Source organism: Streptomyces sp. NPDC045846, from assembly GCF_056431605.1.
In genome coordinates this window covers 115,343-173,013 of sequence record NZ_JBWKKJ010000015.1, presented here as the reverse complement: position 1 = coordinate 173,013, position 57,671 = coordinate 115,343, and the positions used below count along the sequence as shown (strand labels likewise).

At 70.1% G+C, this 57,671-nt stretch carries 40 protein-coding genes (1 of these 40 cut by a window edge); 25 read left to right on the top strand and 15 right to left on the bottom strand.

Going from position 1 to position 57,671, the window contains the following annotated elements; translation table 11 throughout:
- The first annotated feature begins 167 nt into the window (after window positions 1-167).
- Window positions 168-962, top strand: a complete 795-nt coding sequence (cobF, locus tag AC07F3_RS34210; protein ID WP_479118477.1) for a precorrin-6A synthase (deacetylating) — start codon at window positions 168-170, stop codon at window positions 960-962.
- A 115-nt stretch (window positions 963-1,077) separates the two neighbouring features.
- On the top strand, window positions 1,078-2,493 hold the full coding sequence (locus AC07F3_RS34205; protein WP_479118476.1) for a prenyltransferase/squalene oxidase repeat-containing protein: 1,416 nt from the start codon (window positions 1,078-1,080) through the stop codon (window positions 2,491-2,493).
- Window positions 2,494-2,659: 166 nt separating this feature from the next.
- Here the strand turns inward: AC07F3_RS34205 and AC07F3_RS34200 are convergent, their stop codons facing one another.
- Window positions 2,660-3,082 carry a winged helix-turn-helix transcriptional regulator gene (locus AC07F3_RS34200; protein WP_479118474.1) on the bottom strand — a complete coding sequence of 141 codons (423 nt, stop codon included), beginning with the start codon at window positions 3,080-3,082 and terminating at the stop codon, window positions 2,660-2,662.
- Window positions 3,083-3,168: 86 nt separating this feature from the next.
- Between AC07F3_RS34200 and AC07F3_RS34195 the strand changes: the two genes are divergently transcribed.
- Window positions 3,169-3,993 carry an NAD(P)H-binding protein gene (locus tag AC07F3_RS34195; protein WP_479118527.1) on the top strand — a complete coding sequence of 275 codons (825 nt, stop codon included), beginning with the start codon at window positions 3,169-3,171 and terminating at the stop codon, window positions 3,991-3,993.
- Between the two features lie 593 nt (window positions 3,994-4,586).
- Window positions 4,587-5,480, top strand: coding sequence for a glycosyl hydrolase family 18 protein (locus AC07F3_RS34190; RefSeq protein WP_479118472.1), 894 nt, complete (start codon window positions 4,587-4,589; stop codon window positions 5,478-5,480).
- A gap of 307 nt (window positions 5,481-5,787) precedes the next feature.
- On the opposite strand, the gene AC07F3_RS34185 is transcribed toward AC07F3_RS34190, so the two are convergent.
- Window positions 5,788-6,708 (bottom strand): LysR family transcriptional regulator, encoded by a 921-nt coding sequence (locus tag AC07F3_RS34185; RefSeq protein ID WP_479118471.1) that lies wholly within the window; start codon window positions 6,706-6,708, stop codon window positions 5,788-5,790.
- A gap of 250 nt (window positions 6,709-6,958) precedes the next feature.
- Between AC07F3_RS34185 and AC07F3_RS34180 the strand changes: the two genes are divergently transcribed.
- Entirely contained in the window at window positions 6,959-7,567 is a 609-nt protein-coding gene (locus AC07F3_RS34180) for a hypothetical protein (protein WP_479118469.1), read from the top strand.
- A 391-nt stretch (window positions 7,568-7,958) separates the two neighbouring features.
- Window positions 7,959-9,584 (top strand): FMN-binding glutamate synthase family protein, encoded by a 1,626-nt coding sequence (locus tag AC07F3_RS34175; RefSeq protein ID WP_479118526.1) that lies wholly within the window; start codon window positions 7,959-7,961, stop codon window positions 9,582-9,584.
- 425 nt (window positions 9,585-10,009) lie between these two features.
- On the opposite strand, the gene AC07F3_RS34170 is transcribed toward AC07F3_RS34175, so the two are convergent.
- The 4 genes from AC07F3_RS34170 to aspT (AC07F3_RS34155) form a co-directional block, all read right to left on the bottom strand.
- Complete coding sequence (locus AC07F3_RS34170) at window positions 10,010-10,141, bottom strand: hypothetical protein (RefSeq protein WP_479118468.1); 132 nt, start codon at window positions 10,139-10,141, stop codon at window positions 10,010-10,012.
- 85 nt (window positions 10,142-10,226) lie between these two features.
- On the bottom strand, window positions 10,227-11,876 hold the full coding sequence (locus AC07F3_RS34165; protein ID WP_479118467.1) for a bifunctional aspartate transaminase/aspartate 4-decarboxylase: 1,650 nt from the start codon (window positions 11,874-11,876) through the stop codon (window positions 10,227-10,229).
- Window positions 11,877-11,910: 34 nt separating this feature from the next.
- A complete protein-coding gene (aspT, locus tag AC07F3_RS34160) occupies window positions 11,911-13,614 on the bottom strand; it encodes an aspartate-alanine antiporter (protein WP_479118466.1) in 1,704 nt (567 codons plus the stop codon).
- Between the two features lie 2 nt (window positions 13,615-13,616).
- A complete protein-coding gene (gene aspT, locus AC07F3_RS34155) occupies window positions 13,617-15,302 on the bottom strand; it encodes an aspartate-alanine antiporter (RefSeq protein WP_479118465.1) in 1,686 nt (561 codons plus the stop codon).
- A 370-nt stretch (window positions 15,303-15,672) separates the two neighbouring features.
- Here aspT (AC07F3_RS34155) and AC07F3_RS34150 point away from each other — a divergent pair, with 370 nt between their 5' ends.
- The 8 genes from AC07F3_RS34150 (at window position 15,673) to AC07F3_RS34115 (ending at window position 24,411) form a co-directional block, all read left to right on the top strand.
- Window positions 15,673-16,662 (top strand): hypothetical protein, encoded by a 990-nt coding sequence (locus AC07F3_RS34150; protein WP_479118464.1) that lies wholly within the window; start codon window positions 15,673-15,675, stop codon window positions 16,660-16,662.
- Window positions 16,663-17,341: 679 nt separating this feature from the next.
- Window positions 17,342-18,601 carry an NAD(P)/FAD-dependent oxidoreductase gene (locus tag AC07F3_RS34145; protein ID WP_479118463.1) on the top strand — a complete coding sequence of 420 codons (1,260 nt, stop codon included), beginning with the start codon at window positions 17,342-17,344 and terminating at the stop codon, window positions 18,599-18,601.
- The gene (locus AC07F3_RS34140) at window positions 18,598-19,374 is read left to right on the top strand and encodes a DUF1365 domain-containing protein (RefSeq protein ID WP_479118461.1); all 777 of its coding nucleotides are present in this window, start codon (window positions 18,598-18,600) and stop codon (window positions 19,372-19,374) included. The genes AC07F3_RS34145 and AC07F3_RS34140 overlap by 4 nt, the downstream gene beginning before the upstream one ends.
- Window positions 19,371-20,645: a class I SAM-dependent methyltransferase gene (locus AC07F3_RS34135; protein WP_479118460.1), complete on the top strand. Its 1,275-nt coding sequence runs from the start codon at window positions 19,371-19,373 to the stop codon at window positions 20,643-20,645. The genes AC07F3_RS34140 and AC07F3_RS34135 overlap by 4 nt, the downstream gene beginning before the upstream one ends.
- A complete protein-coding gene (locus AC07F3_RS34130; protein WP_479118459.1) occupies window positions 20,645-21,937 on the top strand; it encodes a class I SAM-dependent methyltransferase in 1,293 nt (430 codons plus the stop codon). The genes AC07F3_RS34135 and AC07F3_RS34130 overlap by 1 nt, the downstream gene beginning before the upstream one ends.
- Window positions 21,934-22,761, top strand: coding sequence for a DUF1295 domain-containing protein (locus AC07F3_RS34125; protein WP_479118458.1), 828 nt, complete (start codon window positions 21,934-21,936; stop codon window positions 22,759-22,761). Before AC07F3_RS34130 ends, AC07F3_RS34125 begins: the two co-directional genes overlap by 4 nt.
- Window positions 22,758-23,477, top strand: coding sequence for an alpha/beta hydrolase (locus tag AC07F3_RS34120; protein WP_479118456.1), 720 nt, complete (start codon window positions 22,758-22,760; stop codon window positions 23,475-23,477). Before AC07F3_RS34125 ends, AC07F3_RS34120 begins: the two co-directional genes overlap by 4 nt.
- A gap of 403 nt (window positions 23,478-23,880) precedes the next feature.
- Window positions 23,881-24,411, top strand: a complete 531-nt coding sequence (locus AC07F3_RS34115) for an RICIN domain-containing protein (protein ID WP_479118454.1) — start codon at window positions 23,881-23,883, stop codon at window positions 24,409-24,411.
- A 288-nt stretch (window positions 24,412-24,699) separates the two neighbouring features.
- Here the strand turns inward: AC07F3_RS34115 and AC07F3_RS34110 are convergent, their stop codons facing one another.
- The 4 genes from AC07F3_RS34110 to AC07F3_RS34095 all read right to left on the bottom strand — a co-directional run bounded on the left by AC07F3_RS34110 (window position 24,700) and on the right by AC07F3_RS34095 (window position 28,108).
- On the bottom strand, window positions 24,700-25,182 hold the full coding sequence (locus AC07F3_RS34110) for a hypothetical protein (RefSeq protein WP_479118452.1): 483 nt from the start codon (window positions 25,180-25,182) through the stop codon (window positions 24,700-24,702).
- Window positions 25,183-25,354: 172 nt separating this feature from the next.
- The gene (locus AC07F3_RS34105; protein ID WP_479118451.1) at window positions 25,355-26,617 is read right to left on the bottom strand and encodes a haloacid dehalogenase-like hydrolase; all 1,263 of its coding nucleotides are present in this window, start codon (window positions 26,615-26,617) and stop codon (window positions 25,355-25,357) included.
- 376 nt (window positions 26,618-26,993) lie between these two features.
- The gene (locus tag AC07F3_RS34100) at window positions 26,994-27,812 is read right to left on the bottom strand and encodes a hypothetical protein (RefSeq protein WP_479118450.1); all 819 of its coding nucleotides are present in this window, start codon (window positions 27,810-27,812) and stop codon (window positions 26,994-26,996) included.
- Entirely contained in the window at window positions 27,809-28,108 is a 300-nt protein-coding gene (locus AC07F3_RS34095; RefSeq protein WP_479118448.1) for a PadR family transcriptional regulator, read from the bottom strand. The genes AC07F3_RS34100 and AC07F3_RS34095 overlap by 4 nt, the downstream gene beginning before the upstream one ends.
- A gap of 75 nt (window positions 28,109-28,183) precedes the next feature.
- Between AC07F3_RS34095 and AC07F3_RS34090 the strand changes: the two genes are divergently transcribed.
- On the top strand, window positions 28,184-29,248 hold the full coding sequence (locus tag AC07F3_RS34090; protein WP_479118446.1) for a hypothetical protein: 1,065 nt from the start codon (window positions 28,184-28,186) through the stop codon (window positions 29,246-29,248).
- A gap of 145 nt (window positions 29,249-29,393) precedes the next feature.
- Here the strand turns inward: AC07F3_RS34090 and AC07F3_RS34085 are convergent, their stop codons facing one another.
- From AC07F3_RS34085 to AC07F3_RS34070, 4 genes are all read right to left on the bottom strand, one after another.
- Window positions 29,394-38,648 (bottom strand): amino acid adenylation domain-containing protein, encoded by a 9,255-nt coding sequence (locus tag AC07F3_RS34085; protein ID WP_479118444.1) that lies wholly within the window; start codon window positions 38,646-38,648, stop codon window positions 29,394-29,396.
- Window positions 38,648-42,607: a non-ribosomal peptide synthetase gene (locus AC07F3_RS34080; RefSeq protein ID WP_479118443.1), complete on the bottom strand. Its 3,960-nt coding sequence runs from the start codon at window positions 42,605-42,607 to the stop codon at window positions 38,648-38,650. Before AC07F3_RS34080 ends, AC07F3_RS34085 begins: the two co-directional genes overlap by 1 nt.
- Before the next feature lie 1,070 nt (window positions 42,608-43,677).
- Window positions 43,678-44,847 (bottom strand): NAD(P)/FAD-dependent oxidoreductase, encoded by a 1,170-nt coding sequence (locus AC07F3_RS34075; RefSeq protein ID WP_479118441.1) that lies wholly within the window; start codon window positions 44,845-44,847, stop codon window positions 43,678-43,680.
- A gap of 602 nt (window positions 44,848-45,449) precedes the next feature.
- Window positions 45,450-46,034, bottom strand: coding sequence for an isochorismatase family protein (locus AC07F3_RS34070; protein ID WP_479118440.1), 585 nt, complete (start codon window positions 46,032-46,034; stop codon window positions 45,450-45,452).
- A gap of 181 nt (window positions 46,035-46,215) precedes the next feature.
- On the opposite strand from AC07F3_RS34070, the gene AC07F3_RS34065 reads away from it, so the two are divergent.
- The 10 genes from AC07F3_RS34065 (at window position 46,216) to AC07F3_RS34020 (ending at window position 56,873) form a co-directional block, all read left to right on the top strand.
- Complete coding sequence (locus AC07F3_RS34065) at window positions 46,216-46,890, top strand: TetR/AcrR family transcriptional regulator (RefSeq protein ID WP_479118439.1); 675 nt, start codon at window positions 46,216-46,218, stop codon at window positions 46,888-46,890.
- Between the two features lie 250 nt (window positions 46,891-47,140).
- Window positions 47,141-48,667 carry a 4-hydroxyphenylacetate 3-hydroxylase family protein gene (locus tag AC07F3_RS34060; RefSeq protein ID WP_479118438.1) on the top strand — a complete coding sequence of 509 codons (1,527 nt, stop codon included), beginning with the start codon at window positions 47,141-47,143 and terminating at the stop codon, window positions 48,665-48,667.
- A 95-nt stretch (window positions 48,668-48,762) separates the two neighbouring features.
- The gene (locus tag AC07F3_RS34055; protein ID WP_479118437.1) at window positions 48,763-49,272 is read left to right on the top strand and encodes a flavin reductase family protein; all 510 of its coding nucleotides are present in this window, start codon (window positions 48,763-48,765) and stop codon (window positions 49,270-49,272) included.
- Window positions 49,269-50,267, top strand: coding sequence for a hypothetical protein (locus AC07F3_RS34050; RefSeq protein WP_479118436.1), 999 nt, complete (start codon window positions 49,269-49,271; stop codon window positions 50,265-50,267). The genes AC07F3_RS34055 and AC07F3_RS34050 overlap by 4 nt, the downstream gene beginning before the upstream one ends.
- Window positions 50,268-50,270: 3 nt before the next feature.
- Window positions 50,271-51,797 carry an FAD/NAD(P)-binding protein gene (locus AC07F3_RS34045; protein ID WP_479118435.1) on the top strand — a complete coding sequence of 509 codons (1,527 nt, stop codon included), beginning with the start codon at window positions 50,271-50,273 and terminating at the stop codon, window positions 51,795-51,797.
- Between the two features lie 15 nt (window positions 51,798-51,812).
- Window positions 51,813-52,622 carry a class II aldolase/adducin family protein gene (locus AC07F3_RS34040; RefSeq protein WP_479118433.1) on the top strand — a complete coding sequence of 270 codons (810 nt, stop codon included), beginning with the start codon at window positions 51,813-51,815 and terminating at the stop codon, window positions 52,620-52,622.
- 43 nt (window positions 52,623-52,665) lie between these two features.
- Entirely contained in the window at window positions 52,666-53,310 is a 645-nt protein-coding gene (locus tag AC07F3_RS34035; protein WP_479118431.1) for an NAD(P)-dependent oxidoreductase, read from the top strand.
- Window positions 53,311-53,367: 57 nt separating this feature from the next.
- A complete protein-coding gene (locus AC07F3_RS34030; RefSeq protein ID WP_479118430.1) occupies window positions 53,368-54,585 on the top strand; it encodes a multidrug effflux MFS transporter in 1,218 nt (405 codons plus the stop codon).
- A complete protein-coding gene (locus AC07F3_RS34025) occupies window positions 54,582-56,183 on the top strand; it encodes an AMP-binding protein (RefSeq protein ID WP_479118428.1) in 1,602 nt (533 codons plus the stop codon). Before AC07F3_RS34030 ends, AC07F3_RS34025 begins: the two co-directional genes overlap by 4 nt.
- A gap of 129 nt (window positions 56,184-56,312) precedes the next feature.
- The gene (locus tag AC07F3_RS34020; protein WP_479118427.1) at window positions 56,313-56,873 is read left to right on the top strand and encodes a CGNR zinc finger domain-containing protein; all 561 of its coding nucleotides are present in this window, start codon (window positions 56,313-56,315) and stop codon (window positions 56,871-56,873) included.
- Window positions 56,874-56,958: 85 nt separating this feature from the next.
- Here the strand turns inward: AC07F3_RS34020 and AC07F3_RS34015 are convergent, their stop codons facing one another.
- Window positions 56,959-57,671, bottom strand: partial view of a CynX/NimT family MFS transporter gene (locus AC07F3_RS34015; RefSeq protein ID WP_479118426.1) — the 3' portion only. Its footprint extends 592 nt past the window's final position; only the last 713 of its 1,305 coding nucleotides appear in the window; its start codon lies off the right edge, out of view; it ends in the stop codon at window positions 56,959-56,961.

The window sequence follows — 57,671 nt, the reverse complement described above, 5'->3', positions numbered from 1 at the left end:
CGGGGCTCGCCTCTGCTGCCGGATCAGCGCCCTGCTCGACTCCGCCCGGTTCGCCGCACTCTCACGCCCGTCCAGCTCGACCGCCGGCGGTCGAAAGCCGCAGTGACGGACTGTTGGGGCGCGGGACCGGGTGCCTCCTTCGGATCCCGCCTTGGCACACTGGCCGCATGAGTACGGAGCAGCGAGCAATCCTCGTCGTCGGCATCGGAGCGGGCAATCCCGACCACCTGACCCTTGAGGCAGTGAAGGCGATCCGCCGTGCCGATGTCTTCTTCGTCGTCGGCAAGGGCCCCCGCAAGGCCTCCCTGACCGACCTGCGCCACCGGATGATCGAGGAGCACGCGCAGGGACCGTACCGCGTGGTGGAGGTCGACGACCCGAGCCGCGAGCGGCGGCCGATGGACCGGGCCGACTACGCCGCGGCCGTCCAGGACTGGCGCATACGGCGCGGGGAGATCTTCGAGCGGGCGATGCGTGAGGAGATGACGGAAGGAGAGACGGGCGCCTTCCTCGTCTGGGGCGACCCGTCCCTCTACGACAGCACGCTCGGGATTCTTGCGGACATCGCGGATCGCGGCGCGCTCTCGATCGCAGTCGACGTGATCCCGGGCATCACCAGTGTCGCGTCGCTGACGGCTCGGCACCGCATCCCCCTCAATCAGGTGGGGCGGCCGGTGCACATCACTCCGGCTCGGCGGCTCGCCGATGTGGGGCAGAACGACGATGGGGACATCGTCGTCATGCTGGACGCTCATGAGTCGTTCACCCAAGTCGGGGGAGACGACGTGTGGATCTACTGGGGCGCCTACCTCGGCACCCCGGACGAGCTGCTGATCGCGGGCCCGCTGCGGGAAGTCTCCGACCGTATCCGGCAGGTCCGTGCCGAGGCTCGCGAACGGCACGGCTGGATCATGGACACGTATCTGCTGCGGATCGAGAAGCCGACGCCGGGACAGCCCTAGCCCGGCCCGCCGGGCAGTGACTACACGGCATACGGGCTCCTCGGGGACCTGCGGCCAGAGGATCTGTCGCCTCGTCGCGCAGGAAGCGCCGTCCCTTTCCCCGGGAGCACCCGACATGATCCTGAAGCGTTCCATCCTCGCCCGCCGCGCCCTCGTGACGGCCACGGCCGGTCTGGGCGCCCTCGCCCTGACGGCGGTCCCCGCATCCGCCACATCGTCGCCTGTGCAAATTGCCACGGCCACGTCGAGCGGGGTGAGCTATCTCAGATCGCTCCAGACGGCCGACGGTTCCTACGCGGGCGCCGGGCTCTCCAACGAGTGGGCGTTCTCGACCTTCGCCGCCGGGGGAACCGCCTCCGTCGACGTCACACCGGGCGGCGACGCCACGAAGAACGCCCGTACCGTCTACCGCAACCTCCTCGCCACGCCTGCCTGGCCCAGCACCTCGCCGGTGGTGACCGACTACGAACGCGGCATCATCAACGCCTACTCCGCCGGCATCGACCCGGCCCGCGTCGCGGCGAACCGGAACCTGATCGGTGACACCTACCAGTACTGGCAGAACTCCGCCCCCGGCTACTGGGGTACGCCGTCCAACTTCAACGGCACCGTCTTCGCGCTGATCGCGCTCGGCGGCGCGAAGACACAGGGCGGCGTCCAGCGGATTCCGCAGTCACTCCTCGACACCTCCGTCGCCGCCGTGCGGGCCAACCAGCACAACGACGGCGGCTGGAACTTCAGCAAGGCCGAGGGCGACCCGACCGCGCTCGCCGCGAGCAGCGACATCGACATGACCGGCGCCGCCATGGCCTCGCTGTGCGTATCCGGAGTGCCCGCGACCGACCCGGCCATCGCGAAAGCGAAGGGCTTCCTCAAGTCGAAGCTCGTCAATACCTCCGGCGCCTTCGACGCCATGTTCGGAGCCAACACCGACTCCAACGGCTGGGCCGTCTCCGGCCTCAACGCCTGCGGGATCAACCCTCAGACCGGCGACTTCCTCACCAGGGCCGGGAAGACCCCGGTCGACTTCCTGATCGCCCAGCAGTTCAAGCCCGGCGGTGGCTTCAAATACCTGCCCAGCGACACGGCCCCGTCCGCGTACGCCTCCATCGACGGCCTGCGGGCGGTCGCCGGCGGCGGCTTCATGGCGGCCCCGCCGCTGCCCACCACGCCGGGCGCCCCGCAATGGGTGGCCGCATCCGGGTTCACTCCCGGTGCCGCGGCGAAGATCGCTCTGACCGTGGAGGGCGGCGGCTCGCTCAAGGTCTGCTCGGTGTCCTTCACCCCGACCGCCGCCACGACCACCCTCGGCGCGGTCCTGGACGCGGCGGTCTCGTCGGCCACACCGGCCGGATGTGTGAGCAGCGTGGTGTCCGACAGTGGCAGCGGCACGATCACCGCCGTCAACGGGCAGGCGAACAACGGTGGTTCGACCTGGACGTCGAGCATCGACGGAGCGTCGCCTGTCGCCGCCGACCGTGACACGGTCGTCAGCCTGGGCGACACGATCTCGCTCCGCTACGGCAGCTGACGACAGCGTGCTTGGGCGCCGTCCGCGTCCCGTGCCGCCGCTCATCCGCCAGATGAGCGGCGGGCTCGGTCGGCGGCCGCGTACGGTTCCGATCCTGCCCGAACCGTGGGGGAGCGCCGTCCGGCGGAACCAAGGGGCGGGCTCGCCGCCGGGCCGAGTGGTCTCGTCAGCGGATGTCGTGATCGGGATGGGCCTGGTCGTACATGCGCCGAGCCTCGGCGATGTCAGCGCGGTGCGAGAGGGACCAGTCGGCAAGCGCCTTGACGAGGTGGGTCAGGTCGGCCCCGGTCGAGGTCAGGCGGTAGTCGACCTGGGCCGGCACAGTCGGGTAGACGGTGCGCAGTACGAGGCCGTCACGCTCGAGCCGGCGCACGGTGAGGGTGAGCATGCGCTGGGAGATGCCGTCGATGGCGCGTTGCAGTTCGCGAAAACGGCGCGGGCTTCCGGCCAGTTCGACAATGACGAGCACAGACCACTTGTCCCCGATGCGGTCCAGGACGTCGCGGATACCGCAGTCGGGATGGTCCTCGCGTCCGCACGGGTCGAGGTCGGCGGGGACGGTGGTTACCCCGGTGTGCGTCAGTGACATCGAACTGCCTTCTTGTGGCCGGTGATCGTGCGGTCAAGGATCAATCGTAGTTACCGATGAGAACCACGACGGAACGGCGATCCACCATGATCTTGGTGACCGGAGCAAGCGGAAACCTCGGCGCGGCCACTCTTGCGGCGCTGCATGCCCAAGGCAGCGTCGCGGCGGGAGGCAGCCGCACACCAGGGGCGGGGATGCGGCACCTCGACTTCGATGATCCGGTGAGCCTCGACCTCGCCGGGGTGTCCACCTTGCTGCTGATCTCCGCCGGCTACGCAGAGGACGATCGGGTGGTCGAGCGGCACGCCGCGGTCCTGGACGCCGCGGTGAGGGACGGCGTAGGCCACGTCGTCTACACGAGCCTGACCGGCGCCGGGGACCATCTCGGCTTCGCGCTCGCTCATCGTGCGACCGAGCGTCTGGTGCGGGCCAGTGGACTGCCGTGGACGATCCTGCGCAACGGCCTGTACGCCGAACTCTTCGGCGCTCTCCTGATGTGGGCCGACGGCGGTGTGGATTCCGCGTTCGGTGACGGCGCCCTGGCCGCAGTCGCGAGACAGGACCTCGCCGGTGCCGCGGCGGCTGTGGTGGCAGATCCCGCACGGCATGGCGGGCGTACATACGACCTCGTCGGCACACCGATCTCGGCGGCGCAGGTCGCCGGCCGGCTCGGGGTCCCGCACCGCACCATCAGCATGGACGAATACCGGCGCCGACTCCTTGAAGAAACACCGGGTCTGCTGCCGTTCCAGCCGCCCATGCTCACCTCGATTGCTTCCGGCATCCGGCACGGCTTCCTGGACGCCACCACCCCGGACCTCGCCCGCCTACTCGGCCGCCCAGCCCGCGACCCCCTCGCTGCGGCTGTCGCAGCCGCTTCAGCCACGAGACCACGAGCCGCGGTTCAGTAACGCGCGTGCCGCGCCCGGCACGGTGTGATGCGAAACGGTGAAGCCGGACCCGTTCGGCTGAGTCGGCTTCCGGCGTCCACCGGCCCGGGGGCACACCGCTTGAGATGCCACAGGGCACCACAGCTCGGCCGAACTGCCGTCAACCACGGGTTTCTTCGCTGAACGGCACTCCACACTCCGCCCCCACGTGGGTGCTTGAACGCGATCGCAGGTGTGTCTCGTACGCCACCTGAAGCGCACGGGCCGTCGAGGAGGCCGTGGAGGCAGCTCGTCACACCCGATGTCGCCTCCGGCGGCGGTTCCGCGATCATGGTCCTTGTCTGATGGAAGATTTGATCCGCCGAAAGGGACTCATGGCCAGCGCCCGGATACTCCTTGCCACTGCCCTCGTCGTCGTATTGGCCGGCTGTAGTGCGAGTGGCGGGGCCGGTGACCGTGGCCGGCCGTCACCTCGTTCCTCCTCGTCCAGCGGCAGCGCGACCCCGGCCGACACCGCGCTGCTCGGCCTTGAGGCATGGGTCTACCCCGGATCCACGGGAGAGGACACCTGCGGGGCCGTCGCCGAGTACCGCGACGGGAGGCTCCGTCATGGAGTGCTCAAGCCGCAATACTGGGACGTCGGCTCGAATGGCACGCTGAAGCTGCTGGACTCCGACAGCCATCCCTGCAACGGGTTCAGCGAGGCCAATGCCGCGGACGTCAAGGGGCATTCGGCCGCCCAGTACACCACCGTCTCCGCGATGGACCGGCCCGCCATAGCCGCGTTGGTCGGCGATCCGGCCCGTCGTACGGCTGCGGTCGGCTCACTCACCGCACTCGCCCAACGTATCGGCTTCACCGGTGTGGACATCGACTTCGAGGACTTCTGGGCCTGGTCGGCCGACGATGAGCGCGGGTACGAGGCGTTTCTCGCCGAACTCGCGACGAGCTTGCACCGCGCCGGACTCAAGCTCCAGGTCGACGCCCCGGTCGAGGCCCATGACGGCGACTCGGTGTTCAGCTACGCGTCCGTCATGCGGACGGGTGTGGACCAGCTGGTCGTCATGGACTACGGCCGGCAGTTCAACACCCCTGAGGGGGAGAGGTGCTGGGCTGTATCGCCGCACAGCTGGGTGCGTGAAGCCGTTGCCTACGCCCAGTCACAGGTGCCGGACAAGGACCGGTTGGTCATCGGCCTGCCGTCGTACGGCTTCACCGCTCCCGACCCTTGCGCGCCGGACAAGGTGAAGGACAGCGTCGCGCTGGCCACGATCCGCCGTGCGCCCGGCTACTCCGACGACGTCAGGACCACGGCCGCCCGGCGGGACGCGGCCTCCGGCGAAGTCCGCTGGACAGCGGGCGGCACGCTCTACGACTACACCGACCAGGAGGGCATGGACGCCAAGTTGGCGGTCCTCCAACAGCTCGGGGTCACACACGTGTCGGTGTGGACGCTGGGTGGAAACCCGTGGTTCTCGGCGTCGGCACTGCGCCACACCACCCGCTGAATCGTGGCCGCTCCCGTACCCACCGCGGCGCTCCTTTGCGCCCACGTGGGGGCGGGGCGAGGTGACCCTGGCGGGGACTGTGCGTGGCCGCCCTTGCGGTAGCCGCCGCCTCGTTCGCTGCGGGCTGTGACATCGACCTGCCCGACGGCGTACCGGCCTGGTCGAACGCGTCTGGAGTGCCGCAACAGCGGTGCAGGCGCCATGGTCAGGTCCGCATCACGCGGAGCCCGAGTAAGGGAGGGGGCGGCGGGCCCGTCGAGCGTTGGTCCCCCTGTCTCCGCCCGGTGCACATTTCGTGTGGCGGGCCTCAGGCCGAAGGGGATTCGTTGCCACGGGCGATCGCGCGGAGATCGCGGGCCGGGCCGGCAGGCCGCTGGCCCGTGGGCCACACTGCCAGGAGAGAGCGCTGCATGCGCATGCCGGAGACCCGCACAGCGGTGAGGACCCCGGCCGCCAGTTCGACGGCGACGGCGAGTGAACTCAGGACGGCAGGCCCCACTCCTCCCGCTGCCGCGTTCTTGATCGCGATGGCTGAGGAGAGCTCCAGCAGGGGGCTGGCCCGCCAGTCGGGCACATGCGCCGCCAAGGCCCGCTCGAACGAGGTCCGAGCTCCCGAACCCTGTTCACGCTGGATCAGCGTGGTGGCCGCGAGTTCCTCGGCCGTGATCGAGCTGCGACGGGCCCAGGGGTGCTGGGGGGCCACCACGATCAGCAGTTCGTCGTGTGCCACCACCTGGCTGTCGAGGCCGCTGGGGATTCCTGGGCTTTCGAGAAATCCAAGCTGGGCCCGGCCATGGAGGACAGCGTCGGCCGCCTGCGAGGAATTGCACGCCTGCAGTGCCACCGAGATGCCGGGGTTCTGGCGTCGCAGCATCTTGAGCCAGTGGGGAAAGAGGCACTCGACGATGGTCTGGCTTGCCGCCACGCGCAGGTGAGCGTCCCGCTGTGCGCGCAGTGAGGTGATGCCGGCGTCCAAGCGTTGCGCGGCTTCGATCACATCCCTGGTCAGGTGCACGATCGCCTTTCCCGCGTGGGTGGGTCTTGAGCCCTGATTCGTCCGCTGCAGAACCGGGGTTCCCACCAGCTGTTCCAGATAGCGGATGCGAGAGCTGGCCGAAGGTTGGCTGATGCCGTGGGCGCGGGCCGCCTGGCCGAGACTGCCCAGTTCGACGACGCTGAGCAGGAGGTCGAGGGCGGTCAGGTCGGGAACTCGGCTTGAGATGCGCATGGACTGTACCTCTGGGGTCGGGAAGGGGCGAGGTTCGAGCCCGAGGCGGAGGGGGTAAGGCCGGGCTCGCGATGCGCCTCGGGCTCCGACGTTAGAGCTAGCCATGACGCAGCCGGATGAGTCAAATCTAGATGGTATGGAGCAGGCTGTACCTTTCCGGGCGGTTTCGGAGCGCCGCCCCCTTCGACTGGATGTGTCATGCCCGGATACATACGATGCGTGAGTGGCCTCCGAGGAACACAAATCTGCAATGACCCCGCCGTCGGACGGCGCGGCGCCGGGCCTGTCGCTGCCGTCCTGGCCTCGGTCGGACGACGTGGAGACCGAGGGCACCTGGGTACGCGAGGAGCTCGCCCACGGAAACTTCGAGGCGTGGCACTTCTTCCGGCACGGGGCCACCGGCGCTGCGCCCACTCATGTGGTCATCCGGCCGGTCGCGGGGGGCGACCCCGCCGCCATCGCACGCGGCGTGACCACGACGGTCCTGCGCGAGGTCCGCCCGGCGGAGGCCGCAGAGATCGCCCACGGCTCGTCTCCGTCCGGGAAGTCGGTGAGATACCCCTACGCCGACCAGGTCGAGGCGTTGCTGGCCGGTCCCAAAAAGCCTACGGAGGCATACCTCGCAGCGATGGCGCTGCGCTACGAACGCCTGGCGGATGTCGGAGACCGCTCCCCTGTACGCAGGCTGGTCGGCCTGACGGGACTCCCTCTCGGCACGGTCAAGTCTCACCTCCAGCTCGCCAGGAAGAAGGGGTTCCTGCAAGCGGTCGGCGCGAAAGCCGGCGGGCGGGCGACCGAGAAAGCACGAGCGGTCGTGGGGGCAGCCCGATCACCCGAAAGCGCCTCGGACCCACGCTGACGCCAGGTGCGCGCGAGTGAGAGGGCTGGCGGCTCTTCGTGATCGGCGGTGCGCGCACCGCTCCGGGAGACACGTGTGCCCGGCAAACGGAGACCACCGCCCTCACTGATCACCTCTGCACTCGCGCCCCCGTCGGCCCGCGGGCGAAAGTCTGGATGCCCCCACGGTTTCCGAGATGTCTCTCGCTGCCTACGGGCAACGGTCCAATGCCTTCACAGAACGGTTCTATGGCGGGCGTCGGCACCTGAACAGAACCGCTGCCTACCGGAACCCCTTTCGCGTCGTCTTCCCAGAGCGACGCTATGCCCCCATAGAGCGAGCAGGGCTTCAGTACCTCCCACGCCTGCGCCGAGAGTGGAGGAATACCGACCAGAAACTGACCGAGAAGGCGATGAAACTCATTCAGCACCCCTCCCGTTTTCTGGCGCTGGCGACTGTCGCAGGCCTGTCCGCCGGATGCGCCGTGGCAGCCGTGCGGCTGTCCTCGTGGTGGTGGGCACCGGCCGGCCTCGCGCTGCTGCTCACCGGACGTGGTCTGTTCGACCTGTGCCAGGCCCGCCACGCGATCTTGCGGAACTATCCGCTGCTCGGTCATTTGCGGTTCCTCATGGAACGGCTGCGACCAGCCGTGCGCCAGTACTTCATCGAGTCGAACCTCGACGGTCGGCCCTTCCCCCGCGACGTGCGTGCTCTTGTCTATCAACGGGCCAAAGGCGAGGCAGCCGAGAAGGCCTTCGGTACTGAGCACGACCTCTACAAGACGGGCGGGGAGTTCTTCCTCCCGTCCATGGACCCCCATCCCATGCCCGACGTCCCGACGACCGCACGCGTGGGCGGGCCCGCCTGCGTCCGGCCTTACGACATGTCGTTGCTGAACGTATCGGCCATGAGCTTCGGCGCGCTGTCCGCCAACGCCGTGCAAGCCCTGAACCTGGGCGCGAAATGGGGCGAGTTCGCGCACGACACAGGCGAAGGCGGCTTGTCCGAACACCACTTGGCGGGCCAGGGAGACCTCATCTGGCAGATCGGCACCGGATACTTCGGTTGCCGCACCCCAGACGGGCGCTTCGACGCCGACCTCTTCGCACGGACAGCCGCATACCCCCAGGTCAAGTGCATATTGATCAAGCTCTCCCAAGGGGCGAAGCCCGGCCTTGGCGGACTGCTGCCCGCAGCCAAGGTCAATGCTGAGATAGCCAGGGTCCGGGGCGTCGCCCGCGGCCACACCGTCGTCTCCCCAGCCAGCCACCCCGAGTTCTCGACCCCACGCGAGCTGGTGGAATTCGTCCGCTGGGTCCGCGTGCTGGCCGCCGACAAACCAGTGGGCATCAAACTGTGCGTCGGCTCACGTCATCAGGTTCTCTCCCTGTGCAAGGCCATGCTGGCCGAAGACTGCGCACCGGACTTCATCGTGGTGGACGGAGCCGAAGGCGGCACCGGGGCGGCCCCGCTGGAGTTCTGCGACCAGATGGGCATGCCCCTGACCGACGGGCTCATCACCGTGCACAACGCCCTCGTCGGCACCGGACTGCGCGACCGCGTCGTCCTGGGAGCCAGCGGAAAGATCGCCACCGGCGGCGACATCGTGGCCCGGCTCATTCAGGGCGCCGACTTCACCAATTCTGCCCGTGCCATGCTCTTGGCCCTCGGCTGTATCCAGGCCCAGCAGTGCCACACCAACGCCTGCCCCACGGGAATCGCCACGCAGAACCCGGGCCTCGCCCGAGCCCTGCACGTGGGAGACAAGGCCATGCGGATATACCGCTATCAGCAGAGCACCGTGCGCAGCGCCCAGCAGATCATGTCCTCTCTCGGCGCCCGACACCCCCGGGACCTGCATCCCGCCATGTTGCAGCGCCGCCTGGACAGCGGGCTCACCATCTCCTACCAGGAGTTGTACGAGTGGCTCGATGTGGGTGAGCTCCTCGAATCCCCGCCCCTGTCCTGGACCCTCGACTGGAGTCTGGCCGACCCCGACTCCTACGGCCCGCCCAGGACTCGGACCCGCGGCACATGACCCCGGGCTCCATCTCGCTCACCCTGTGGGATGGGCCGACCGCAGGGCATACCGGCCCAGGCCGAGGCCTCATCGCTCCCTGATGGGGTTCCCCCCGGATGTGCTCGACAGGCCACGGCCCCGCTGCCACGCCGTCGGGCACGCGACCGGCCCGGCCCGAAGGCTGGTCGCCGCCCCCCCTGCCGCCCGCCCCTGGTTCTCGGGGGCCGAAGAGAGGAGTCTTCATGCCGGAGTTGGCCATGCCGGCCACCGTCTTAGGGACGGCTGGGTCGCGAGCCGCTGGACCGTCGCTGGCTCCGGTACACGGCGGCCCGTGAGCCTTGCTGCCGCGCTTGCTCTGCCTCCGGCTGTATGTGAAGCCCACGGCCGCAGGCGCGGCAGCCCCGTCCGGATGGGTGAGAACCCCGAGGCCGGGACGACATCGCCTAGGCGGCGCAGCCGCTGTGGAGCCAGGGAGCGGACGCGGACGGCAGCCCGATGGTGTGCCAGCGGTGCGGCGTGCGGACGGTGAGCCACGTGGCGTCGGCCAGGAGCCGCCTTCCAGCTGTATCCGTCAAGGCGGCACTGTGCGTCCTGGCGCCCCGTGAGGTTCACGCCCCCCTCCCACCCGGGGTGGCGGGAGGAGAAGAACGGGCCTTGCCGTCAGATGCGGGACGTCCGCCACTCCTCCGCGTAGTCGTTGAAGATGGCCCGCAGATGGTGGCCGATCTTGAGGTAGTCCAGATCGTCGAGGTTGGCGAGCGAGACCCGCACCGACCACTCGGGCCCCTCGAAGCCGCCGCCGTTCAGCAGCACCACACTGGTCTGCTCGGCGAGCCGGAACAGCGGGTCGACCGGCTCGTAGTTCTTCTCCAGGAAGACCGCGAAGTCCTTGCCGTGGACCCGTTCGGCCTCGGCGAGCAGATCGAGCTCGATGTAGTAGCCGGCCCGCTTCGGATCATCCGCGATCTTCATCTGGGCTCCCTCCAGCAGGAGTTCGAGCCGCTGGTTGACGATCGCGCGGATGCGGTGCTTGTAGGCCTGGCCCTCCTCCAGGAGGTCGAAGAGCGAGAACAGGGTCATCATCACCTGCTGCGGCAGCGAAAGGCCCGCGGTGTGGTTGAGGGCGACCTGCCGCGAGTCGGCGACGAGCCGGTCGATGAACCGGATCCTGGACGGCTCCAGGCTCAGCGTCCCGTATCGCTTGTCCAAGCGCTCCTTCTCGGACTGCGGCAGCGCGGCGATCAGCTCGTCGATGACGTTGTCGTCGTGCAGTCCGATCACGCCGAGCCGGTGCCCCGTGCAGCCGTAGTGCTTGGAGTACGAGTAGACGAGCAGGGTGTTGCGCGGCACTTCGGCGGCGATCGAGCGGAAGCCCTCCACGAACGTGCCGTACACGTCGTCGGTGACGATCAGCAGGTTCGGGTTCGGCCCGGCCACGATGTCCTTGATGTGCTGGGTGACCCGGTCACTCAGCGCCAGTGAAGGCGGGTTGGACGGGTTGACCAGGCACACCAGCTTCACGCTCGGGTCGGCGAGCTTGGCGACCTCCTCGGCGGGATAGCGCCACTCGCGCACCCCGGTCTCGGTGAACAGGCTCGCCTCGACGCGGACCACGTCGAACTCGTAGGTGTCGAGTTCGGGGATCTCGATGTACGGCGTGAACACCGGGACCATCAGGGCGATCCGGTCCCCCTTCTTCAGGACGCCGTTCTTCATCAGGGAGTCGAAGATGTAGCACATGGCCGCCGTGCCGCCCTCGGTCGCGAACAGCGACAGGTTGTCCTGCGGAGGCCGCTTGTCGAACATCTCGTCGGCGAGGTAGCCGCGCACCACCGTCTCGGCGTGTGTCAGCATCCGGTCGGGGACCGGGTAGTTGTCGCCGATCGAGCTGTCGGTGAGTTCGTGGACGAACTCGTCGCGGTCGAAGCCGAACCGCTCGACGGCGTACGCGATGCACCGTTCCAGGAGTTCGATGCCGGGCAGGTCGGGGTGCTGGCGCACATAGGTGTCGAAGCGGGCGGCCGCGCCCTGCTTCTCGGGCATGCCGCCGAGGTTGTCGGCGGTCCACACCCGGCGGGATTCCGAGAGGGCGAAGTAGCCGAGCGCGTAGAAGGCCTCGCGGGGTCCTGTGGCCACCCAGTTCGGGTTGCCGCGGCCCGCGTTCAGCATCTGCCGTGCCGACTTCTCCTTCTGGCCCGGCTCGTCCGCCTGTACCGCCTGGGCGATCTGGATGAACTTGTCCTTCAGCTCGAACGGCGAGAGCTGGGCGAAGGACTGGATTTCCTCGCGGGTGAAGGTGGTCTTCGGCACGTTACTTCCTTACGTGGGTGAGCAGCTGGGCAGGTCAGTGGTTGAGGAGGATGATCACGGCGCCCCAGATGGTGAGCAGGACGTTGCTCATCGCGTAGGGGATGGTGTAGCCGAGGGTGGGAATCTGCGATCGGGACGCCTCGTTGACCGCGCCGAACGCGGCCGTCGTGGTCTCGCCGCCGGCCAGGACGCCCATCAGGATCGGGAAGCGGATCTTCTGGATGTAGTGGCCCACCAGGAAGCCGGCGAGCAGCGGCACGACGGTGACCACCACGCCCCACAGGAGCAGGGACCAGCCCGCGGTGGACAGGCCGCTGGTGAAGCCGGGGCCCGCGTTGATGCCGACCACCGCGATGAACAGACAGAGCCCGAGGGTGTCCATGAACCACTGGGCGCCGGGCGGGACATTGCCGTACGTCGGATACTTGGAGCGGATCCAGCCGAAGACCAGACCCATGATCAGCGCGCCACCTGAGGTGGAGAGCGAGATCGGCACCCCGCCCGCCTTGAGGGCCGGGATGCCGATCAGGGCGCCGAGGAAGATGCCCAGGCACACCCACACCATGTCGGTGGCGAAGCTGGTCGGGACCGGCTTGCCGATCGCCTTGCCGGCCGGGCCCACCAGGCGCTTGGGTCCGGTCAGGATGAGGGTGTCGCCGCGCTCCACCGGGGTGGAGAGCCGGTAGGGGAACTCGGTGCCCGAGCGGTACAGCTTGTCGACGTACACCCCGACCATGAAGGGCTCCTGCCGCAACTCGCCGATGGTCTTGCCCAGTTGGGCCTTTTCGGAGGCCACCACGTGCAGGGTCTCGGTCTGGTAGCCGAGCAGTTCCACGTCGTCGCTCTCGCCGCCGATGTGGGTGCGGGCGTCATAGGTGACGAGGTCGCCGCGGATCGCGCTGATGGCGACGGTGTCGCCCGCGTGCAGGACCGTCTGCTGGTCGTGCTGGAGGACGATGCCGTCACGCCGCACCGCGGTGATGTAGACGCGGCGGCCGAGTTGCTTCTGCTGCTGCTCGAAGTCGTCGATGGTGCGGCCCACGATGTCGGGGCGCTCCACCGTGTAGGCGCGCAGCACCACCTCGTAGTAGCCCGCGCCGAGGTCGGGGTCGTCGCCGGGCGCGTCCAGCTCCTTGGCGAGCCTGGCACTCTCCGCCGCCAGGTCCTTGCGGTAGAGGCGGGGCAGCACCGAGGCCAGGAGCAGCGCCGCGCAGACGGTGCCGAGCGGGTAGCAGACCGCGTACCCGATGGCGACGAGGTTCTCCTCGCTCTTGATCTGGGCGGGGCTGAGGCCGGGCAGGTTGCCGATCGCGTCCTGGGCGACGCCGATGACCGCGGACTGGGTGAGCCCGCCGCCGAGCAGCCCGGCCGAGAGCCCGGGCCCGTACCCGAGCATCGAGGCGAGGCCCCAGGAGACCAGCAGGCCGGTGACGCAGACGACCAGCGCGTTGGCGACCTGCGGCAGACCGTCCTTCTTCAGACCGCGGAAGAACTGCGGGCCGACCCGGTAGCCGAGCGCGAACAGGAACATCGTGAAGAAGAGGTTCTTCACGGTCGCGTCGATCGGCACCTTGAACTGGGCGCCGAGGAACAGGCCCACGATCAGACAGCCGGTGACAGCGCCGAGCCCGATCGCCTTGTAGCGGACCTTCCCGAGCAGGAAGCCGAGCGCGATGGTGACGAACACCAGGAGCTCGGGGTGCGGATGGAAGATGTTGCGGTCGATGAAATCGATCATGTTCAGGCTCCGAGGACGCCGACGAGGACCGGGCCGGTCAAGGGCAGCAGGAAGTTCGAGAGCGTGTACGTGATGGTGTAGCCGAGCATCGGTACGGAGCTCTGGGCGACCTGGGTGATGGAGGTGATGGCGGGCGTCGAGCACTGCTGGCCCGCGATGGCGCCGATCAGGAGCGGCTTCTCGATCTTCAGCAGGGCACGCCCGACGACCAGCGAAAGCGTGGCCGGGATCAGCACCATCGCGATCCCGGCGAACGGGAGCAGCGCCCCGTACTGCTTGAGCAGCGGCCAGGCCTGCGGCCCCGACACCAGGCCGGTGCAGGCGATGAAGACGGCCAGGCCCATGTCCTTGAGAGTGGTCGCGGCCTGGGGCGGGAACGCTCCGAAGGTCTGCTTGCGGGAGCGGAACCAGCCGAAGACCAGACCGGAGATCAGACAACCGCCGCCGGTGCCGAGCGAGAGCGGGATGTCACCGGCCCGGACCACGACCTGGCCGAGCAGCGAGCCGCAGACGATGCCGAGGCCGAGGTAGATGAAGTCGGTGGCGTCGTTCTTGACCACCGCGCCGATCTTCGCGACCAGTTTGTTGAGGCCCGACCGGGCGCCGACCAGGGTGAGGACGTCACCGCGCCGCAGCACGGTGTCCGGGTTCGCCGGCAGATGCTGATCGTTGCGGATCACATCGGTGACGTACACGCCTTGTTTGATGAACTCCGGGTGGGTGTGCTGGAGTTGGTCGAGGCTCTTGCCGTCGGCGGACCTCTCGGTCATCGCGACCTGTGCGGTGGCCAGGGGCGAATCCAGGCCCGGAATGCCGGACGTCTCGGGGCCGATCTCGCGGCCCGCCTCGATGGCGTTGGCCCGCCGGCCGACCACGAGCACGAGGTCGGACAGGGTCAGCTCGACCCCGGGTTCGGGGGAGAGGGCGCGGCTGCCGCGGCGCAGCGCCTCGATGGTGATCCGGCCGCCGAGCGAGGACTCCAGGTCGCCGATGGTTCGCCCGTCGGCCGTCGTCACCAGATAGGTACGGCCCACCAGGCCGGGCAGCGCCTCGCGCTCGTCGGCCTCCAGACCGTGCTCGCCCCCGCCGCCGCGCATCTTCTCCCACAGCTGCCGCGATGCGTCCCGCAGGTTGATGCGCAGCATCATCGGCATGATCTGGCTGGTGTAGATGACGATGGTGATGAGGCCGAAGAGGTAGCAGACGGTGTACGCGGTGGCCACATGGCCCTGGTAGTCGCTGACCTGGGCCGCGCTGAGGCCGCCGAGTTTTCCGATGGCCTCGGTGGCGGTGCCGACGACCGCGGACTCGGTGGCGGCGCCGGCCAGGATGCCGGACGCGGTGCCGACGTCGAGCCCGAAGGCCTTCGCGAGGCTGAAGGCGATGCCGAGCACACAGACCAGTTCGATCAGGCACAGCGTGAAGAAGCGCAGGCTGCCGCGGTTGAGGTTGGCGAAGAACTGCGGCCCCGCGAGATAGCCGAGCGAGAAGATGAACAGGGCGAAGAAGACCGTCTTGACGTCACCGGAGACCTGCACCTTGGCCCAGGCGCCCATCAGGAGCGACACGATCAGGGTGCCGCAGATGCCGCCGAGCGTGATGGGCCCGGCCCGCAGCTTGCCGACGAGGTAGCCGAGCGCGAGGCAGAGGAAAAGGGCGAGCTCCGGATGGTCCTTGAGGATGCCCATCGCGGGTCAGCCGAGCCGCGAAGCGCGTGAGACGTTCAGGACGACCGTGTCGCATATGCGCATAAGGGACATAAGCGCGAAATTAACAGCGGCCCGGCACGACGGCATCCCGGTCCGCCGCCGTGCCGTCGCCCCGTACCGATCCTGCCGGGGCATCAGGCTCCGGGCGCACGGCGCGATTCACCCGTTCGGGGCGGATCCGGGTATGGGCGGGTGCTCGGAGAATCCCATGTCGTCGTAGTGCGGTCGGTGCCCGCGCCCGGACATAGAAATGGTCTATGACGTCACAGGCCGTTTCGGGCTACTGGTGCTGCTACAGGGGGGAAAGGGTGGACTGGTCCAGTGATCATCTCTTGAGATAGAGAGCACAGTGCACCTGAGAAGAACAATCCTGGCCGTCGCCGCCGGTGTGGTGGCGCCGGCCTCCCTGTTTGGCACCGCTGCCGCGGCGGCGGACAGCCCACCTGCTGGGCTCTCCCTGCCCGACCGATCGGCAGGGGAGGGAGAGGAGGAGCGGAACCCGGACAGCCGGAACGGGGATGCCCGCGAGGGAGTGACGGTTTCCGTGCGGGGCGTCCCGGACGCGTTCGTTGCGGGCGGGCCGTGGCAGGAGCTCACGCTGGTGGTGGACGCCGAGCCGTCGAGCGCCGACCGTGAGGTGACGTTCATGATCGTCGATGGCGACCTGGAGCTTTGTGCCCGTCACGCCGATGTGCAGGTCGGCGGAGCCGGTGGATGGCGTGACGTGGCCTCCTCGGGGCCGTCGCACACCACGGTGCACTTCGCACTCGTGGTACCTGCGGGTACGACTGAGCTGCCCGTGCGTGTTCGGTTCCACGACGACGCACCCACCGTGGACCCTTTCTTCATAGGAGCCGCCGACGGCATCAGCCTGGAGTCCCCCTGGTACGCGTCGAGGATCATCCGCCCGACCGATCCGGGTGGTGATCCCGGTGGTGAGGAGCCGACTGATCCGGGTGGTGATCCCGGTGGTTCGGGCGATCCGGGTGATCCTGGTGGCGAGGACCCGACCCAGCCTGGTGGATCCGGTGGCGAGGGCCCGACTGATCCGGGTGGCGAAGCCGGGACAGCCGAGCCAGGGAAGTCGGCCGGTGGAGGTGCCGAAGGTATCGGCGACGGCGACCGACCGCAGCCGCCGGGGGGCAAGCCGGTGGTGAGTGAGCACACCGTGCCTCTCGCCGCTGCCGACGAAGCCAATGCCGCTCCGTCAGGGCAGCTGGCGCACAGTGGAGTTGACGCCGCGACGCGGTGGCAGATTGGCGCGGGCGGAGCGGCTGTCGCGCTGGGCACGGCCTTGGCCGTCGGCGTTGGCCGGCACCGCAGGCGTGCAGCTGGCTGAGTCTTCGAGGTGTGGGCGGACGCGAGCTCACGAACTCGCGTCCGCCGCAGGCCAGGCACGGGGGAGGAGCTCGTCAGATGTGCAATGACCGTAGGCGACACGGTCACTTGACTCGGTGACCACTACGCCCCGCCTGCGCGACGGGTCGGCTGCGGGGGTATGCGCCGCCCCCAGGGCTTCTGCCGCGCGATCGGTGCGGCCCGCCTGATCATCCCGCTGCCGCTCGGCGGCGGACATCGGCGCTGCTGCTGCGCGACCGAGCTGGATGACTTTCAGGCCTACGAGAAGCTGGCGCGCCCACCAGCCCGAACAACAGGACCCGCACCTCGCGAGCGGTGTCGTCGGTGATCGCGCCGACCTCCCGCGGCGGAGCGCCGATTCTTCGGAGACACTCCACAGCCCGGCTCTGGGGCGACTGCCTTGTGCGACTCCAGGCCGGAGGGGCAAGGCTGGGGTGCCCCCCTGCCCACACGCTGCGCCCGGCGGGACGGCCGGATCCGTCCGCGAGGTGCGTGGGCAGTGCTCTGGCCTTCCTCTGCCCCGTTCGTCCGGCCGGGCCCGGCCGGACGTCTGAGCTGGTCTGGCGGGGGTCCGCGGCCCGAGGCTTTGTGACCAATCCGAACCGCGCACGGCGCCGAATCACCGTCGACACAGCCCGTCGGGCTCGGAGGAGGCAACGGTGGAGCGGCGACAGATAGCCGTGGTGGGCGGCGGCGTGGCCGGGCTGACCGCGGCCTACGTGCTGCGGCAGGCCTGTGACGTGACGTTGTACGAGGCCGACGACCGGCTGGGCGGGCACGCGCACACACATGAGCTGAATCGGGGTGGGGGGAGGACGGTACGGGTCGACAGCGGGTTCATCGTCCACAACGAACGCACGTACCCCCTGCTGCTGCGATTGTTCCGGGAGCTCGGGGTGCCCACCCAGGACTCCGAGATGAGTATGTCCGTGCGGTGCGACGGGTGTGGGCTGCAATATGCCGGCGCCCGGGGGCCGGCGGGGCTGTTCGCTCAGCCGCGCAGTGCCGTACGGGGCCGGTACCTGCGGATGCTCGGCCAGGTGCCGGCTTTCCACCGCGCCGCGCGTGCCGCACTGGTGTCGGACCGCGAAGGCGAGCTGACTCTGGGCGAGTTCGTGGCTCAGTGCGGTTTCACGCCGTACTTCGTGCACCATTTCGTCACACCGCTGGTGTCCGCCGTGTGGTCGTGCGCCCCCGACATCGCCATGCGGTACCCGGCCGTCTACCTCTTCCGGTTCCTGGAGCACCACGGGATGCTGTCGGTTCGCGGAGCACCCACGTGGAAGACGGTGACCGGCGGTTCGGTCGAGTACGTCAGCAGGGTCGAGAAGCAGCTCACCACCGTGCGCACCGCGACCCCGGTGCGCGCCGTGCGACGGGAGCCGGGGCGGGCGCGGGTGGTCACCGCCGAGGGGGAGCGCACCTACGACGCCGTGGTGATCGCTGTCCATCCCGATCAGGCGCTTCGGATCCTGGCCGACGCCACCCCCGACGAGGCCCGGGTGCTCGGGGCCTTCCGGTATTCGCGCAACCACACCGTGCTGCACACCGACACCTCGGTGCTGCCCAGCGCCCGCAACGCCAAGGCCTCTTGGAACTATCGGATGCCTTCCTGTACGTCCTCCGCGGACAAGGTGCAGGTCAGCTACGACATGAGCCGGCTGCAGCGCCTGGCGGGCCCTCAGCCGTATCTGGTCACCCTCAACGCCGACGGCCTGATCGACCCGGGCCGGGTGCTGGCGCGTATGACCTATGAACACCCCGTCTACACACGGGAGTCGGTGGCGGCGCAGCGGCACCTGCCGGGGCTGAACACCCCCGTGACCGTGTACGCGGGCGCGTATCACGGCTGGGGCTTCCACGAGGACGGCTGCCGGTCCGGTGTCCGGGCCGCCGCTGCTCTGGGGGTGCCCTGGTGACCGCTCCCCTCCTGGACCCGGCCCTCGACCTCGGCGCCCGTACTCCGTGGGCACCCGCCCTTTACACATGCGTCGTCTCCCACGCGCGGACCGTTCCGTTGCGGCACTCCTTCCGCCGGCGCACTTACATGTGGCTCGTCGACCTCGACGACCTGCCCGTTCTGCCGCGGGTGCTACGACCGCTGGCCCGCTTCGACGCCCGCGACCACTTCGGTGGCGGACAGGCCTCACTGCGGGGCGGGCTCGACCAGTTCCTGGCCGCACGCGGCATGCACCTGGACGGCGGCCGGGTCCTCATGCTCGCGCACGCGCGCGTCTTCGGGTATGTGTTCAACCCGCTCACGCTGTACTGGTGTTACGGCTCCGGCGGAGGCTTGCGCGCCGTGGTGGCCGAGGTCCACAACACGTACGGCGAACGCCACTGCTACCTGCTGCGCACCGACGATCAGGGCACTGCCTCGGTGGCCAAGGAGTTCTACGTCTCGCCGTTCTTCCCCGTCGACGGCGCCTACCGGATGCGCCTGCCGGTGCCGGCCGCGACGCTTGATCTGAGCGTGCAACTGCGCCGCGGCGGCGAGCGCCCGTTCACCGCCACCGTGCGAGGCGTACGCACCAGGGCCACGCCCGGCCGACTTCTCGCCGCGGCGCTGCGTCACCCGTGGTCGACGGCCGCGGTCTCGATCGGCATCCGCCGGCACGGCGTGTGGCTGTTCCTGCGCCGTCTTCCTGTTCAACCCCGACCCCGCCACTGTCCCCAGGAGGGCATGAAGTGAAGGCCGCTGTCTCGTACACCGACGACCGGAGCCCGACCGCCGCACCGCGGGTGGGCACGGACGCGTCCCGGTGGCCCGATGTCGCCCGGGTGCCCCGCAGTTCGCCGGTGCGCGCGCGGGTGGCCGAACGGATCGTGCGGCGGGCGCTCGGCCGACTGCCCGTGCGGGTCGAGCTGGGCGATGCGCCCCGCACCGGAGACCAGGGGCCCCTCATCACGGTGCACGACCCGCAGGCGTTCTTCCGCCGCGTCGGCACCGGCGGACTGATCGGTTTCGGTGAGTCCTACATGGCGCAGGAGTGGGACACCGACGACCTGGTCGGCCTCCTCACCGTCCTGGCCGCGAACGTCGCCTCGCTCGTCCCGCGTCCGCTCCAGGGCCTGCGCGGCCTGTGGGCGCCGCGCCGCCCGGTCCCGCAGCGCAACACCCTGCGCGGGGCACGGGCGAACATCAGCTGCCACTACGACCTGTCCAACGACCTGTTCGGCCTGTTCCTCGACGAGACCATGACGTACTCCGCGGGCGTCTTCCGCGGCTTCCCCGCACAGTGGTCGAAGCTGGCCGACGCGCAGCACCGGAAGATCGACGGACTGCTCGACCTGGCCCGTGTCACCGAAGGGACCCGTCTGTTGGAAGTGGGCACCGGATGGGGGGAGCTCGCCCTGCGCGCGGCCGCGCGCGGCGCCCGGGTGAAGACCGTGACCCTGTCCCGGGAGCAGCGCGCCCACGCCACCGGGCGCATCGAAGCCGCAGGCCACGCGGACCGCGTCAGCGTCGAACTGTGCGACTACCGGGAGGTGACGGGGGAGTTCGATGCCATCGTCAGCGTCGAGATGATCGAAGCCGTCGGTGAGGAGTACTGGCCCGTCTACTTCGACGCGCTGTCCGGCCTGCTGGCCCCGCGGGGACGGATCGTGCTCCAGGCCATCACCATGCCGCATGAGCGCATGCTGGCCACCCGCGACACCTACACCTGGATCCAGAAGTACATCTTCCCCGGCGGCCTCATCCCCTCCGTCGAAGCCATGGGTCAGGCAGCCGGCGCGGCGGGCCTCACGACGGTGTACGACGACGCGTACGGGGCCCACTACGCCGAGACCCTGCGGCTGTGGCGCGAGCGCTTCGTTGCCCGGGGCGAGGAGGTCGCGGCGCTCGGCTTCGACGCCACCTTCGCCAGAATGTGGGAGTTCTACCTCGCCTATTCCGAGGCCGGCTTCCGGGCGCGCTATTTGGACGTACACCAGTTGGTGCTGGCGAAAGCAGGTGTGTGATGAAGCCGTTGGCCTCCCGTCTCGCCGAAGCTGCCCAAGGGTTCCTGGGGGAGCTGCCGGTACGGCTGCGCGCCTGGGACGGCAGCGAGACCGGACCGGCCCAGGCACCCGTGGTCGTGCTGCGTTCTCCGCGCGCTCTGCGCCGGCTGCTGTGGCAGCCCGGTGAACTCGGCCTGGCCCAGGCCTACATCGCGGGCGACCTGGACGTCGAGGGAGACCTCACCACCGCCCTGAGCGCCACATGGCGCGCGGTCCGCGAACGCGTGCCGAACCCCGGCGGTCAGGCACCGCACCGGCACCTGACCGCTGCCCTCACCGCACTGCGGTGCGGAGCCGTCGGCCCGCGCCCGCCCGCCCCCGGAGCACCACAGGCCCGGCTGCGCGGCAAACCGCACAGCACCGGCCGGGACCGGGCAGCGATCAGCCACCACTACGACCTGTCCAACGACTGGTACGCGCTGCTCATGGACGAGTCCATGGCGTACTCCTGCGCCTACTGGACCCGGCCCGACGACCCGCACTACGGGCTGGCCGACGCACAGCGCGACAAGCTCGAACTGGTCTGCCGCAAGCTGGCGTTGGAGCCGGGCGCGCGCCTGCTGGACGTGGGCTGCGGCTGGGGGAGTCTGTCCCTCTACGCGGCGCAGCGCTTCGGTGCCCGCGTCACCGCGGTCACCCTGTCGCGCGAGCAGCACGACTTCGTCGCCGCGCGCGTCCGCGAGCGAGGGCTCGAATCGCACGTCAAAGTACACCTGCGGCACTACCGTGAGCTCAAGGGCGCCGACTATGACGCCGTCTGCGCCATCGAGATGGGCGAACACGTCGGCGAAGCTCAGTACCCGGACTTCGCCGCCCGCCTCCACGGCCTGCTGCGCCCCGGCGGCCGGCTGCTGATCCAGCAGATGTCGCGCACGAAAACCGCCCCCGGCGGCGGTGCCTTCATCGAGGCCTACATCGCCCCCGACATGCACATGCGGCCCCTGGGCGAAACGGTCGCACTGCTGGAGAACGCCGGCCTCGACGTATGGGCCGTGGAATCACTGCGCGAACACTACGTGCGAACGATCGCCGCCTGGTACGCCACCCTGGAAGGGCGCTGGGCGGACTTCGTGGCCCTGGCCGGGCAGGAGACGGCCCGCGTCTGGCGCCTGTACCTCGCCGGAGGCGGCCTCGCCTTCGCCGAACGCCGCATGGGCGTCGACCAGATCCTCGCGGTACGCCCCGGGGCGGACGGCACGGCCGACATGCCCGCCGCCTTGCACGACTGGTACCGGCCGCAGGAGACGTCATGACCGGCTTCGCTTGGCACGCCTTCGCCGAGAACCTGGCCCTGACGGCCGTCACGGCCCTCGCCGTAGTCCTCGTCACCTTCGCCGCCGCGGTGGTCAAGGGGCTGCATCGCATCGTCGACATCGCGTGGGGCCTCGGCTTCAGCGCGGTGGCCGTGGTCACCTGTGCGGCCTCCGCCGGCCAGGGCGAGGATGCACGGCGGCTCCTGATGACGGCTGCGACCGTGATCTGGGGGGTGCGGCTGGCCGCCCACATCGCCTGGCGCGGTCGCGGACACGGCGAAGACCGCCGGTACGAGCGCATGCTGGACAGAGCCCCCGGCAGCCGGAACGTCTACGCGCTGCGCATGATCTACCTCCTGCAGGGCGGCCTCATCTGGCTCATCTCCCTGCCGGTCCAGGCCGCCCAGTACACCCGCGGACCCCTCGCGGTCACCGCCGCCATCGGCGGTGTGCTGTGGGCGGCCGGACTGGCCTTCGAATCGGTTGGCGACCACCAGCTCGCCCGGTTCAAAGCCGACCCCGCGCACGACGGGCAGATCATGGATCGAGGACTCTGGGCGTGGACCCGCCACCCCAATTACTTCGGAGACTTCCTCGTCTGGTGGGGCCTGTTCGCCCTGGCCTGCGGAACCTGGCAGGCCGCGGCCGTCTCCGTACTGTCCCCGCTGCTGATGTCGTTTCTCCTTACGCGCGGCAGCGGAAAGCGCCTCCTGGAGCAGCACATGAAAGACCGCCCCGGATACGCCGCCTACGCCGCACGCACCAGCGGTTTCGTCCCCCTGCCACCACGGCGTCATCAAACCTCGACGGAGGCACGACCATGACCCCCTCGCGCAAGGACGCCGAGCCCCGCAAGCCGACCCGCCCTCGCAGTGCTGGCGACGACACGCCGACCGCCTCGCGTCCGGCCCGGTTGATCGTGCGCGCGGCGCCCCCACAACCCCGAGCCGCCGTGCTGCTGCTCCACGGAGGCCGCGCCGACGACCTGGCGCCGCCGCCACGGCCCGACCTGGCCGCGCTGCGCATGCGATTCTTCGGCACCGCGATCCTGCGTGCCCAGCCTCGGCACACCCTCCTGCTCGCCTCGGTGCGCTATCGCCGCCGCGGCTGGAACGCCCCGCACGCCGACCCCGCCCACGACGCCCTCGACGCTCTCGACGAGCTGGGGGCCTTGACGCCCCGCACCCCCGTCGTCCTCGTCGGCCACTCCATGGGCGGCCGCGCAGCCCTGCGCGCGGCCGGACACCCCTCGGTGAGCGGCGTCGTGGCCCTCGCGCCCTGGTGTCCTGCGGACGAACCCGTCTCCCACCTGTGCGGGAAGACGGTCGTGCTGCTGCACGATCCGCACGACCGCGTCACCCGGGCCGACCAGACGTGGGCCTTCGCCCGCCGCGCAGGAAGCCACGGGGCAACCGTGCGCACGGTGGCCATGACGCGGGGCGGCCACACCATGCTCCTCGGAGCCAGGCACTGGCACCGGCTGGCCGCCCAGTTCACCCATGGCATCCTCGAATTCACGCAGCGACCTCACCTGGCATGACGGTCCGGTACGTCCCGCAACGGGTGTGTATGTGTGGGGCCGCAGCACCGGGCGGGGGACGGGACCCTCAACGAAGTGCCCCCGCTGGTCTCAGCTTCCAACCGTGCCCTCGACGTCCTTCAGGTCGTACTGCGCTAGGGGCCCGGCATCTGTACCACCTGCAACCAACCGCGAGCCTGGCCCTCCCCGCGCAGAACAAGAAGATCCCCTGCGACCTGACGGAGTCCCGGTGGACCGGCCGGGCCGTCCCGGACCCGAGTGCGGGACGGCGGGACGGGGCGCGGGACGGCGGGACGCCCCGCGCGGAGCGCTAGGTTTCCGTTGTCGCGTCCGGTGCGGCACCTGCCGCGGGAGACGGTCCGACGGCACGATCCCCCTTCAACACCTCTTCGGGAACACTCACATGCGCATACGCTCCTCCGCCGTGGCCTCCTTCGCGGCGGTCGCCGCCCTCGGCACCCTGCTGACCGCCACCCCGGCCCAGGCGGCTCCGAAGACCAACGTCACGATCAACATCGCGGACGGCTACTGCCTGGACATCCCGAACGGACAAGTTTTCAAGGGGCAGTTCGTCCAGCAGTGGCCGTGCAACGGAACCGACGCCCAGCGGTGGAACATCCTTGACGCCGGCGCCAGCCACTTCAAGATCCAGAGTGCCGCGTCGCCGGACTGGTGCCTGAACAACTGGAGCGGCGGCAACACCACGGGCAACTTCATCAAGCTCTTCAACAACTGCAATAGCGCCGACGCGGCCTTCAACACCGTCGGCAACGATGGGGGCAGCAACTACATCCGGTTCCAGCCGATGAACGCGACGAGCAACTGCGTCAACATGTGGGGCGGCCAGATCCAGGGCGCGTACGCGCGCCTCTACCCCTGCAAGGAAGACGCCCCCAACGCGCGCTTCCGCCTGTGGATGTCCGGCACCGTCTAATCTCGCCGTTTCCCCTGGGCACGGCTGGGCGTGGGGCGGCAACACGAAAGTGCCCTCCTGACCTGGGGCGATGGGCCCTGCTGAAGGATCCTGTCGGCCCACACGGTGGGCACTTTCTCCGTACTGGCCAAGAGTTCGTGGCCAAGGCCCCTGCCGTGGCGGCTGTTCGGGGATGCCCAGTCATGCCGGGGCACGGCTGCTTACGGATCTCGCCGATGCGAAGGGGCTGACATTCGCCTGCACGATCGTGTCGGGGCATGGACACCGCCTGGTGGTTCCGTCTGCAGGTCACCCTTTCTTCGGGCGCCGGCGGCATGCTGGTGGGCGCGGCAGACCGTACACCGGCTGCTGATCTGGTGGAGGCGGGCCCAGTGCCAGTGCCGGTGTCTGCGCACGAAACGCCACGGCGGGTGTGTCGTCGCTCGTCAGGACGCGGATGCTGTTGCCGTCGCAGTGGGCGAGGACAACGGTCCAGAGCCTTCCGTCGTCGTCCTCCTGGGACTGCGTGACGTCCCAGCCGGCCGTGCGGAGAAGGCGGGCCGCGCGGGAGGCCGTCGCGGCGGCGGTGACGGTCGCCGGACGACGGCCCTGGTACACCGTCGCGTAGTGGTAACGCTGCGGCTCGCGCCGGTCGGCGATCTTCGGCTCGTCGAGGGAGAGACGACGGAGGTGGACCCGGACGGTCAAATCGGTGATCAGCGCGACCAGTTGCCTGCGCAGGGACCGGCCAAGCCGGTCCAGTTCATCGCGCGTGTTCAACTTCTCACCCACGTCGGCCCCTTGGTCCTGGAACGGTGGAGACCCTGCGCGGCACTGCGGCTGGAGGATCGCCGTGGTCCCCCTCCGCGTCTTGGGGCGGACCGCATGTGCCGGGCAGGTCGCATGGTCGGCTGGCTCCGGCACGGGAGTCGGCAGGCAGACCCGTCGGCCCTCGTGCCCCGGGTCAGACCCGGTCGAGTTGGTCGGGGATGACCGAGCCGTCGGCGCGCCGGACGGGGCCGTGCGTGCCGTCGGGGTGCGTGGCGCCGGTGGTGGCACACGGGTAGGTGCCGGACTTGCGTGGCAGCGGGTCGATGAACATCGGGTTGGCCACCCAGCGGCCGTCCGCGTCGTCGAAGGCCCGGCACATCAGCTCGGACTTGTTGCGGTTGATGGCCAGGTGGGCGCCGGTGGCGTCGTCGACAAAGGTGACGTCGGTGTCGGCGTCCCCCGCACCGAGGGTGATGCGGTGCGCGAAGTCCTGCTTCTCCCAGGCCTTGGCGCCCCTGATCTTGAAGATCTCCTGGTTGATCATGCAGCGTTTGCCGTCCATGTAGGGCAGCGCGTCGCCCCGGCCGGATTCCATGCCGCCGCAGCCCTTGATCGCCGTGGTGAGACGGCCGTGCTTGGTGATGCTGCGGATGCCGATGGTGTGGTCACGGTCGAGGCCGACGCCGCTGGACCATGCCTCGGCGATGGGCTCGGAGGAGGCGGAGACGATGTAGACGTCGAAACCGGCCGCCTTGAGAGTGTGGATCAGATCCTTCTGCTCCTCGTAGTAGCGCACGTAACCGGCCAGGGTGTGGGTGCCCACGGTCTGCTTGGCACCCACGGGCGCGGCGAGCTGCTCGGCGCGTGCCTTCTTGGCGAAGGAGGTGAGCTGGCCCGGGGTGTGGCCGGCGAACAGCTGAGGTATCCAGGCGTACGCGGGAACGGTACGGCGGTGGTTCCAGTCACCGGCGAAGGCGGCCTCGCCGGCCATCGTCTGCGACTTCTCGCGGATCTCGAAGATCTCATCGGCGCAGGCGGCGTTCTTCGATGTGGGCAGCGGTTGGCCGGCGCGTACCTTGGTGCCGCAGGCCTTGGTGAGGGCCTTGTCCGCGGCGGGCGTGAGCCAGGCGCTGGTGTCCCGCCAGCTCGTGGGCCGGAGGATCTTGTCGTGCTTGAGGGCCCAGGCGAGGGTGGCGTCGGTGATGTCGTTCTTGACGACGGTGTTGTCCCAGTCGAAGGCGGCGACGGGGCGGGGACCGCCCTTGCCGGAGCAGGTGCCCCGCTCGTCGATCATCTTCTGCAGCTTGGCGCGGTTGGCGCCGGCCCAGGAGGAACTCTCGGCGAGCTGGGGGCACTTGGCGCGGGACGAGTGGGCCGGTGCGGCGGTGGCGGGGACCGCGGCGCAGAGGGCCGCGGCGGCCAGGAGGCCGACGACAATGGTGGGCTTCTTGCGCATGTGTTCTCTTACGGACGAGGGGTGGCAGGACACGCCGAGGCCGGCGGGTGGCCTGCCCCGACACTTGATCATGGACCCTACACAGGTGAGAAGTGGCGTGCGCTGCGGGCTGATCGCCATGCGGCCCGGGCCGGCGTCCGTCGTTCCAGGGCGAGGCCCGTCTCGGTACGCGTCCGCGTAGCCGTGCAACAGCACGCCGAGGGCTGGCTCGTCGAGGGCTGCGTGCCTGGGTACGCCCCGGGAACCTCCTTATGTACGTCTCCGAGGGCCCGGTCCGGTGGGTGCCCCGGGCCCTCGCGGCTTCTCAGGTGACGGGACGACGAAAGGGGTGCTGCGGGGACGGTGGACGAAGGCGGGCGAGTTTGCGTACTCGGCGTCAGTTTCTTGAGACCACGCGCAGATCGTGCAGGGTCGTTGCCAGGGCGCAGGCCGGCAGGAGGAGGCAGCCGCCCGCCGCCACGGCGATCCGGTCGGGGTCGGGACGGCCGAGGCAGACGGCGAGCGCGATGGCCCCGGTCAGCAGGCTGCTCGCGGCCAGACTCCAGAGGCCAAGGCGCAGGCTCGCGTGGGACGGTGGGACGAGCACGGCGCCGCCCGCGTCCGAGACCACGCGACAGGTCTGGACGGCGGCCGCAGTCAGGGCGAGCCACCAGGAGTCGGCTGCCAGGTGCTCCCATGGCCCTGCTCTCCCTGTGTGGAGTCGCGCGAGCGCCACGACGCCGGCCCCGAGCAGCATGGGGACGGCGAGACGGCGGACGGCGCGGTCCGCCAGGACGCGCAGTGCGCCGGTCGAGAGGTTCGGGCGGGGCGCGGCGAGCGCGAGACCGAGCAGCAGCAGGGCGGCGCAGGCGCGCATCGGCCAGGGCCCGCCCGGCGCGTCGGTGAGGGGGGTGCCCTGTTCCCCTATCGCGTGCCCGAGCAGCGCGGTGAACAGCGCGGCCGCGACGCCGAGGGCCGCGGCGCGGCCGAGGCGCCTGTCGCGAGCGCCTACGGCCCGGGATTCGGTGGGCCCGGCCTCGGCGGGCCTGGGGTCGACGGGCCAGAGCACCGGGTGCAGCCACAGATTGCCGGCGCCGCGCAGCGCGTCGTACCAGCCGCGCCAGCCGGCCGCCCGCACCTCCTCGGCCATGGCCTCGCCCCAGCGGTCGCGGAAAGCGGCGGGGTAGAGCCGCACCAGATGGTCGGCGACGCTCATGCCGGGCTCACGCCCAGGCTGCGCAGCCCGGCGGCGGCCACCTTGGCCATGGACCGCAGCTCGTGTTCGAGCACCGTCCGTCCCTCGGCGGTCAGTTGCACGAGGCGCTGCCGCCCCGACTCCTCGACCGGCTCGACGAGGCCCTTGGCCTCCAGCCGGGTGAGCGCACCGTAGAGGCTGCCAGGCCCGAGGCGCCTGCCGACCAGTCGCTCGATGGCCGCGTTCACGGCATAGCCGTGCAGCGGCCCGTCGGCCAGAGCGCAGAGCACCAGCGTCTGGGCGTCGTTGGCCTGCATACCGACCGTCTCCTTCCATTGGCCTGGATCCAGAATACTACGCGCTGCGTAGTACGTGACGTGTACTATTCCGTCATGCCCAGCCGTCCTGACGCGCCATCAGCCGCCGACGCGACGCTTCCCGTTGGCCATCCCGCCCACGCCGCGGTCCGCCGGGCCGCGCGGGACGGCCTCGCCGCAGCCGTGCTCTTCACGGCCTTCGCCGAGGTCACCTCCCACATCCAAACGGTGCGCGCATGCAGCCCGTGGCAGAACGACCCGTACGACGCGGTGGTCTCGTTCACCCTGTTCCTGGTTCCGGCCCTGGCGGCACTCGCGGCGGCCCGGTCCCTCCTGCTGCGACGGGACGAGCCGCAGCCGCGCTCGCGAATCGGTCAACTCCTGCGCGCCTGGGGCATGTCCGCCGCGCTGATCGCCGTCACCGCGCTCACCGACTGGACGGCCGTGGCCCTGCGCGCCGACCGGGACCGGTGGAGTGGGACGACGCCCTGGCTCGTCGCATCCCTGGCGCTCCCCACGGCGGCGGCCGCTGTGGGGAGCGCACGCGTCCTGCGGGCTCGCCGACTCCTCCCCCCGGGCTCGCCCGGGCGTGGGGCGGGCGAGCCGGCGGGTGACTGGCTTGGCGATCTGGCGCCCGTGGTCCGGGTCCTGGCCGTGGGCCTCCCGGCGCCGTTGACGCGAGCAGCGGACCGGGCCGTGACCCACCGGCGTTTCGCCTCAGCCGTGCGGTTCACCCGTCGCCACGTGCTGGGCCTTGCCGGGATGGCGGCCGCACTCGGCGGCGTGCTGCTGGCCGTCGCGGAGGCCGTCGGCGAAGGCTGGACCGACCCGCTGCTCTGGCTTACCGCCGCGTCGGTCCACGCGGGTGGGTTCTTCGCTTTCGCGATGCTCTGCAACGCGACGCTGACGATCGCCGCGCCGCGCGCGAACGGCCACCGTCACGGGTCGGCGCGGGCCGCGCGCAACGCCGTCACGGCGGCGGCTCTCGCCCTCCCGGTCACCGGAGCGCTGCGGGCACCGCTCCGTCCGCTCATCGGCCGGACGGACACCGTTCCGGCTCTCGCCGAACTGGTCTTCGCCGGGGCCGCCGCCGCGGGCGTGCTCACCTTCGCGGTCGTCGTCGTACTCGGCTTCGACTGACCTCCGACCATCATCCAATCCTCAGCCTCGGTGCGATGTGAACCGCTGCCCCCACCTGCTCCGGCATCCGTATCCGCACGTTCCGATGACGCATCGTGGTGCCTTCTGGCGCGGTGGCAGGGATCGACGGGGGCATGAGGCTCTCTCAGCGGGGCTCGGTGGCCGTCTTGGTCGCGGTGTTGACGGCGTCGGCCACCGCCCGGACCCACGGAGCCCTGACGACGCCGTAGTGCGTGGTGTCGAGCTCGTGAAAGCCGTCGAGCAGCGGCAACCGCTCCTGCCACAGCCGCCGTTGCACCTCCGGGGAGCCCAGCACCGGCAGGCCGTCCACCGGGCGGGTCGCGAGCCACAGGCGGCCAGGCGTGCGGGTGAGCCGGGGCGGCTGGTGGTGTGCCATGGCGGCGACGTTGGCGCGGCAGCAGCGCGCGAGACGTTCGGCGTACGCCTGCGCCTGCGGGCTCGGTCCGGTCCCGGTGCGGCCGCCCCCTTCCGGGCCGTCCTGTCCGGTGCCGCCCTGGCTCAGCTCGTGCGCGAAGACCGCCGCGTACCGCGCCTCGTCGTACGCCAGGAAGTGCGGCGCGGCGTCCGGCGGCGGTGGGTCGAGCAAGTGGAGCTGGGCAGCCGGGTGGCCGGCCCCCTCCGCCTCGGCCGCTACGGCGTGTGCCACCCAGGCGCCGAACGACCAGCCCGCGAGGTGCCAGCGCCAGGAACCCTGCGGAAAACGCACACGCAGCGCGGCGTGGTAGTGACGGGCTCGCTCGGCCAGCGACCAGGAAGGCCGGTCGGGGCCCTGCAGCGCGGGGTCGGCGATCAGACAGACCGTGAGGTGCGGGTCGAGGACCGACACGAGCGCACGGTACGCCTGGACGTCACCACCGACCGGATGGATCAGGCACACCACATCGCTCCCGGTGCCCTCCTGCCACACCTCGATGGGCACCTGGTCCGCCGGGGGAGCCGCATCGGGACCGACGGCCCCGGCCTTCTCGGCGAGGGCCAGCACACCGTTGAGGCTGATGCGATGGCCCAGCTGGGCGAGTTCGAGGACGACGCCGTGATGCTGCTCGACCTTGGCGACGAGGTCGAGCATGGTCAGCGAGTCGACACCGTGGTCGTACAGCGAGACCGCCGGGTCGATCTCGTCAAGCCCCAGCCAACCGCACAGCCAGTCGCTGAGACGGGCGGCGAGCGCTTCCGGTGGTGCCGCCTCCTGCCCGTCCCGTGTGCGCGGCACCGCGCTCGGCGGCCCCGACGGGGCGTAGAAGTCGCGGGCCCGCTCGATGTCGGTGGTGGACACCAGAAGGTGCGGTAGCTGGAGCTGCAGCGCCCGCTCGAACAGCCGCTGGCCCTCCTTGACCGCAAGACCGACGGTGAGGTGTCTCTGGTGGCGGGCGTCCGAACTCAGGGCGTTGCGGGCCATGCCGACCTCGCTCCAGATGTCCCAGCCGATGCCGATCCGCAGGGTGGTGGCGGTGGCGTCCGGGCGGTACCGGGCGAAGCCGTCCAGCAGGCCGTTCGCGGCCGCGTAGTCGAACTGGCCGACCCCGCCGTACTGCGCGGACATTGAGGAGCAGTACGCCGCGAAGCCCGGCCGGTAGTCCTCGATCAGCCGCTCTACCAGCAGCGCGCCACGCAGCTTGGCAGCCGTGGCCCGCCGCATCGCCCCGCTGTCGCGCCGGGAGATCAGCCCGCCGCCCGCGGAGCCCGCGGCGTGCACCACGCCGTCGATCCCGCTGGAGCCTCTCGTGTGCGAGGCGATCCGGGCGAGGATCGCGTCGAGCGCTTCCTCGGCCAGATCGGCCTCGACCAGCTCGACGCGGTCCGGCCACTGCGCCAGGTCGACGGGCAGCCGCGCACCGCGGGACAGCAGGACGACCCGGGAACGGGGCTGCGCGAGGAGCCACGCGGCCAGGGAGCGACCGATGCCTCCCGTGCCGCCGATGACCAGGTACGTGGCCGGGGCAGCGGGCAGCGCGCAGGGCGTCGTCGCGGCAGGAGCGGGAACCGGCAGCAGCGCCTGCCGCCACCAGTAGCCCTGCCGCAGCGCGAGGCGCCGGGGCGGTTGCGCCGCACCGTCAGCCCCGCACAGCAGCGCCGCCAGCGCCGCACTCCAGTCGGCCGGGCCCGGTGCGGGCAAGTCCACCCAGTGTCCTGCGAGGTCACATTCCTGTGGTGCCACTTCTCCCGCGCCCGCGAGCAGCCCCAACTCCGGCCGCCGTACGACGCCTTCGACAGGCTGCGCTCCGTACGAGAGCCACCAGGTCCGCAGCCGAACCGGCCGCGACAGCTCGCCGACCGCCCGCAGCAGGGCGGCCGGGGTGTCCAGGCAGGCCCAGCGGGCGCGCTCCAGCGCCTCCTCGCCGATCGGCCCGTCGACCGCCAGCGGAAGGGCGTGCAGCCAGTCGACGCCGACCTCGTGCGCGTCGGCCGACGCGGGGACCAGAGCGTCGAGCAGCTCCCGTAGCGAGTTGGGGTCGGCCGGGTCCACCTCGTAGACGTGGTCGGACAGTCGGGTGAAGGCGTTGCCGGCGCTGACGCTTACCACCTGGTCGTAGGCCGCGTCGAAGGGGGCCAGGGCGTCAGGCGGCAGCGGGGCGGCGGTCATCGCCACCAGCACTCCCGATCTTCGTGGCCCGGCCGCGGTGACGGCACGGCTCAACCGGACCCAGTGCGGCTGGTGCAGCCAGTCGGTCTCGGGCAGACGCTGGGGCTCTCCCGCGTCCTTGGTCCGGGCCGGGGCGCGCTCGAAGTCGTACTCGGCGAGCGCGAAGGTCGGCGGCGGGAAGTCCCAGGGGGCCTGCGCTGGCCCGTCGGGCCAGCGGACCGCCCGGCCGGACAGCCATGCGGTCACCACCTCACCGGCCGTGTGCTCCACGGCGCGGCACTCCTCCCCGCACGCCGCCACCTCGACACCGGACACCGTACGCAGCCAATCCACCGCTGCGGACGCTTCGGCGCAGACCGCCGCGGCCCGCAGGCGGCGTGCGGGCCGCCCCGCCTGCAGATGGCGGAGCACCAGGGGGTAGGCCTCGGGCCGTGCCTGAAGATAGTCGGCGATGCGGGCGGCGTCGGCGCGCAGCCCGGCCGCGCTGGTGCTGGAGAGCAACAGGCAGGACATGAGGGGGAGTCCGGAGTGCTTCTGCTCCTGTGCCCCGTCTGCTTCGAGCACCAGATGAGCGTTGGTGCCGCCGATGCCGAAGCTGCTCACCGCGGCCACCCGGGGCCGTCCCGCGGGCCAGGGTCTGGCCGTGGCCGGGACGAAGAACGGCGCCGTGTCGGTGCCGATCTGCGCATTGAGCGTGCGGAAGCCGACGTTGGGCGGGATCAGCCCGTGGTGGACGGCGAGCGAGGCCCGTACGAGACCCACCACTCCCGCCGCGGCTCCCAGATGGCCTATCTGGCTCTTCACCGAGGTCAGCGCGCACCGGTCGGCCTCCGCCAGGTCGAACGCCTGGCGCAGCGCGCCCACCTCGACCGGATCGCCGAGCCGGGTGCCCGTGCCGTGCGCCTCGACGTATCCCAAGTCGGCGCTGTCGCGGCCACTGCGGCGCAGCGCGGCGCGGATCACCTCGCGCTGGCCCGGAAGCGAGGGCGCGCTGTAACTGAGCTTGCCCGCACCGTCGTTGTTGAGGGCCGATCCCGTGACCACCGCGTACACGGTGTCGCCGTCACGCCGCGCCAGGCGCAGCGGCTTGAGCACCACCACCCCGACACCGCTGGCGCCGATCGTGCCGTCGGCGTCGTCACTGAACGGTCGGCAGTGACCGTCCTTGGAGAAGATGTGCTGAGGGCGGTAGGCGTAGCCGCCCGTCAGCAGCGTGTCGACGAGTACCCCGCCCGCCAGCATGACCTCGGCCTCGCCCTGGCGCAGCAACCCCGCCGCGACGTGCACGGCCACCAGTGAACTGGCGCACGCCGCCTGCACGGTGAACGCGGGGCCCGTCAGATCGAGGTGGTAGGCGACCTTGGTGGTGAGGAAGTCCTTGTCGTGGTGGAGCGCCAGCTGGAAGCCGTCCGGCAGTTGCTCCGGGTCGGCCTCGCGCAGCAGGGACTGGAAGTAGGTGTTCTCCCCGCAGCCGGCGACGAGCCCGATGCGCTGCCCGGACGGGTCCGCGATCCCGGCGTGGGCCAACGCCTGGACGGAACTCATGAGCAGATGGCGTTGCTGTGGATCCATCAGCCGTGCCTCTTGGCGGCTGATGCCGAAGTGCTCGGGGTCGAAGGAGAGGAGCCCCGACATCTGACTGCGGGCGCCGACCAGTCCATCGGCCGCTTCGAAGTGCTCCACGCCGCGTTTTCCGGTCCGCACCATCTCCCAGAAGGAGGCGAGGTCGTCGGCCCCCGGCAGCCGTACGGCCATGCCGACGACGGCGATCGGTTCGTCCGCCGCGGCCTGCTTAGGCCGGACCGTGCCGGTCGTGCGCCGCGCACCGTCCAGGAACCTGGCGAGGCGGCGGATGGTGACGTGCTCGAACAGGTCGGGGACGGTGAAGTGCAGATCGGGCTCGGCGGTGCAGCGCAGCTGGAAGCGCATCAGATCGAGGCTGGAGGCGCCCGCGTCGAAGAACCGCTCATCGGGTGCGACGGTCCGGCCGAGCACCTCGTCGAGCAGTTCGGTCAACAGGGCTTCCCGCGGCGACAGGACCAGCGGGTCTTCGGAGACGGCGCTGGGCGACCGCAGTTCGTCACCGGGCGCGGTCAGGGCCGCGCGGCGGTCCAGTTTGCCGCTCGGTGTGAGCGGCAGCCGAGCCACGCGCCGGAAGCGGTCGATCCGTACGTACGGCGGCAGCAGTGGCGCCAGATGGCGCGTCAGCTCCGTGCCGGTGGGCCCCGGGACCGGGTCCTGGGCCGTGATTCCCGCGCGGAACTCCAGGCAGGCCACGAGCCGTTCGCCGTCCCGTACCACCACCGCGTTGACGACGTCGGGGTGGCGCAGCAGCGCCGCCTCGACCTGGCCCAGCTCCAGGCGGTGGCCGCTCAGCTTGATCTGCTGGTCGTCGCGGCCCTGGTAGTGCAGCAGGCCGTCCCGGTCGAAACGGGCCAGGTCGCCGCTGCGGTAGAAGGTTCCGAGGCCCGGCAGTTCGACGAAGCGCTCCGTGTTGAGCCGCGCGTCGCCCAGATAGCAGGGCGCGGCCATCGGGCCGCCGATGAGCAGGTGGCCGGTGCGGCCCGGGGGTACGGGCTCGTCCGCCTCGTCGACCACCCGGAGCCGGGCAGCCGTCACCGGTCTGCCGATGGCCGGGCGCTCCGGCCAGTTCGCCGGGTCGCCCTCCAGACAGAGGCCGCTGACGACGTGGGTCTCGGTCGGCCCGTAGTGGTTGAACAGGCGGGCGCCGGGCAGCCCGGCGAACCAGCGGCGGATGGCGTCGGTGCACAGCAGCTGCTCGCCCGCGGTGACCACTTCGCGCAGCCGGGAAGGGTAGCGGCCGAGCCGCACGCCGTGCTCGGCGAGCAGATTCAGGGCCACGTACGGCAGGAACAGGCGCTCGGTACCGGCCGCTTCGAGCTGGTCGAGCAGAGCGGGCGCGTCGTGGCGCCATCGCGGGTGCACCAGGTGCAGCGTGCCGCCGCCGCACAGCGTGGTGAAGATCTCCTGGAAGGAGACGTCGAAGGACAGCATGGAGAACTGCTGGGTGACGGCGGGGGCCCGCAGGCCGCCTGCGTCGCGCTGCCATTGCAGCAGGTTGCACAGTGTCCGGTCGGACACCTGGACGCCCTTGGGAGTGCCGGTGGAGCCCGAGGTGAACAGCGTGTACAGCGGACGCCGGCCGTCGTGCGGCGGCAGCGCGGGGGCGGCGGCCGGAAGGTGGTCCACCGAGGGGATGTGGTGGCGCGGCAGGCCGCCCGGAGCGATGGCGCCGAGAGCGTCCGCGTCCTGAGGTGCCACCAGCACGCACAGGGGCTCCACTTGGGCCAGGATCTGGCGCAGCAGTTCCTGCGGATAGGCGGGGTCGAGCGGCACCACGGTCAGGTTCAGCCGGGCCAGGGCGAGCAGCGCCACCACGTGCTCGGCCGACGGCTGGAGGTACAGCGCGACACAGCGGGGGCCGCTGTCTCCCGGCACCTGTGGGTGGATTCTATGCAGCTCGGCGGCGAACGCCGCGGCCCACGCGTCCAGTTGGGTGTAGGTGAGGGTGCGGCCCGCGTGCACCAGTGCGGGCGCGTCGGGTGTGCGCAGGACCTGGAGGGCGAAGCCCTCGGCCACGGTGGCGTGCGCGAGGGGTGCCGGGTCGGCGCACCCCGGCTCGGGCAGCCGGCGGCGCAACGGTGCCACCAGCTCGGACAGTGGGCGATCGACACCGTCGGCGAGCGCCTCGATGCCCTGCTCGAACAGCTCGGCCAGCGAGGCCATGTCGGCGGCGTCGAAGTGGCGGGCGTCGTACTCCCACAGGCAGTCGAAGCCCGTCGCTCGCTCCACCACCGTCAGGGTCAGAGGACACTTCGCGTCGAGCGGTGCCCGCCACTGCGGACGGACGTCGCAGCCGGGCAGCTCCAGCGTGTCGAAGTCGGTGTTCTCCAGGACGAACAGGAAGTCGAACGGTGTGCTGCCCGCAGGGCCCGGCAGGTCGGCGAGGACGTCGGCGAGCACCACGTCCTGACGGTCCAGGACCGCCTGCGTGGCGGCGCCGTACCGCAGGAGCTGGGAGCGCAGGGGCTCACGCGGGGCCAGGCCCAGGGGGAGCAGCACGGTGTTCGCGAACATGCCGACGGTGGACTCGAAGTCCTGCACGGGCCGGTTGGCCACCGGCGCGGCGATCCGTGGCCGGGTGAGGCCCGTCACCCCGTACAGGCTCCAGGCGTAGACGCCCAGGAGGAGTTGGAAGCGGGTGAGACCGAGGTCGGCACAGAGCCGGTCGAGCGCGGTGCGGCGGCCCGTGTCGAGGGACGTGTGGTGCAGCCGCCCCGCGGGGCCGTCCGACGGGTGGACCGGCTCCAGAGGTGCCGCTTCGGCCGCGCCGGTCGGGTCGTGCTCCAAGTCGGCGTACAGGGACGCCAGTTCGGACCGCTGGGCGCGGTAGGCGTCGCGGTTGAACCACTCGGACTGCCAGTGGGCGTAGTCGAGCGGCGTCGGCACCACGGGGGTGGTCGCCGGGCGCGCGCGGCCGACGGCTGCCGCGTAGTCGGCCGACAGCTCGCCGAACAGCACGTTGAGCGACCAGCCGTCGACCGCGATGTGATGCATGCGCAGGTACAGGTCGCCGCCGCCCGCACGGGGCAGCCAGCATGCCTGGAACAACCGGGGCTGTGCCAGGTCGAAGGGCATGGCGAACAGCCCGTCGATGAAGGCCCTTTGGGCTGCCGCGTCGCGGAGGGCCAGAGCGGGAGGCTCGGTCCACGGGTCGTACGGTTCGTTCACCGTCTGCAGCAGGCCCTCGGGCGTGGCGGTATAGGAGGTGCGCAGCGCCGGGTGGCGGGCCACGAGGCGTCGCAGCGCGTCGCGCAGCGCGGTGCTGTCGGCAGTGCCGTCGACGCGGAAGACCATCGGCACGCTGTACGTGCGGGACGCCGGATCGCGCTGCTGCAGCAGCCACAGCCGCTGCTGCTCGGAGGTGGCGGGCGCGGTGCGCGGACCCGCCGCGTCGGCCGGCGCCGGTGCGGGCACATCGGGGTAGGGGGAGGCGGTCGCCTCCGTCGCTGCGGCCAGCTCGGCGAAGTCGCTCCGCAGGACCAGGGACGCGGACAGTTCGCAGCCCCAGAGACGGCGTGCCTCGAAGCGGAGCCGCAGCGCCTTGAGCGAGTCCCCGCCGCAGGCGATCCAGCGGTCGGCGAGGCACAGGCCCTCGGTCCCCAGGGTCCGTTCCACGAGGGCGAGAACCTCCCGCTGCCGGGCGGTGAGGACGGCATCGGCCCGGGCGGCTCCGGCACGCCGCCACGGGGCGACGTCGTGCCGCAGCAGGGCATCCCGGTCGATCTTGCCGTTGGCGTTGCGGGGGAACCCGTCGACCAGGTAGGTCCGGTGGGGGTGCATGTACGCGGGCAGTGCGGCGTCCAGGTGCCGGTGGAAGTCGTCGAAGGACAGCTCGGCCCCGAGGATCAGGTAGGCGAGCAGTTCGTTGACGCCGTTCGCGTCGCGGCGGGTGCAGACGTACGCCTGGCGTACCGCGGGGTGTGTCACGATCCGGCGTTCCAGCTCGCCCGGTTCGATGCGGAAGCCGCGCACCTTGACCTGGCGGTCGGCGCGCCCGACGTATTCGACGTGCCCTGCGGCGTCGAGCCGGACCAGGTCGCCGGTGCGGTAGTGGCGCACCGGTGTGCCGTCGGGCCGCTCCAGGGTGACGAAGCGGTGCGCGGTCTCCTCGGGGAGGTTGCGGTAGCCGGCGGCCAACGCCTCGCCCGCCAGGTACAGTTCGGCGGTCTCGCCGGGCCCGGCAGGCCGGTGCCCTTCGACCAGGGCGAGGGCCTCGGTCCCCGGCAGCGCCCGCCCGATGGGCACCACATCGCCCGCGAAGTCCCGGGGGACGGGGTGGCACAGCGCGAACGTGGTGGTTTCCGTGGGGCCGTAGACGTTGTAGAGCTGGGTGGTGCTGGTGGCGTTGGACCGGTACCAGCGGCGGATCAGCCGGGCGTTCAGCTGCTCACCGCCCACCAGCACCTGGCCGATGCCCGCGAAGCAGTGCGGCACCTGGTCGACCACCGCGTTGAACAGCGCGACGGTGACGAAGAGGGTGTCGATGCGCAGCCGCTCCAGTTCGGCTGCCAGTACGTCGGGTGTATGCGCCGTTTCGTCATCGACGATCACACAGCAGCCGCCGGTCAGCAGCGGCACCCAGACCTCGAAACTGAGCGCGTCGAAGGCAGGGTTGGACAGGCACGAGTAGCGGGCGCCTTCGCGAAGGTCCATGTACCCGGGGCGGGCGAGGCGCATGATTCCCGCGTCCCGCACCTCGACGCCCTTGGGCTGTCCTGTCGTGCCCGAGGTGTAGAAGACGAAGGAGACCGGTGCGGCGCCCTTCGCCACGGTGTGCGGATCCGGCGCGGGCGAGCCCGCCCCGCCGGAGAGGAGCTCGTCGACCGGCAGAGGCCGTATGTCCCTGGGAAGTCCGTCCGGTGCCGCGGCGCCGTGGAGCACTGCCACGCTCGCCGAGTCGGTCAGGATGTGGTGGCGCCGCTCGGGTGGGCTCTGCGCGTCCAGGGGAACGACCACCGCGCCCAGGCGCAGGATGCCGAGCATGGTGCAGACCAGCTGCCAGGAGCGCGGCAGGCAGACGGCGACTGCCTGGCCGGGCCGCACACCGTGCCGGTGCAGCGCGTCGGCGACGGCCGCGCTCGCGGTGTCGAGGTGTGCGTAGTCCAGGGCGTGCTCGCCGTCGATGAGTGCGGGGGCCGACGGGTGGCGGCGAGCCCGCTCGAGTACGGCGGCGGCGAGGCCGGGGGAGGGGAAGTGCGGTGCGGCGCCCATCAGTTCTCCCGTGCGGAGCCGGTACCGGCGGTCGGTGCGGTGGTCGGCAGCGGGCGGGGCCCGGCCAGGTGCGTCAGCTCTGCCTCGATCGTCGCGGCCACCCGCGGCACTGCTTCGGACTCCAGCATCTCCCAGTGGTCGCACCGCACCGGCTCCACGAGGTAGTCGCCTTCGGCGCGGCGGTGCCAGAAGTCCCGCACCTCCTCCAGCAGGGGACCTGGCGCGCCCTCGACGGCCTGCATCAGGACCGTGCGCGCGGGGGATGGTGCCGGCACGTAGGAGGCGGCCGTGCGCCGGTTGTGGTTGTAGATGTGGAAGTACTGCTCGATCTGCCGGTCGTCGATGCCGGGGTACATCCCGTTGAACTTGACCAGCTTGTCGCGGAACTCCGCCATGTCCACCGGCGCGACGGCGGCGCAGCGCCCGGGATCGTCGGTGCCCTGCGTGTCGAGCAGCACCACGCTCACTCGGTCGTGTCCTGCCGCGGCGAGGCGGCGCCCCATCTCGTGTGCGACCAGGCCGCCGTACGAGAGACCCGTCAGGACGAGCGGTGCGTCGAGCAGCGGGGTGATGAGCTCCAGGTACGCGGCGGCCATGGCCTCGACCGTGGGCAGGAAGGATTCGCCGGGGTTGACGCCCGGCGACTGGATGCCGTGGACGCCTACGGAGTGCGGCAGTGCCTTGGCCAGCGACAGGTAGCAGAAGGCGGTGCCGCCCGCCGGATGGACGCAGACGACCCTGGCGCCCCCGTCGCCCGCGCGGAAGTCCAGGAGGTTGCCCGGCGGTGGGCCCGACGCGCCCCGGCGCAGCCGTCCGCCCAGGCCCTCGATGGTCGGATGCAGCAGGACGTCGCGGACCGACAGGGCCTCGCCGAACGCCTTCCGGACCGCGTGGGCCAGTTTGATGGCGGAGATGGAGGTGCCGCCGATGTCGAAGAAGTCGTCGCGGATGCCGATCTCTGGCCGCAGCAGCAGCCCTTGCCATATCTGATAGAGCTTCAGCTCGATGTGGTCGCGCGGAGTCGCCTGGTTCACCTGGGCGGGGAGGCTGGTGTGCGCCAGCGCCAGAAGCGCCGCGCGGTCCAGCTTCCCGTTGTCGGTGACCGGCAGCCTCGGCAGCTCGACGAAGACCGCGGGGATCATGTGGCCCGGCAGGCGCAGGGCGAGCGCGGCCCGCCACTCGGCCACCGGCCGGGGCGCCGCGCCGCCCACCCCGACGGCGGCCACCAGCCGCGGTTCACCCGCGGCGTCGCGGTCGGCGAGGACCGCGGCCTCGCTCACACCCTGCTGTTCGAGGAGCGTCGCCTCGATCTCGCCCAACTCGATCCGGAAGCCGTGCAGCTTGACCTGGTGGTCGCGGCGGCCGACGTAGAGCAACTGGCCGTCGGGCAGCCAGCGGGCGATGTCGCCGCTGCGGTACATGCGCGCGCCGGGCACGAAGGGGTCGGGAACGAACCGCTCGGCGGTCAGGTCCGGCCGGTTCAGATAGCCGCGGGCCAAGCCGGAGCCCGCGATGTACAACTCGCCCGCGACGCCGATCGGCACCGGCCGCAGCCGCTCGTCCAGCACATAGGTCCGGGTGTTGGCGACCGGGCGGCCGATCGGCGCCTGGCGTGCCAGGGGCCGCGGGCGGAGGTGGGCGGTGCAGTACAGCGCGGTCTCGGTGGGTCCGTAACCGTTGAGCACCCGCAGCCCTGGCAGAGCCTGCTCCATGCGGTGCAGCGCGTCCTCGGGCAGCGGCTCCAGGCCCGTGCGGACGCAGCGCAGCGCGAGACCGGCCAGCCGCTCCTCGGGGGCCTCGCAGATCCACCGTACGAAGGAGGGCGGCAGCAGGATGTCCACGATGCGGTGCTCGCGCATCCAGGCGGTCAGCGTCTCGGGATCGTCGCGCACGTCCTGCGGTACGAGCTGGAGCACGCCGCCCGTGGTGAGTGGCAGCAGGAACTCCTGCACCGAGGCGTCGAACGAGAAGCTCGGCCACATCGCGGACGGCAGCCCCGGCGTCGTACCGAAGGCGTCGCTCCAGTAGTCCAGCAGGTTGAGGATGCCCCGGTGGGTGGCGGCGACGCCCTTGGGGCGGCCGGTCGACCCCGAGGTGTAGATGACGTACGCGAGGTCGTCCGGCCGGTAGGGCGTGCCGGGCGCGTCGCCGCGCGGGGCGTCGGCCTCCACGGAGGCGAGCCGCAGCCAGGGAGTTGACGGCGCCTTGTCGTCCTGGGGCGTCGCGCTCGGCGCGGGGCCGCCGTCCGTGTCGCTGAGGACCAGCACGGCCTCTGAGTCGGCGACCATGTCCATGAGGCGTGTGCGGGGGAGGGCGGGGTCGAGCGGCAGGTATGCGCCGCTCGCCTTGAGTACGCCGAGTATGCCGACCACCAGGTCGACCGAGAGGCTCATGTGCAGCCCCACGACCCGGTCGGTGCCCACGCCGCGGGCGATCAGGGCCTGGGCGACGCGGTTGGCGCGGCGGTCGAGCGTCGCGTAGTCCAGCCGCTCGCCCTCGTGGACCACGGCAACCTGGCCGGGCCGCTCGCGCACCTGCGCTTCGAACCGCTCCACGAGGCCGGTCAGGGTCGGCGCCAGCGCGGTGTCGTTGAACTCTACCAGGACCTGATGGAGTTCCCGCTCGTCCAGGAGGGTCAGGGCGGTGACGGGCTGCTGCGGGTCGGCGGCCATCTGCCGCAGGACGTGCAGCAGTTGGCGTACGTGGCGCTCGGCGGTCGCCGCGTCGAAGAGCGCGGTCGCGTAGTCGAGCTCCCCCGTGACGCGGCCGTCGCGCGCCGTGAGGCAGAGCGTCAGGTCGAACGCGGCGGTGAAGCGCGGGAACTCCAGCGGCACGCTCTCGACGCCGGGCAGCTCCAACGTCTCCGCGGTGGCGGTCTGCCAGGCCAGCATCGCCTGGAACAGGGGGGTGTGCCCGAGGTTCCTGGGTGGGTTCACCGCCTCGACGACCTGCTCGAAGGGCAGGTCCTGGTGCTGGAGCGCCGAGAGCACGGCCGCATCCGTTCTGCGCACCAGGTCGGCCACCGTCGGCTCGCCCGACAGGTCGACGCGCAGCGCGACGGTGTTCACGAAGAAGCCGATGAGGCCTTCGAGTTCGGGGCGGGTCCGGTTGGCCGCCGGTGCCCCGATCACCACGTCCTCTGTGCCCGCCAGCCGCGAAAGGGTCAGCGCCCAGCCCGTCAGCACGGTCTTGAACAGGCTGCTGCCGTTCTGCTTGCCCAGCGCCCGCAGCGCGGCGGTGAGCTCTTCGTCGAGGGTGACGGGCACCTGCGCGCCCCGGTAGTCCTGTTCGGCGGGACGCGTTCGGTCCGTGGGCAGTTCGAGGAGTGAGGGGACATCCACGAGGGTTTTCCGCCAGTGGGCTCTCTGTCGCTCCGCATCGCCTTCGGAGAGCCACTGCCGCTGCCAGGCCGCGTAGTCGGCGTACTGGACGGGCAGCGCGGGCAGCGGGTCGTCGGAACCTGCCGTGAACGCGGCATACAGCGCCCCGAGTTCCCGGTTAAGGACGGACATCGACCAGCCGTCGGCAACAGTGTGATGAAGGGTCAGGAACAGGACGTGCCGTTCGGCATCCAGCATCACCAGGCGTCCGCGCGCCAGAGGCCCGCGCTCCAGGTCGAAGGGCGCTGCGGTCTCCTCCCGCTGGAGCACGGCGAGTTGCTCCCGCGCGTCGGGTGCCCCGGTGAGATCCGCGAGCGCGAGGGGAAAGCCCGCGTCGGCGGGGTCGACCCGCTGGAAGGGCACGCCGGCCACAGAGACCAGCCGGGTGCGCAGTACCTCGTGACGGGCGGTGAGCGCGTCCAGCGCCCTGCCCAGCGCTGGGCGGTCCAACGCGCCGCGCAGCTCCACTGCCATGGGCATGTGGTAGGCCTCGCTCGCACCCTGCATCTGCGCCAGGACCCACAACCGCTGCTGCGCGAAGGACAGCGCCAGGGGAGCGGTCCGGACGACGAGCGGCACGGGTCTGGGCTCCGACGATCTGGTGCCGGTCGGTTCCGGGGCGGAATGACGCAATTCTTGGTTCGCGGGCAAAGCCAGCTCTTCCCCTCTGTGGGATGCCTTCAACAGCCGGGACTGGATATATGTCTCAGCGGGATCTGTCGACTCTCGACGCGTCGCCGCCAGGCACTGAATAAACTGAACTAATCACTGGAAGTGCTGCGGGAGTTGGGGGATCCCAGGGGAAGACCCGGAGCATGGTCCGATCTGCCATACGCGGGCGATCGCTCGGCTGTGCTGCTGTCCTGAGCCGATTTCCCGAGCGGTGGTGGAGATAATTGATCAGTGCTTCTGAGTCTGTCAATGGTCGTTCGTGCGGGTGCGTCACCCGGCCATGCGCTGACCGAGCGTTCTGCCCGAAAGGACCAGAGGGAAGGTACGGAAGGGCACGATGACGGACGGGTGTATTGCATTTCGCGTGATTCCTGAGGCAGGTTGAGACAAATCTCCGACCCAGGCGACAGGAGCTGCAATTTCCATGCCGGAAGCTCCTGACGAACGGTCTTGCCCGACCTTGGAACCACCGTCGGGAACCCCTCCGGAAGGGGCTGGGGGAGACTTCCGCCATCCCGGGGCTCCGGCGCGTGCCTGGATCGCCCCGTCCTGGGGCAAGACGGACTCCAGGTCTACCGACGCCAACGGGTCGCCGACTCCCGCAACCAGGCCTCCTGAACCAGTGGCGCCCCGCGCGTGCGTGCACGCGCGAACGAGGCCACACGACTGCTCGTCGCCGTAATCCTGGACTCGCAGTGCGCGAAGGGAGCCGAAACGGTAGGGGCGTACGCGCGCGGGTGCGCAGGCGGAAAGTCGATCAACGGGCGCAAACGCCACGTGACCGTGGACACGCGCGGCCTGCCGCCGGCCGTGAGGGCGGGAGTTGCCCCCACCCGGCCGCCGCGCACGTCACCGGTGCACGTGGTCAACCAGCCCCAGCCCATCCGCATCCGGATGCAGCCCCAGACGATCCGTCTCGCCCCGCCGCCTTGCGCCGATCGCAGACAAGAACGCTCACCACAACGGCACTTGGGCCGTCACGGGAAGAACCGCTCCGGGCGGAAGTCCGCAAGCAACTCATCGCTCTTCCCGCTGAGGATCTCCGAAGCAAGCAGGCGGCCGATCACCGGCCCGAGCGTGATGCCGCTGTGGGAGATGGCCTCGTAATAGCCCGGCACAGATGGCACCGCTCCCACCGAGGGGAATCCGTCGGCGGGGATGGGCCGGTCGGCTATCCGTTTCTGTGCGATGCGGGAGGTGGTGAGCTCGGGAACGACGTGCCGCGCCAGTTCGTGGAGCCGCCGTGCGAGTTCCGCCGGTTCTTCGCCGGTGTCGATGAGTGCGTCGATCTCGCGGCTGTGGAGGACCACCGACGTGTCTCCGTCAGGGCGGATCTCGATGTGAGGGGCGTGCATGGCACGGCGCACCGGGACCTGAGCGCAGCCGATCCGGGTGACGAGGCCGGGTTCTTGGCGCATCGGCAAGCGCCGCGCAACGAGGCTGGCGATGTGTGAGGCGCTGGGGCCCGCTACGTTCACGACGGCGTCGACGTTGAGCCGGCTCCCATCGGAAAGAGCGAGTGTCCGGATGCCCCCGTCGGCGCCGGTACCGATGTCACAGAGTGCGGTGTTGGACCTGAGCTCGGCGCCGGATGCGACGGCCTGGCCGACCAGTTGGCCGACGAGATGACGTCCGTGCACCCAGGCTTCGTCGGGGTAGAAGACGACGGGAACCTCGCCGGGCACCGTGAGGGCGGGTTCGAGGAGACGGCGTACCTCGGCCCCCGTGTACACCTCGGCCCGGTAGTCCCAGCTGGTCAGCAGGTCGGCCGTCTTGAGGAGCTTTGCTTCGTCGGTTGGATCGTCTGCCCAGCGCAGATGACCGCTGGGATGCCACCATGAGCCTGGCCCAATGGTTCGGGCGAGCTCACGGTAGGTTGCCATGCCCGCGACGTTCAGGTCGAAGTAGGACCTGCGTGCGGTCTTGTTGCTGGCGTTGACCCATGAGAAGGACCAGTTGGTGACGCCTTCGCCCGGCTGTCCGGCGTCGATGAAGACCACCTTGACGCCGTGCCGGGAGAGGTTCCAGCCCACACTCGCCCCGAGGATGCCCACTCCGATGACAGCGACAAGTTCAGGCGGCTTCGCGGACCCGATCCTCACCACCGGCCCCTTCCCAGAGCATGGATGAACTTCTGTTTCCAGCATCCAGGACCGCACTACAGCCCACCAGTGGCGGAACGTCACAGATCACCGGCTCTCTTGGTGAACCGGGCCCGATCAGCGGGGCCGCGAGCCGAGGTGACCTGCTCGCGGGCGTGGTCGATGTGGAAGTCGTCCCGGGCGAAGCCTCGTTGACGCGGTGGTGCCGGGCGGGGGCGCTCCGCGGAGATCAGGAGGCGGCGGTCTGGTGACACGGGTGCCTTGTCCAGATGGGGCAGGCAGGGGTAGCCGACGTCGATCGACCAGATGCTCGGCGGGGCAGCAGCCCGCGACGCGCCAGGCGGGTGCGGATGCCGGGCACGACCTGACTGTCGTGAACGGTCGCCACATCGGTGATTACGTTGGGCCGTCGGGAGCGGACCGGGCCGCCGAAGCGGCGCCCCCAGTCCTCATCGACCAACTCGTCGCGCAGGTGCGGGGAGTGGCGGTGAATTCCGCGAGTGCGGCGCGGAACGCCTCGGTGACCGGTGCCGGGCGTGTCAGGTCAGCGCCCCGTCTCCGGAACGATCGGAGAGCGGGGCGCCATGGGTGGTGCGGGCCGTCGGGGGAGAATCCGTCCAGCTTCCCCCGACGGTGTCAGGGGGCTGTCAGGCGAGGTCGTTCACGGTGGGGACGACGATGCCGTAGAGCTCGGTGATGGTGGCGAGTGCGCCGTCGTGGATCTGCTGGGCGGAGATGTGCTCCTGGCCTGCGGCGGTGGTGGGCAGGGATCGGGTGGCGGAGGCCGCGGCGACGACCGTGGGGCGGAAGCCGTTGAGGAAGGCGCCCTGGGCGGTGAACAGGACGCATATGTTCGTCATGAAGCCGGCAAGGATGACGTTTTCGTGTCCGGCTTCCTTGACGAGGGTGGCGAGGTCGGTCTCGTGGAAGGCGTTGGGGACGGACTTGATGACGCGGCCTTCTCCGGCGATGGGGGCGACGTCGGCGATGATCTGACCGTCTTCGGTGTCGGGCTGGTAGCCCTTGTCCTGGACGTGGATGACGGTGGCACCTGCGGCGCGGGCTGCGGCAAGGAGGAGCTTGCCTTCGGCGACGGCGTTCTTCCATCCGTCCAGTTCCATGGTGCCGTGGGTGTAGGTGTTCTGGAAGTCGATGAGGATGACGGTGGCGTCAGCCAGGGAGGCGGGGGTCTCGTCGAAGTTGTTGAGCTGGCGCAGCGTGGTGGTGGCCATGGGGATCCCCTTTAAGGAATGTGGAAGGCAGGAGCGCTGATGAGCGCCCTGTGGTGTTGGCGACGCTAACACAGGATGTAAGCAGGATGTACACGGTGCCGGTGGTTCCGTTTGTGTGGGTTGGCGATTTTCCCTGGTCAGAGGCGTTAGCGGTTCGTACATGAACTGTTAGCATGGCTTCATGTCAACAGCGAGAGAGCGCATTCTGGCCGCCACCACCGAGCTGATTGCTTCGCAGAGCGCGGAGGAGATCTCTACGCGGTCGATTTGTGCGAAGGCGCAGGTGGGGGCCCCTGAGATTTCCCGGCAGTTCGGGGGGAAGCGGGGGCTGATGGCGGTGGTGGCGGACCGTGGCTTCGAGCGTTTTCTGGCCAGCAAGCGAAAGAACCCCCGGACGGAGGATCCGGTGGCGGATGTGCGCACCGCGTGGGACAGTCACGTGCGTTTCGCCTTGGAGAATCCGCATCTGTACCGGTTGATGTTCACGCCGGACGGGGAGCCGAAGCCGCAGGCGGTCAAGGAGGCTCAGGCGTTGCTGCTCGGGGTGCTGGGGCGGTGCGAGGCGGCGGGGCGGCTGGTGCTGGCACCGGCGGTGGCGGGCCAGGCGATTCTTGCGGCGAACGTGGGTGTGTGCCTGATGATGCTGTCGTTTCCCGAACTGTTCGGGGATCTGGCGGTGTCCGAGGTGGTGCGTGACGCGGTCCTCGGGAAGGTGACGGGGCAGGCGCAGGAGAACGGCGATGCGGGTCAGGCGGCTGCGGGGGTGCTGGCGCGAGCGCTGGTGGGAACGCTGTCGGGAACCGTGACGGTGGATGATGAAGTGGTTCAGGCGTTGTCGCGGTCGCTTGATTCCTAGATTTTCGCAGGTCAGAGGGGCCCCGTCCGGGTTGGGCGGGGCTTTTTCCATGTCGGGGAGTGTTACCAACGCTTACGCGATGTGTTAGCTTTGTGAACACCTCAAGGAGGGCTCGACCCGTCCTTGAGGGCGACCGCTGCTGCGGGAGGAGTGCGTCACGGGGGACGCCAGGAGCCTTTTTTGTCCCTTCCGGCCTGCCCGGAAAAGCACCTCTTTCTTCCGCATGCCGATTTTTCGGAGGGGACCGGATATGTCTGCTGTACCCACGCCCGATGAGGCACCCAACGAGCTGATGACGGGCGACTCCTTTCTGGAGAGCCTGCGGGACGGGCGTCAGGTCTATGTGGACGGGGAGGTGGTCAAGGACGTCACCACCCATCCGGCGTTCGCGGGCGCCGCGAAGTCGTCCGCGCATCTGTATGACGCGCTGCACGCGCCGGAGACGAAGGACTTGATGACGACGGTCGACCGGTACACCGGCCACCGTGTCCACCGGTTCTTCACCCCCGCGCACTCGGCCGAGGAACTGCTCAGGGCTCGGGACGCGATCGAGCACTGGGCGCGCATGAGCTACGGGTTCATGAACCGCACGCCCGACTACAAGGCCTCCTTCATGGCCGGGCTCGTCTCCACCCAGGACTTCTACGCCCCTTACGACTCCAACGCGCGAGCCTGGTACGAGAAGTACGTCAAGCAGGGCATGGCCGTCTCACACGCGATCGTCAACCCCCCGGTGGACCGCAACCGGGCTTCGCACGAGATCTCGGACGTGTTCATCACCGTCGTCGAGGAGCGGGATGACGGCATCGTGGTGGAGGGCGCCAAGCTGATGGCGACCGGCTCGGCCCTGACGAACGCGGCGTTCGTGGGCCAGATCCACCTGGGCAACCTGCAAAAGGGCAAGGCCGAAGACATGGCGCTGGCGTTCATCGCGCCGATGAACACCCCGGGCCTGAAGGTGATCTGCCGTCCCTCCTACGAGAAGAAGGCCGCGTCGCCGTTCGACAGTCCGCTCTCCAGCCGGTTCGACGAGAACGACACGGTCCTGGTCTTCGACAACGCGTTCATCCCGTGGGAGAACGTGCTGATCTACCGGGACACCGAGAAGATCCACGAATACTTCCCCCGCTCTGGCCTGCTGTCGCGCGGCTTCTTCCAGGGCGCCGTCCGCATGGCGGTCAAGCTGGAGTTCATGGCGGGCCTCCTCGACAAGGGCACCCGCATGAACGGCACCCAGGACTTCAGGGGTGTCAAGGCCGGGCTGGGCGAACTCCTCGCGTGGCGTCATCTGACGTGGGCGATGACCACCGCCATGGCCATGGACCCCGAGGAGGGCCCGGCGGGAACGGTGCTGCCGAAGCTGGAGTACGCCGCCAGCCACCGGGTGCTGGCTCCCCTGTCCTGGCGCAGGGTCCATGACTTCTTCGAGGAGCACCTGGCGGGGTCGCTCCTGATGACCGGCTCCAGCTACAAGGACTTGCAGAACACCGAGTTGCGTCCGCTGCTGGACCGTTTCTACCGGGGCTCGGCCGGAGGCGCGGAGGAGCGGATCAAGCTGTTCAAGCTGGCGTGGGACGCGATCGGCAGCGAGTTCGGCGGCCGTCATGAGCTGTATGAGCTGAACTACGCGGGCGGCCCCGACCAGGTGCGTCTCGACACCGCCAACGCCGCGCACGCGATGGGGCTGCTCGACGCCTACGGCGCACAGGTCGACAAGGCGATGGGCGACTACGACCTGGACGGCTTCACCCGGGGGCGCTGGGCCGAGGACCGCTGACCGCAGGCCCTCCCACAGACGCAGCCGGGCGCCGTCTCCCCCTTCCCCCGCCGGCGCCCGGCTGCCCTCCTGCTCACGCTCTGGAGGTTTTTCCCATGGCTGACGACCTGCGCAGCGTCATGCGCCAGTTCGCCACCGGTGTGTGTGTCGCGACGACATGCCGCCACACACGGTCCGGTGCCCGCCGCCACAACGCCATCACCGTCAACTCCCTCGCCTCACTGTCCCTCACCCCGCAACTGGTGAGCTTGAGTTTCCGGGCGGACTCCGAATTCCTCGCCGATGCACTGGCCTCACGCGTGTTCGCCGTCTCCATCCTCGGCGCGGACGCGGAAGAGACGGCCCGCACGTTCGCGGGACGGCGGCCCGAGCGGGACCGTGCCCTGCGCACCGCCGCTACCCGTACCGGAGAGCACACAGGAGCTTTGCTGTTCGCCGGGGCCGGGTGGATGGAGTGCCGCTACTACGACCACCACGCGGTCGGTGACCACGTCCAGGTGATCGGCGAGGCCGTCGCCCTGGGTGCCGCCGGCTCCGCGCACACGCCGCTGATTTTCCTCGGTGGTGGTTTTCACCGCCTCGACACCGAAAGCGCCGCCTCATGAACCGCACCCGCATTTTCGCCGCCACCGCCCTGATCGCCACGAGCATGCTCACCGCCCCCAGCGCGCACGCGACCGGAGGCAATCCCCCTACGGTCATGTGCGTCACCGACAGCATGGACGGTGGGAAGACGACCGCCGTCGCGTCCGACGCCGCGGCCTTCCTGAAGCAGCGCACCCGCTCGTACGACGGGCCGTGCGCCGCGTTCGGCCCTGCCCAGGATCTCGGTGACGGCAACCTGCGCTCCTACACCCAGACCAACCAGGACGGCACCCCCTACGCGGTCGGGGTGACGTTCACCCGGGATGCGCTGGCGGGGCTGCCCACCGACATGAACGACCGTCACCACTGCTACGACGTCAATGGTGACGGGCGCGTGGACCAGGACACCGAATGTGTCGGCGGCTATGAGCACCCCCTCGCCCTGCCGTCGGCCACCACGGCGGCGCCGGGCCTGTCCTCCCAGTGGGTGCTGACCAACTACAACCCGAAGAGGCACGGCCTGCCCGGCATCTACGACGTGCCGCACTTCGATTTCCACTTCTACCTCAAGCCCAAGTCGGTGCGGGACGCCATCCGTACCGGTCCCTGCGGGCTCGTCATCAACTGCGACGACTACGCCACGGCCACCAAGGAAATCCCCGCCCGGTACATGCCGGCCGCCTACATGGACCACAAGGAAGCCGCCGAGGGCGCCATGGGCAACCACCTCATGGACATGGACGACTCTCCCGAATGGAACGGCCAGCCGTTCACGCACACCTTCATGTACGGAGGGTGGGACGGAGACCTCCTGTTCGAGGAGCCGATGATCACCAGGGCGTGGTTCGCGGGCCTCGCCGCCGGGACCAACGCGAACGGCTGCTTCCCCGTCAACCAGCCTGCCGCGTGGAAGAGCGTCGGGTTCTACCCCCGCCAGTACTGCATCAACTACGAGCAGGGCCGCGACGACTTCACCGTGTCGCTCCGCGACTTCTATTCGGCCCCGGGAGCGTGAGAGATGCACGGGGGATCATCCATCGCCGTCGTCGGGGGCGGCGCGGCGGCGGTGTGCCTGCTCGATGCGCTGGCCGCCTCCACGCTGGCGCCCGGCTCCCTGACCGTGTTCGAGCCGTCCCCGAACCTGTGGCGGGGCAGGCCCTACCAGGTCGACACGGAAGCCCTCACGATCAACATGGTGCCCGCCGACATGTCGGTACGGGCGGGGGATCCCGAGCATTTCGCGTACTGGCTCGCCGGCCGCGACCGGATCACGAAAAGCCCCACGGTGCCCGACCCGCACTCGGGAGCCCGCTTCATCGCTCGCACCGTTTACGGCGAATACCTCGAACACACCGCTTACAGCGCCATGGGCAGGCTGCGCCGCAAAGGCTGGCGTGTCGATCTGATCGGCGCGCCGGTGACCTCGGCCGCACGCTGTGCGCAGCGGGTCATGCTCCAGACGAAAGACGGCCGGGCCCGTGTCTTCGACTACGCCGTGCTGTGCGTAGGGAGAGGGGCGCCGGAGGACTTCTACAGTCTGGCGGGGGCCGAGGGATACATCGGGGACCCGTATCCGGCGGTCGACCGGCTGCACCAGATCGGCACGGACGAGCACGTGGCGATCCTCGGCAGCGGGCTGACGGCCGTCGACACCGTGCGGTACCTGGCCGCGACGGGACATCGAGGCAGAATCACGATGGTCTCCCGCAACGGGGTACTTCCTGCGGTGCGACAGCGACCGGCCGACTTCACGGTGAAGAACCTGACCCAGCCGCGCATGCAGGCCCTCGCGGCGCAGGGCGGGACGTTGTCGCTGGCCGAGCTGGCCGCCCTGTGCCGCAGCGAACTCGTCGGGGCCGGCAGCGACCCGGACAGGGTTCTCGCGGAAATCGGTTCCCCGTTCACCGAAAAGCCGCTGGACCGGCTGCGCCGTCAGCTGTCTCTGGTCGACGACACGGATCTGGGGCTGCGCATATTGCAGCGGGCCATCCCCGACACCGGGCCCGACGTGTGGCCGCTGCTGGCGGAGAAGGACAAGAAGCATCTGCTGCGCCACCACCACCGGGCGCTGATGAGTCTGTGCTGCCCGATGCCGCCCGCCTCGGCCGCCCTCCTGCTGGAGCTGGCGGACACAGGACAGCTGTCCGTAGAAGGGGGGTTGCGCCACATTGTTCCGGCGGGCGGTACCGGTTTCACGCTCACCACGGCCGGCGGCACCTTCACGGCCGACCGGATAGTCAACACCATCAGCCCTTCCGCCCGGCGCATCCCGCACGCGGCCCAGCGTCTGGTCACCTCTCTGCTGCGCTCGCGCACCGTGGCCGTCAACCCCTACGGAGGTCTGGCCATCGATCGCGCCACCAGCCGCCTGACGGTCGCCGGACAGGCGGATCCGTGCCTGTACGCGCTGGGAGACCTCGCGGCCGGCGCCCTGTTCTTCACCTGGGGCATTCCCTCGCTGGTCGACCGGGCCCGCGACATCACCGACGCCATCACCGCCCACCGGACGGCTGCCCCGCTGATGCCCGCGCTGCTCAGCGCCTGACCCAAGGAGACCACCGTGACCAGCGAAGACGTGCGCCCTGTGTTCCTCGCGGATACGGCCACCGGGCTGCCCATCCCCGCCGACAAGACATTCGCCACCGTCACTGAGCACCGCCGCCACGTCAAGCAGCGCCTGGCCGCAGCCCTGCGCCTGTTCGGCCGCGAGGGCTTCGGGGAGGGAATATCGGGACACATCTCCGTCCGCGACCCCCAGTACACCGACCAGTTCTGGGTGAACCCGTTCGGAGTGTCCTTCAACCGGGTCACCGTCGCCGACCTGATCCGTGTCGACATCGAAGGCCGCGTGGTCGCGGGCTCGCGCAAGGTGAATCCGTCCGCGTTCGTCATCCACGCCGCGATCCACCAGCAGTACCCGAACCTGCACGCCATCGCGCACGCCCACACGCCCTACTCCCGCGCGCTCGGCTCGCTGGGCCGGCTGCTGGAGCCCATCGACCAGGAATCGGCTGCCTTCCACGGCCGCCAGGCGCTGTACGAGGCGTACAAGGGTCCCTCGGTCACCGTGGAGCAGGGCCGCGACATCGCCGTCCATGTCGGGGACAACAGCGCCTTGTTGCTGCGTCACCACGGCCTGATCACCGTCGGCGGCTCGGTCGAGGAAGCCGTCCACCGGTTCTTCACCTATGACTCCTGCGCCCAGGTGCAGCTGCTGGCCCACGCTGCCGGAACGCCCCACGCCTTCACCACCGCCCAGGCGGAGGCCGCCGCCCAGGGGTTCGGCGATGCGCAGCTGGCCCGCTTCAGTTTCGAGCTGCTCTGGGACGAGATCACCCACGACCAGCCCGATTTCCTCAACGAGAACTAAGGCGCATCCGCGCCCCTATGCCCGCACTGCGAAGGGAAGACCCGTGAAAATCCTTCTGTTCGGCGCCTCCGGGAACATCGGCTCGACGATCACCCACGAACTCATCACGCGCGGCCACCACGTCACCGGCGTCACGCGCACCGGAGACACCACCACCACCACCGGGCAATACACCGCCCAGGCCGGCGACGTCCGGGACGCCCGCACCGTTGCCGCCCTCGCCGAAGGCCACGACGTGGTGGTCTCCGCGGTCGGCCCCCGCCACGACGGAAGCGACGACGACTGCGACATCATCGTGGGCGCCACCACGGCCCTCATCTCCGGCCTGCGCCGGACCGACGTCACGCGCCTGGTGGTCCTGGGCGGCGCGGGCAGCCTGCTGACCGCGCCCGGTGTCCGCGTCATCGACTCCCCGCACTTTCCCGAGATGTGGAAGGCGAACGCCTCCGCCCAGAATCAGGCGCTGGAAATGTACCGGCAGGTCCGTGACCTGGACTGGACGTTCGTCTCGCCCCCCAAGCTGATCGAGCCCGGGGAGCGGACCGGCGTCTACCGCAAGGGCGGCGACGAGCTGCTGACCGACGCGAACGGCGATTCGAAGATCAGCATCCCCGACTTCGCGATCGGATTCGCCGACGAGGTCGAGCGGGGGTCCGCCATCCGCGCCCGTATCGGCCTCGCCTACTGACCTTCCCCCTACAGCCCCCGGTCCTGCTGCACACGGGCCGGGGCCTTGGAGAAAACGATGACGACATCCCAAGGCACCGTCCGCTTCACCGTCCTCCTCGGCGCCCTGACCGCACTTGGGCCCCTGGCCAACGACACGTATTTGCCCGGCCTTCCGCAGATCGCCGACCAGCTGCACGCCTCGGCCTCCGCCACTCAGCTGTCCCTGACCGCCTGCCTGGTCGGACTCGGCACCGGCCAGATGGTCGCCGGACCCATCTCCGACCGTCTCGGGCGACGCGGCCCCCTCATGGCCGGACTGCTCCTGTTCATCGCCGCAGGGGTGGCTTGCTCCTTCGCCCCCACCATCTGGCTCCTTGTGACGTTGCGGCTGATCCAGGGCATAGGCGGCGCCACCGGCATCGTCATCGCCTCCGCCACCGTCCGCGACCGCCACCAAGGCGCGGCAGCCGCCCGCCTGTTCTCCACTCTGATCCTCGTCACCGGACTCGCGCCCACCCTCGCCCCGCTGGCCGGTGGGCAGTTGCTGCGCTTCACCGACTGGCGCGGCATTTTCCTGGCGCTGGCCCTGGCCGGCGTCGTCATCGGCCTGGCCTGCGCGATGTTCCTGCCAGAAACGCATCCCGCCCCGAACCGCCGCCGGGGCCCGGCGGCCAAGGGTGCCTTCGCGACCCTGCTCGCCGACCGCCATTACGTGGGCTGCCTGCTGTCGATCGGGTTCGGATTCGCCGCCATGTTTGCCTACATCGCCGGTGCCCCCTTCGTCCTGCAAGAAGTCCACGGCCTGTCCCCCCAGGCTTTTTCCTACGTGTTCGGCGTCAACGCCTTCGGTCTGGTCGTCGCTGCCCAGATCACCGGCCGTATCGTCCACAAGACCGGGCCCCGGCGTCTTCTCGGGGTGGGAGTCACCGCCTGCGCGGCGGGAGGCGTGGCCACCTTCGTCTGCGCCTTCACCAGCGCCCCGCTGGCCGCGCTGCTCGTCTCGCTGTTCGTGATGGTCGCCTCCGTCGGCCTGATCATGCCGACCTCGATGGGGCTGGCCATGAACGACCATGGCGACATCGCCGGGTCGGCTGCCGCTCTCATCGGCTTCTTCCAGCACGTCATCGGCGCCGCCCTGGTCCCGCTGGTCGGCCTGGCCGGAAGGACCTCTGCCGTGCCCATGGGCATCCTCACCGCTGGCCTCGGCCTCGCAGCGCTGGCTTCCTTCACCCTCACCCGCACCAAGCCGGCCCCCGCCCATGTGGCGCCCCAGCCGGTGCAGGCAGTGTCATGACCGGGAAGGCCTTCCTCGACGGCGGCCCCGCCATCACCCCCACCGTGGCCACCCTCGCCGAGGCACTGATACGCACCGCGCAGCGGCACGGCCAGCAGAAAGTCGTTTTCCTCCACCCCAACGGCACCCATACCGCGCTCACTTACAGCCAGCTGCTGGGCAACGCGCGGAAAATGCTTACCGGTCTGCGCCGCACCCTCAACCAGCCCGGCGACATCATCCTTCTGGACACTCCCGACCCCCAGGAGCTGGTCACCGCCTACTGGGCCTGCCACCTGGGCGGCTACGTCCCGCTGCCGGTGCCCGATCGGGACGGCCTGCTCCAACAGGTGTGGACCGCCCATGGGCAGCCCCGCTTCATCACCGGCAGTGGACGCACCATCCCCGCCGGCATGACCCCCTACGCCACCGGGACCTACGAATACCTTCTGGGCCACGCCCCCGATCGGCGCCATCACCAGGGACGGCCCGAAGACCTGGCGCTGCTCCTACTGACCTCCGGCTCCACCGGCACCCCCAAGGCCGTGCGCCTGACCCACCGCAACATCCTGACCCGCACCACGGCGACCGCCCACGTCAACCGCCTCGACCAACGCCAGCGCACTCTCAACTGGATGCCCCTGGACCATGTCGGCGGCCTGGTCATGTTCCACACTCGCGACATCTACCTGGGCGCCTACCAGGTCCACGCCCCCCAGCGGTGGATCCTGGACGACCCGCTGCGCTGGCTGGACACCGTCCACGCCCATCGCATCACCTGCACCTGGGCGCCCAACTACGCTTTCGCGCTCGTCAACGACGCCCTCCAGGGCGTCAGCAGCCCCCCGTGGGATCTGACCTGCCTGACCTACATCATGAACGGCGGAGAACCCCTCCGCGCCGACGTCATCAAGGACTTCATGGCCGGCCTGGCTCCCTACGGGCTGCCGCGCGATGCCATATATCCGGGCTGGGGCATGTCGGAAACCTCCTCCGGCGTCACCGACTGCCGGTTCACCGAATATCTCGGCCAGCGCTACGTACCTGTCGGGCGCCCCCAACCCGGCACCCGCGTCCGCATCGTCACCGACGACGGCACCCTGGCCGACAAGAACACCCTGGGCCACGTCCAGGTCGCCGGCGCCGCCGTCACCGACGGATACCATCACGGTGACGACCAGACCCGGCAGTCCTTCACCCCCGACGGCTGGTTCACCACCGGGGACCTCGGCCACATCGACGGCACCATCCTGACCGTCACCGGCCGCGCCGACGACCGGATCACCCTCGACGGCGTCATCTACCACGGCCACGAAATCGAAGCCGCCGTGGAAGAACTCGACATCGCCGCCCCCACCTACACGGTGGCCACTCCTGTCACCACAACGGCCGGGGAAAACCTCGCCGTGTTCTTCCACCCGAAGAACGGCCACCCCACCCCTGTCGAACTGGGCACCCTGCACAGCATGCTCACCGCCCGCTTCGGCATCACCGGTGCCCGCCTGCTCCCCGTGGGCAAGGACGACATCCCCAAAACCGGCATCGGCAAGCTCCGCCGCGCCCCGCTGCGCCAGCGCTACGAAAGCACTCCGGAAGCCACCTGGACACCCGTCCCCTAAAGCGGGAGAAGCCGCACTCCCCGGCCCTGTGCGGCCTTCTCCCCGGCACGGCAGCCTCATTAATCCCCTTCGGGGCAGGCTGCCGTGCCGTCCGCCTGCCATGTTCCGCCCAGAAAGGAACCTTCTGTCATGCCCCAGCACGAAGACCTGCGCCCGCTGCCCGGTGAACCCGTCGCCCTGGACCTCGTCAATACCCGCTACCGCGACCGCACCGGGCAGATCGACCTGATCAACACCCGTGCCGCCCTCAACCGCTGGCTGCAGACCAGCGGCCACCTCAACGACTACCCCGACCCCTACCAGTTCGCCGACGACTACGCGTTCACCGTCATCCGCCGCGCCCGCGACATCCTCACCCAGTTCCTGGCCGACCCGGCCGACCCGAACGCGCTGGCCCGCTTCAACACCCTGTTGGGCCACGGCCGCATGCGTCACGAACTGACCCCCACCGGCCCGGTACAGCACCTCGATATCGACGATCCCGCCCACCTCATCGGTCATCTCGCCGCGGTCAACTACCTCACCCTCCTCACCCGCGACCCGGACCGGCTGCGGACCTGCGCCAACGACTGCGGCCTGTATTTTTTCGACACCTCGCGCAACGGCTCGCGCCGCTGGTGCTCCCGCGAAGGCTGCGGCAACCGGGTACGCGTCGCCCGCCACTACGCCCGCCGAAGAAACAGCGCCTGAAACAGCGCAAAACCCCCGCCCCTCCGCGGACAACCGCAAGGGGAGCGGGGGTTTTCTGTTGTGCTCAGTGCTCAGTGCTCAGTGCTCAGCGCTCTTCGCGGACCGGGCGGCCCGGCGTGGAGGAAGTACTGCGCTGGCGTGGGATGAATGCGACCGGTCGCGCCGCACTGGCCCGCCCCTCGCGGCGCCGTCCCCGCTGGAGGACCCGCACCACGCCGGGCCGTGCCGCATACAGTCCGGCCAGCAGCTCGGGAACCGCCAGGACCAGCAGCACGATCAGCGGGACATCCCAGCCGCCGCTCAGGCTGTGCACAAACCCGATGGCGAACGGGCCGAAGCCCGCCAGGAGATACCCGCCGGACTGCGCGATACCCGACAGCCGCGCCGTCGCCGCCGCGTCCGTGGTGCGCAGGCTCATCAAGGTCATGGCCAGCGGGAACGCTCCACCCGTCGCGATGCCCAGGATCAATACCCACGCCCAGCCTGCGGACGGCGCGATCCAGATACCGCCCAGGCCAACGACCTTCGCCGCGAAAACGGCCACGACCAGGGGCCCTTGATGGTCCATGCGCGCGGCGGCCACCGGCATCACCAGCCCCAGGGGCACCCCCAGAGCGAGCATCACGGACATCATCGTGCCCGCCGTCGCCGCCGAATATCCCCGGGACCGCATGATCTCGGGCAGCCACGCCACCAGGACGTAGAACGCCAGACACACCAGCCCCAGAAACGCGATGATCGCTCCGGCCACCGGCGAGCGCAGTAGATTTCCCTCCCCAGCCGGCTCGGCCGTCCTGG

Bases quoted from the DNA above. Each gene is read 5' to 3' on its own strand.
- cobF (WP_479118477.1), top strand. From the start codon at position 168: ATGAGTACGGAGCAGCGAGCAATCCTCGTCGTCGGCATCGGAGCGGGC.
- AC07F3_RS34205 (WP_479118476.1), top strand. From the start codon at position 1,078: ATGATCCTGAAGCGTTCCATCCTCGCCCGCCGCGCCCTCGTGACGGCC.
- AC07F3_RS34200 (WP_479118474.1), bottom strand. From the start codon at position 3,082: ATGTCACTGACGCACACCGGGGTAACCACCGTCCCCGCCGACCTCGAC.
- AC07F3_RS34195 (WP_479118527.1), top strand. From the start codon at position 3,169: ATGATCTTGGTGACCGGAGCAAGCGGAAACCTCGGCGCGGCCACTCTT.
- AC07F3_RS34185 (WP_479118471.1), bottom strand. From the start codon at position 6,708: ATGCGCATCTCAAGCCGAGTTCCCGACCTGACCGCCCTCGACCTCCTG.
- AC07F3_RS34180 (WP_479118469.1), top strand. From the start codon at position 6,959: ATGACCCCGCCGTCGGACGGCGCGGCGCCGGGCCTGTCGCTGCCGTCC.
- AC07F3_RS34175 (WP_479118526.1), top strand. From the start codon at position 7,959: ATGAAACTCATTCAGCACCCCTCCCGTTTTCTGGCGCTGGCGACTGTC.
- aspT (WP_479118466.1), bottom strand. From the start codon at position 13,614: ATGATCGATTTCATCGACCGCAACATCTTCCATCCGCACCCCGAGCTC.
- aspT (WP_479118465.1), bottom strand. From the start codon at position 15,302: ATGGGCATCCTCAAGGACCATCCGGAGCTCGCCCTTTTCCTCTGCCTC.
- AC07F3_RS34130 (WP_479118459.1), top strand. From the start codon at position 20,645: ATGAAGCCGTTGGCCTCCCGTCTCGCCGAAGCTGCCCAAGGGTTCCTG.
- AC07F3_RS34125 (WP_479118458.1), top strand. From the start codon at position 21,934: ATGACCGGCTTCGCTTGGCACGCCTTCGCCGAGAACCTGGCCCTGACG.
- AC07F3_RS34120 (WP_479118456.1), top strand. From the start codon at position 22,758: ATGACCCCCTCGCGCAAGGACGCCGAGCCCCGCAAGCCGACCCGCCCT.
- AC07F3_RS34115 (WP_479118454.1), top strand. From the start codon at position 23,881: ATGCGCATACGCTCCTCCGCCGTGGCCTCCTTCGCGGCGGTCGCCGCC.
- AC07F3_RS34105 (WP_479118451.1), bottom strand. From the start codon at position 26,617: ATGCGCAAGAAGCCCACCATTGTCGTCGGCCTCCTGGCCGCCGCGGCC.
- AC07F3_RS34100 (WP_479118450.1), bottom strand. From the start codon at position 27,812: ATGAGCGTCGCCGACCATCTGGTGCGGCTCTACCCCGCCGCTTTCCGC.
- AC07F3_RS34095 (WP_479118448.1), bottom strand. From the start codon at position 28,108: ATGCAGGCCAACGACGCCCAGACGCTGGTGCTCTGCGCTCTGGCCGAC.
- AC07F3_RS34090 (WP_479118446.1), top strand. From the start codon at position 28,184: ATGCCCAGCCGTCCTGACGCGCCATCAGCCGCCGACGCGACGCTTCCC.
- AC07F3_RS34085 (WP_479118444.1), bottom strand. From the start codon at position 38,648: ATGGGCGCCGCACCGCACTTCCCCTCCCCCGGCCTCGCCGCCGCCGTA.
- AC07F3_RS34075 (WP_479118441.1), bottom strand. From the start codon at position 44,847: ATGCTGGAAACAGAAGTTCATCCATGCTCTGGGAAGGGGCCGGTGGTG.
- AC07F3_RS34070 (WP_479118440.1), bottom strand. From the start codon at position 46,034: ATGGCCACCACCACGCTGCGCCAGCTCAACAACTTCGACGAGACCCCC.
- AC07F3_RS34065 (WP_479118439.1), top strand. From the start codon at position 46,216: ATGTCAACAGCGAGAGAGCGCATTCTGGCCGCCACCACCGAGCTGATT.
- AC07F3_RS34060 (WP_479118438.1), top strand. From the start codon at position 47,141: ATGTCTGCTGTACCCACGCCCGATGAGGCACCCAACGAGCTGATGACG.
- AC07F3_RS34055 (WP_479118437.1), top strand. From the start codon at position 48,763: ATGGCTGACGACCTGCGCAGCGTCATGCGCCAGTTCGCCACCGGTGTG.
- AC07F3_RS34050 (WP_479118436.1), top strand. From the start codon at position 49,269: ATGAACCGCACCCGCATTTTCGCCGCCACCGCCCTGATCGCCACGAGC.
- AC07F3_RS34045 (WP_479118435.1), top strand. From the start codon at position 50,271: ATGCACGGGGGATCATCCATCGCCGTCGTCGGGGGCGGCGCGGCGGCG.
- AC07F3_RS34030 (WP_479118430.1), top strand. From the start codon at position 53,368: ATGACGACATCCCAAGGCACCGTCCGCTTCACCGTCCTCCTCGGCGCC.
- AC07F3_RS34025 (WP_479118428.1), top strand. From the start codon at position 54,582: ATGACCGGGAAGGCCTTCCTCGACGGCGGCCCCGCCATCACCCCCACC.
- AC07F3_RS34020 (WP_479118427.1), top strand. From the start codon at position 56,313: ATGCCCCAGCACGAAGACCTGCGCCCGCTGCCCGGTGAACCCGTCGCC.